The following is a 53,879-nucleotide window of genomic DNA, read 5'->3' as shown; positions in this document are numbered from 1 at the left end:
TTTCACTCAGGTCGATCTCAGCACCGTCCTGGCCGTCCAACACGCCCTCAACCACCGACCCCGCAAGGTCCTGGGGTACTGCACCCCGTATGAGGTACACTCCAACCATCAGACCCGTGCGTTAGCAACTTGAATTCGTCTCTCGCCGAGCTGATGCAAAACATCGAGCCAGACAACATCACCGTGCTCAGCGCGGACGAGAGCGCCCGTTTTGCAGCGGCGCTCCTGACTCTCACGGCGCCCACGCCAGCGTTACGACGATTGATGCAGGCTCAGGACGGCTTCTGAGACCCGGCGCTAAAGCAGCTCTTTTTCCCCGCTTGACCGCTGCATCATCAGTTGAGCATAGAAGCCTTTAAACTCAGCGCGGCTCAGCACCTGCTCACCCTCGATGAATTCCAGGTTTTCTTCGCTGGTATCGGCGACGCAGACAAAGCTAGGCGCCGCCTTCCGGCTGATCTCCAGCGCCGAGCGGCCATCCAGGGCGATCCACAGCGAGGCGACGAGTGAGGCCGTCTCATGCCTGAAAAACGGCCTCCAGGCGTGCCGATCCGGATTTTCCAGCCGTTCAAGCACTCAGAGTACCTATACGCTCACCCGGCAGCATGTTGAACGTCGCCTGAATAGTCATCCTGCTTTTGCTTTCAACTTACGGCTCACTGCCGATTCGCTCAGTTGCGCCCGGATTACTGCGCCTGTTCCGTCGAGTGGGATCAGCGTGAGTTCAGTGGCGTAGCCGAGCGAGCGAGCGTGCTCTACGACGGTGCTCAGGTGAATATCAATCTCGGTGTCTTCAATTGCCTTGATGCGGGGAGCACTGCGGCCACTGGCAGCTCCAGCTTGACGCAGCGAAAGGGCGCGTTGATGCCGTGCCTGTTTCAACGCCGCGCCCGCCGCATACGTCACGCTCAGATGTTCGGCGCTCCGCTCCAGCTCGGCGGGTGTCGTGTCGGCCAGCAAGCCCGGAACGTCTCGCCTCGGCGAAACCACGCGCTCCGGCTGAGCCAGCACGGCGGCGAGGCGTGGATTGATGTCTTTCATACGGCTACCCTCCTCAAAATATCCCTAATCCGCTTTCCAGCGCCTCAATGACGTCCAGTACGTCGCTGAGAAGTTTCTCGCTGGCCCGGTCTTCCTTTTTACATTCGGCGCGGACCAGCACGAAACTCTCCTCTAATCGGAAGAAATAAACGCGGGCGCCGCCGTCGGAGGCACGTTTTTTGAGTTCGTAGAGCGGCCCGCCCAGATGCTTGATGTGCTGACAGTCCATGCCGTTCCGGTGAAGGTCGCTGCACATCTCCACGACAGCTCGGAGACACGTTTTCTTGCCCTGACGAGCCATCCCCAGAAAATCCTCGATGAGCAGGGCGTGTTTGCTGCCCAGGTTTCTGGGATGTCGTGCGAGTTGAAGTCGGTAGGTCATCCGCCCCTGGTGTTAACAGTAATATGAACGCTCTGATTTCTCAACTATCAACATCACGCCTGCTCAGTGGCCCCCGAAGTGCCCCATCTGCGGCACGTTCGGTTTCCAGTCTGGCCGGGCCACCACTTCCCCGAACAGGTCGTACTCGTCGCTGTCCTCGATGCGGGCGTCCACGATGTCGCCAATTTTAATCTGCCCGGCGAACTCGCCCGCAAACAGGTACACCTGACCGTCGATGCCCGGCGCGTCGCCCTGGGTGCGGCCTATGAGCTTACTTCCCGCTGCGTCGCCCTCCTCATCGTTGAACTCGTCGATGATGACCGGCATCACCCGGCCCACCTTCTCGGCCAGCTTCTCGGCGCTGATGCGCTGGGCGACTTCCATGAAGCGGGCCAGTCTCTCCATCTTCACGTCTTCCGGCACGGCCCCGGTCAGGGCACCTGCGTCGGCCTCGTCCACGTCCGAGTAGGGAAAGGCGCCCACGCGGTCCAGCCGGGCGTCCTCCAGGAAGGTCAGCAACTCCTGAAAGTCGGCCTCGGTCTCGCCGGGAAAGCCCACGATGAAGGTGCTGCGGATGGTGATGTCCGGGCAGATTTCCCGCCAGCGCCGGATGGTATCGAGCTGCTTGCCCGCACCGGGGCGGCGCATCAGCTTCAGAATCTTCGGGCTGGCGTGCTGGAGCGGCACGTCCAGGTACGGCAAAATCTTGCCCGCTGCCATCAGCTCCACGACCTTCTCGACGTGCGGGTAGGGGTAGACGTAGTGCATCCGCACCCAGGCGCCCATCTCGCCCAGCTTGACGGCCAGGTCGGTCAGGTGGGCACGCACCGGCGCCTCCTGAAACTCGCTCTCGCGGTAGCGGATGTCCACGCCGTACGCGCTGGTGTCCTGCGAGATGACGACCAGTTCCTTGGTGCCGCCTGCGACCAGCCGGTACGCCTCGTACAGCACCGCCGCCGCGTCGCGCGAGACCTGTTTGCCGCGCAGCTTGGGAATGATGCAAAACGAGCAGGTGTGGTTGCAGCCCTCGGCGATTTTCAGGTAAGCGAAGTGGCGCGGCGTGAGCTTGACACTGGGCGCGAACACGTCGCCGTGACGGGTGTTTTCGCGCACGGGAGCCGTCAATACAGGCGCGGCCACGTTGCGGGCACCCGGCGCGGCGGTGGGCAGCAGATCGGTGTACGGATTCGCTTCCATCGGCAGCAGCTCGCGCACATGCCGCATCACGTCGTCCACCGCCTCTGAGCCGGTGATAGCGGCCACTTTGGGGTGGCGCTCCAGAATCTTGTCGGGCCGCTCGCCCAGACAGCCGGTCACGATCACCTTGCCGGTAGCCTCCAGCGCCTCACCGATGGCCGCCAGGCTCTCCTCGACGGCTGGCGTGATGAAGCCGCAGGTGTTGACGATGACGGTATCGGCGTCCGCATAACTGTCGGCGACCTGATAGCCCTCGACGCGGAGCTGGGTCAGGATGCGCTCGGAATCGACGAGGGCCTTGGGGCAACCCAGGCTGATAAAGCCGACACGGTTTTTTGTCTGGGGGGTGGCCCCGGTAGGTACGGCATCGAGTACAGTCATGCGGAGTGCTCCTCTGTAGTGCTCGGTCTGGGCAACCATTCCGCCAGGGAGGTCGCATCAACCGCGCAGTATAGCGGCCATAAAACAGCCCAAAGGTGAGTTGCGCGGCGCTTAAATCGCCGTCACGACCCCGCAGCCGATCCGCCCACCGCCGCCACCGTTGGGCTTGAGGTCGTCGTAGCTGTCGCCGCCCTCATGCACGATGATCGAGCGCCCTAGCACCGAGATTGGACCCTGACGCACGCTCAGGCGGGTGGTGTTGAGCACCGCCACCGCCTCGCCGCGTGCGTTCGCCATCAGGTAGGGCAGGTCGCCCGCGTGGCCCCGGTTGGCACTCACCAGCGGCCCGGCGTGCCTCTTGGTATTTAATGGGTCGAAGTGGGCGCCCGCCGCGCCGAATTTGACCAGGCTACCGTTATCTTCCGAATCGGCGCACGACGCGCCTGCGTGCAGGTGCAGGCCGTGACGGCTGCGCGGCGCCAACCCACTGACGCTGACGGTGATCTTGGTGCCGGAGCCGCTCTGCACGAAGGTGGCGGTGCCCAGCGGCCTGCCCGATCCGTCGAGGATGTTGGCGGTGGCGCGGGCCGGGCTGCCAGCGGCGGGTACGCAGGCGCTCAGCAGGGCGAGGGTGGGCAGCAGCAGTAATTTGGAACGTAGTCGCATGTAGACCTCCAGAGGGTAGCGGCGTGGAGCTGGTATGTGGGGTAAGGCCCGATCAGCCTAACTGGCTTACAGCTCACAATCCAGTCACAAACCTGTTCCGATGTGCTGCTTGCCCGCTGGTACGCCCGGTCCCCTGAAACACTCAGTCTTCAAGCTCGCCCAGCCGCACTTCTTCCAGAATCTCGTCGGGGGTCAGTTGCAGCAGCTCGGCGTCGTGGATCATGTTGCGCTCGGCGCGGAGTTCCTGGAGCACGGCGTCGAGCTTGGCGTGCAGCTCGCGGGTGTCCTCGTTCTGGGCGTTCTGGATCAGGAAGACCATCAGGAACGTGACGATGGTGGTGCCGGTGTTGATGACCAGTTGCCAGGCGTCCGAGAAGCGGAACAGCGGCCCGGTGATGGCCCAGACCACCAGGGTCAGGAGGGCCACCGTGAAGGCCGTGGCGCTGCCGGAGAAGTCGGCGATGCGGCGCGACAGGTGCTGGAATCTAGCCTCCAGCGAGACGGGACGGCGGCGGGGCAGGACTTTCAAGGGGCTCAGGTTCGGTACGGACATGGGACACCTCCTGGCCACTCGAAACGGCCTTGACAAGAATGCGCCCGGCGCTTAATCCTGACTTGAAGTGCCCGCCCGGCCCCCTGAACGGCCCGGAGTGTACCCTGGGGCATGAGCGCCCCAGTTGCCCGGTCCATTCCCGAACTGATCGCCCGCAAACGCGACGGCCAGGCGCACTCCCGCGCCGAGCTGGAGACGCTGATTCTCGGCTACGTGCGCGGCGAGGTGCCCGATTACCAGATCAGCGCCTGGCTGATGGCGGTCTACCTGCGCGGCATGAGCGCTGCGGAGACCGCCGACCTGACCCTGGTGATGGCAGGCAGCGGCGAGCAGTTCGATCTGAGCAGCTTACAAAACACGGTAGACAAGCACTCCACCGGCGGTGTGGGTGACAAGACCAGCCTGATCCTGACACCGATGCTGGCGGCCCTGGGTCTGAGCGTCGCCAAGATGAGCGGGCGCGGCCTGGCGCACACCGGCGGCACCATCGACAAGTTAGAGAGCATTCCCGGCTGGAGCGGCACCTTATCCGACGAGGCGTTTCTCAAGCAGGCCCGCGACATCGGCCTGGCGCTGGTGGGGCAAAGTAAAGACCTGGCGCCCGCCGACGGGCTGCTCTACGCCCTGCGCGACGTGACGGCCACGGTGGACTGCCTGCCGCTGATCGCCAGCTCGATCATGTCCAAGAAGCTGGCCAGCGGCGCCCAGACCATCGTGCTGGACGTGAAGGTCGGCGCCGGGGCCTTCATGAAGACGCTGGACGATGGCCTAGCCCTGGCGAGGGCGATGGTGGACATCGGCACCCACGCCGGGCGCCGGGTCCGCGCCGTGCTGACCGGTATGGACGCCCCGCTGGGCCGTTTTGCGGGCAACAGTCTGGAAGTTCAGGAGGCGGTCGCCACCCTCAGCGGGCACGGTCCCCATGACCTGACCGAGCTGTGCGTGGCGCTGGCGGTAGAAGCGCTCTCAGCTTTTGGCGAAGAAGCGGGCCAGGCCGAAGCCCGTGCCCGGCAGACGCTGCAAGGCGGTTCGGCCCTCGCCAAACTCCGGGCCTTCGTGGCGGCGCAGGGCGGCGACCCCAGTTACGTCGATGAGCCGCACAAGCTCGACGTGGCCCCCGGACGCGCCGAGGTGATAGCCCAGACCGGCGGCTTCGTTCAGGCGGTGGACGCGCTGGCGGTGGGTCAGGCGGTGCTGGTCCTGGGCGGCGGGCGCGAGCGCAAAGGTCAGGCGATCGACCACGGTGTCGGCGTCGAACTGGTGAAAAAACCGGGCGAGGCGGTGCAGGCCGGTGAAGTGCTGGCGAGAATCTATCATCGGGACGGGCGTGGGCTGGAGGCAGCGCAGCAATTGCTCGAAAACGGCCTGAGCGTGGGCCAGGGCCAGCCGCGAGTACCGGAGCTGATTCTGGGCCGGGTGGAGTGAGCGACCATTCAGTCGGTCCTCGCAGCGAAGTCCTCTTCATCGGAGGCCGCGCCGGGGTCGGCAAGACCAGCCTGGCCGCAGAATTCCACACCTTGCTGAGCGCCGCCCGGATCAAACACGCGCTGATCGAGGGCGACACTCTGGACCTGGCGTATCCGCCCCCCTGGGAGGCGAACCTGGCCGAGCAGAACCTGGCGGCGATGTGGGCCAACTACCGCCGACTCGGCTACCGGCGCCTGATCTACACCAACACCGTCAGCGTCCTGGAGACCGGCAAGCTGAGCGCCGCGATGGGCGACGAGCCACTGGTTACCGCCGTGCTGCTGGGCGCCTCGGATGGGGTGACCGATGGGGATGGGCGGCTGCGGCAACGCGAACGGGGCTCGGCGCTGGACGAGCATCTGGAACGAAGTCGGCTGCGGGCGGCTGAGCTGGAACAGGCGGCTCCAGTCTGGGTTCACCGGCTGAACACCGACGGTCAGCACCTGAGTGTGCTGGCGCACCAGCTCCTGCTGTGGACCGGCTGGAGCGAGGTACCCGGTAGCTGATAGTGCCCGCCCCGGTGTCAGGTCTGCGGCCTACCGTAAGCATCCTCTAAAGACTTGGGTGACGGCGCCAGAAAAGGCACGTTCCGTCAGAAAAAGCCGTTCTAGACTTCCGGCTGTGACCCTTGCTCCCGGCGACTCCGTTCAGGACTTCTCGGCCCGCAGCGACGACGGCACGCCTGTTCAGCTCAGCGCTTACGTGGGGCGGCGGATGCTGCTGTTCTTTCCCAACGTGACCAGCACCCACTGTCAGATGCAGGCGCGGCGCTACCAGACGCTGGAGGGCGAGTTCGCCGCCCTCGGCGTGCAACTGCTGGGCGTCAGCGTGGACTCGCGCAGCGTGCAGTCTTCGTTCCGGGAGCTGTGCAGGCTGAGCTTCCCGCTGATCTCGGACGGGGACCACGCGCTCGGCGAGCAGTTGGGGGTGCTGACCCAGACCGAGGACGGTGCCGTGACCTACGCCCGCCGCACCACCTTCCTGATCGGCACGGATGGCCGGGTAGCCAGGCGCTGGGACGACGTGAACCCCAACACCAACGCCGCCGAGGTGCTGGCCGGGTTGCTGGCGAGCTGAGGCTGCCGATCTGAGTGCCCAACCGGGTCCACGATGCTGGGCTGGGGGGGCTGAAGACCGACTGGTACGGCGCCGCGCTGCCCGTGTCGGTTGGGCGCGGCGCCCGGATGTTACCCTAGCGCTATGCGTCTCATCCTCCTGATCGCCGTGCTGGTGCTGCACGTCGTGTTCGGCCTGCTAAACATCTCGTCGCTGCTGACCATGCAGGACATCAACCTCGGTTTTGCGACCTACAACGGGCCGCTGGGGTTGTTCATCCTGATCGCCAGCGCCCTGATCGCGGTGCTGGCCTACGTCGCGGCCAGTTTCAGCACCCTGCGCCGCGAGGCCGACACCGCCAAGCTGCTGCGCGACCTCGACTCGGTGCGCCAGAGCTTGGACAGCCAGGAAGCCAGCCGTTTCGCCCAGTTGCAGGCCAGCCTCGACAAGCGCTTTTCGGGTCTGGACACCCAGCTCACCCAGGGCCGCAGCGCAGGCGCCCTGCCGACCAGCCTCAGCCCGACCAGCCTGAGCAAAGACAGCGTGAGCACGGCCCAGCTCAGGGACTCGATTCAGGGGCTGGAAGGGTATCTGCGGCGCAAACTGGGCGACTGAGCACGCCTCAAGTCAGAATTGAACTCGGTCCATAGCGGCGCCTTCATACGCCGCGCCCGCCCCGGCGCCGCTAGAATGCCCGCTGCTACTCCACGTTCATTCTGGCCTGAGTTTATTCGGACTCCAGGTGTACTTCGGAGTGACGTGGTCTCAGATGTGGTTTCAAAGGAGTGTTCGTCTTGGCCCTCGACAAGTTTTTTCGCAGGCGTCGTCCACAGGTCAACCCGGTTGCTGAGACCGAGACGCCTGATCTGTGGGGCAAGTGCCCCCAGTGCAAGGAAAACGTCTACCTGCGCGACCTGGCGGCGGGCGCCTACGTCTGCCCCAGTTGCGGCCTGCATCACCGCCTGGGCGCCTCCAGACGCGCCGAGGTGCTGTGTGATAGTCCGCTGGAGCAGTGGTCGGGCCGGGTGCATCCCGTCGACGCGCTGAAGTTCCACGATACCGAGAGCTACCCGGAGCGCCTCAAGCGGGCTCAACTCAAAACGGGCCGCCCCGACGCCATCCTGACCGGGCGCGGCAGCATCGAGGGCGTGGACGTGGTGGTGGCCATCATGGACTTCGAGTTCTCCGGCGGCAGCATGGGCAGCGTGGTCGGCGAGGAAATCGCCCGCGCCGCCGAACGGGCCGCTCAGATGGGTCTGCCGCTGGTGCTGGTGGCCGCTTCTGGCGGCGCCCGGATGCAGGAAAGTGCCTTGTCACTCATGCAGATGGCCAAAACCACCATCGCCCTCGAAGCCCTGTCGGCCAGGGGGCTGCCGTACATCAGCGTCCTGACCGATCCGACCACCGGAGGCGTGACGGCCAGCTTTGCCACCATCGCCGACGTGATCGTGGCCGAGCCGGGCGCCCTGATCGGCTTTGCCGGGCCGCGCGTGATACAGCAGACCATCCGTCAGAGCCTGCCGGAAGGCTTTCAGCGGGCCGAATTCCTGCTGGAACACGGCATGGTCGATATGATCGTGGACCGCAGGCAGCAGCGCAGCGATCTGGCCAAGCTGCTGCGGCTGCTGATGCACCAGCCCGTGCCGGTGGCCCAGGCGCAGGCCGCCTCATCACAGGCCGCTTCAACACAGGTCGCCCCGTGAGCAGCCCCACCAGGCCCACCGCCGAGACCCTGCGCACGCTGGAGGCCCATATCCGCGACCTGGAGGGCACCGCACTCAGCAGCGGGCAAAACCTCGATGCGGCGCTGAGCCCCCTGCGCGAGCAACTGGAGCGTCTGCGCGGCCAGGTCAGCTTATCGCGCTGGGAGCGGGTCCAGCTCGCCCGTATCGCCGGGCGCCCCACCGCCCTGGAGTACGTCGAGCGCCTGACCAGCGAGTTCGTGGAGCTGCACGGCGACCGCACCTTCGGCGACGACCAGGCGCTGATCGGTGGTCCGGCCAGGTGGCAGGGCCGACCCGTCATGCTGCTGCTTCAGCAAAAGGGCCGCGACACCAAGGACAAAATCCGTCGGCGCTTCGGCAGCTCCAACCCCGAAGGCTACCGCAAGGCCATCCGGCTGATGGACCTGGCCGACAAATTCAGGCTGCCGGTGGTGGCCCTGATCGACACCCAGGGCGCCTACCCCGGCCTGGAAGCCGAGGAGCGCGGCCAGGGCTGGGCCATCGCCCAGAGCATCCAGCGCATGAGCCGCCTGCGGGTGCCCACCGTGTGCGCCGTGATCGGTGAGGGCGGCAGCGGCGGGGCGCTGGCCATCGGCATCGGCAACCGGGTACTAATTATGGAAAACGCCTGGTACTCGGTGATTTCACCCGAAGGCGCGGCCAGCATCATCTGGAAGGACAGCGCCAAGGCCCCGGAGGCGGCGGAGGCCCTCAAGCTCACCGCCCCTGACCTGTTGGAAATGGGCATCGTCGAGGAGATTATTCCCGAACCCACAGGCGGCGCCCACCTCGACATAGACGCCGCCGCCGCCGCGCTAGGCGAAGCGGTCAGCCGCCACCTCGACGAGCTGGGCACCCAGTCGCCCGACGAATGGCTCAGCGGGCGGGCGGCGCGGTTCAGGAAGCTGGGCGCGTTCACGGAGAGCTGATCGAGGCATGGATGGTGTAGGGCTGGCCGTCTTCCTTGAACGTACCGCCGCGAACGCCGCTCAGTACAGCGTTCTGCAAGTTATGTAGTGAATGGGTTGTCACCCTGAACGCAGTCAAGGGTCTACCGTGGTCAGGAGCCTCGTCGGTGGGTCGTAAAAGGCCCTGTCACGCCCGTTTCGTGCGCACCGGGAGAACCACCTTCAACCTTCACTCCGGTGACAGCCCAGCCCCGGCCCAGCCTCACCACGATGGTCGGGCTGTGGTCGTCGCCCAGCGGCTTAAAACTTTTATCTTCACGACCCCTGTTTCACAGCCACCCTTTCTCTCGCGCCGCCCTGGCTGCCTCGACCCGCCCGCCCGCGCCCAGCTTGCCGATGGCCTCGGACAGATAGTTCCGCACCGTCCCTTCGGAGAGCTTAAGAGCCTGGGCGATGGCTGCCGTGCTGGCGCCGCTCTCGGCCTCGGCCAGCACCTGACGTTCGCGCTCGGTCAGCGGTGACGGCGCTTGCCAGGCGCCCTCGGCCAGCGCGGGGTCGATGGCCCGTCCGCCCGCGTGAACCCGGCGGATGGCGCTGGCCAGCTCGGCGGCGGGCGTGTCTTTGAGGAGGTAGCCGCGTGCGCCCACGTCGAGTGCCCGGCGCAGATACCCCGTGCGGGCAAAGGTCGTCACGATGACCACGCGGGTCTGGGGCAGCAGACCGCGCACCTGCTCGGCCAGGTCCAGCCCGCTCAGGCGCGGCATCTCGATGTCGGTCACCAGCACGTCGGGGCGCAGCGCCAGGGCCAGTGCCAGGGCCGCTGCGCCGTCCGGGGCGCCGCCGATCACCTCCAGATCGTCTTCGAGCGAGAGCAGCGCACTCAGGGCGCCCAGTACCAGCGCCTGATCCTCGGCCAGCAGCACCCGGATCATGCGCTGGCCCTGACCGGCGGCGCGGTGACGACGCCCGGCACCGGAAAGCGGGCGCTCAGACAGGTGCCGCCCTCGCCGCTGCGCGTCAACTCACCGCCCAGTGCCCGCACCCGTTCGCGCATGCCGGTCAGGCCGCTGCCCTCCACGCCCGCGCCGCCGATACCGTCGTCCTGCACGTCCAGCAGGTACTCGCCACCCTGTTGCTCGATGCGGACGGTGCAGTGCGCGGCGCGGGCGTGCCTCACCACGTTGGTCACGGCCTCGCGCAGCACCATGCTCAGGGCGTTCTCGATCTCCGGGGGCAGGGCGCAGGGCGTCCGTTCCAGCCGCAACTTCACGCCCGCCGCGTCGAGCGCCACTTTGCTGCGGGCCAGCTCGGCGCCCAGGCCGCTGCCCTGGTAGCCGCGCACGGCGGCCCGGACCTCGCTGAGCGCCTCGCGGGAAATGCGCTCGACTTCACGGATTTCCTGGGCGGCGAGGAGCGGGTCGCGCTCGGCGAGTTTGCTGGCCAGTTCGCTCTTGAGCACGATGACACTCAGGGTGTGGCCCAGCAGGTCATGGAGGTCGCGGGCGATGCGCTCGCGTTCGGCGTCGGCGGCCAGCTTTTCCTGCTGGAGTTGCATCTCGGTGAGTCGCCGCTGGGCCAGGCTCTGCTGGTAACCGGCGTGGTTGCCGTACAAGCCCACGCTGGAAAACAGCACCAACTGCACCACCCCGATCCAGGTGTAGGGCGCTCCAGGCAGCCAGATGCCCAGCCCCAGCATCGCCAGTGCGCCCGTCAGGCCCCAGAGTGCCCGGCGCAGGCTGGTCTGAAAGCCGATCACGGCGGCGGCGTAGATCAGGAAGGTCGGCGCCTCGCTGCCGATCAACGAGAACCCGGCGAACAGCAGCAGGCACCAGCCGTAGGCAGCCAGCGCCCAGCGCCACTGCACCTTCACCGAACGCAGCCGACCGTCCCGGTAGAGTTGCTGGGCGTAGAGCTGCGACCACAGCCACAGCAATACGCACACACCTGCCGTGCCCAGCAGCATGACGCCGGGCGGCTGAGTACCCTGAAACAGTTCCCGGAGTGGAAAGTACAGGTACACCAGCCAGACCAGCGGGAAAAACCGCCAGAAGAACGCGGTGGTGCCGGACTGACGTAGGGCGCTGTGCATCCCCTCTCCCCTCCCCTGCTGGCTGACTGGCTGTGAATGTGCCATCAGCTTAGCTCAGCGCCGCATTTCGCTGCGGCGGGCGGCCCACAGCGAGGTCAGCAGGAACACTGCCGCGTACCCGGCCAGCCAGACCCAGTGCGTCCACTCGGCGCCTGCCGGTTTGGCTCCAATTGCCGTCCAGCCGAGCTGACCGAAGTGATAGGCGGGCAGATAAGGTGCCAGCGACCGAATAAAGTCCGGGGCCGTGTCCAGCGGCACGAAGATGCCGGAGGCGAACAGCATCGGCAGCGCCACGAGGTTGGCGACGCCGCCCGCCGCGTCCGGCGGGGCGAGCAGGCCCAGCGTCAGGCCCAGCAGCGCAAAAGGCACCATGCCGGGCAGCAGCCGCAGCAGCACGCCGCCCAGGTCAGCCGCGCCCAGCCAGATGTGGCCGACCAGCCCGGCGAACAGGCACAGCGCCAGCACACTCAGCAGGCCCATGACCAGCGAGGCGGTGATCTTGGCACCGAAGATCAGGGCGGGCGGGGCGGGTGTGATTTGCAGTTGCCGCCACCAGCCGGACGCCCGCTCGGCGGCCACCGCCACCCCGAAGCCGAACAGCGCCGTGCTGATGAGCGAATAGGCCGCGTAGGAGACCAGCATGTAGCGCCCGGCATTCACGCCGCCGAGGGTGTACCTGGCGTTCGGCAGCCCCCACAGCGAAAAGAAGATGATCGGCAGCAGCAGCGCGGGCACCAGCAGAGCACGGTTTCGCAGCAGCCGCAGCAGTTCGGTGCGGGCCAGGGCGACGAAGGGGCGCAGGGCAGAGGTGAACGGTGAGGCGAGTGTGGTCATGCCAGTGCTCCTGTTGGGGCTTGGTCTGGTCCGGTCAGGCTCAGGAAGGCGTCTTCCAGGCTGGCGCGGGAGACTTCTAGATCGCTGAGCGCGGGGTCGAGATCCAAGGCGGCGCGGACCAAGGCTTCCGGCTGGCGGGTCCGGATGCTGAACTGACCGGCGGGGCCGCCCTCCAGTACGTCGCCCGGCAGCGTGATTGTGTGCCAATGCGCCGCGTCCAGGCGGCTGGAGAAGCGCACCCGGCTCAGGCCCACCCGTGCCCGGACGCTGCCCGGCGCGGCGTCGGCGACGATTACGCCCCGACTCAGCACGATCACCCGGTCGGCGGCGCGGTCCACCTCTTCGAGCAGGTGGGTGGTCAGCAGCACCGTGCAGCCGCCTGAACGTAGCTCGGCAATGCCATGCCAGAAGGCGGCGCGGCCCTGCACGTCCATCGCCACCGTCGGTTCGTCGAGCAGCAGCAGCTCAGGGTTGCCGATGACCGCCAGGGCGAAACTCAGCCGCCGTTGCTGGCCCCCGGAGAGCCGACTGGCCCGTGAAGTCGCCTGATCGCTCAGGCCCGACAGCTCCAGCGCCCGGTTCACGCTCAACGGCGCCGGGTACAGCGCGGCGTAGAGGCGCAGCAGCTCCAGCACGCTGAGGTTGGGCGGCAGGCTGATGTCCTGTAGCATGGCCCCCACTCCGCGCCGCGCCTCTGAGCGCCGGGGATCACCGCCGAGCACGCGCACGGTGCCCTGGCTGGGCCGGGTCAGCCCCAGCAGCAGCCTCAGCGCCGTCGTCTTGCCCGCGCCGTTGGGGCCGAGCAGGGCGCTCAGTTCGCCGCCGCGCAACTCCAGATTCAGATTGTCGAGGGCACTCACTGCACCGAAGCGCACGCTCACGCCTTCGAAACACACCACGTTGTTGATGAGGCCAGTATTCATGCGCTCAGTCTGGACGGTGGAGGCAGGGCCTCCCAGTGCCAGCCGTCAGCCGCCCGCCGTGACATCTGTCACCCACTCCCCACCTCCCACCTCCTACTTCCCTGGCAGCCAGACACACCCTGTCCACCCAAACTCGCTAAACTGCTCATATGTCCGATGTTGCCCTCATTCGTGAAGCATTACGCGCCGCCCTGAGCGCCTGGGCCGTGGCCGAGGTGCGCGGCGACCAGGCCCGCGTGCTGCCGGTGCCCGACCTCGACACGCTCGACGCCCACCTGAGCGCCGCCGACCCCACCTGGAGCCTGAGCTGGAAGATCGAAAGCGTCTCGCCGCCGATGGTGCGGGCCGCGCTGGGGCTGGGCGGCGCGGTGCGTGAGGGCCTGAGCGGTGGGCACAGCTTCGACGACGCCCGCAAGCTGGCCCTGGCCGACGCCTTCCGATTTTACGGCGTCGCCAGCGCAATCGAGGCGCCCTGGGTTGAATACGACCCCGACGACGGCCCCAACGTCAGCGAACTCATCGGTGAGTCCTCTGCGGGTACAACCGAACACGCTCCCCGGCCCGGTCCGGCCCGTCCGCTGCCCCCCCAGGTGCCGCTCGACCCGCAACTGAGCAAGGCCCGCGCCCATATCGACACGCTGGTCGAGCAGCTCCGCGACGGCGGGCGCGGTAAGGAAGCCATGAAGATCGTGCTGCGCGGCTACGGCGAGACGGTGGACGAAAGCCGGGCCATCTACAAGGAGTTGCAGGCGCTCCAGAGGCACGGCGGCTGATGGCCACGCGCAAGTTCATCGCCATCGGGGACGTTCACGCCGACTTCGAGACCATGTGGGCGGCCCTCCGGTCGGCCAGTTGCGTGGACGCCAGCGGCCTGCCGACGCCCCCGGTGCGCCAGGGGCTGTATCAGGTGGTGTTTATCGGCGACCTGGTGCATCCCAAAAATGCCCACGACTACGCCCGTTTCAGCGGCATAGAGGGCTTCGATCCAGATAACGAGGACCACCTGTTCGCGGCGGCCCGCTACCAGGTTCGTGAACTGGACAAGTTGCGGGCCTACCAGGACGCCGCGCCGGGCTCGGTGCATTTCATCCTGGGTAACCACGACGACGGCGTGCTGCACCACCGCTACGTGCTGGGCACCTCCGGCGGCCTGACCCACAACGAGTTCGACCCGGAGCGCGGCGGCGTGCTGCTGCCCGATCACCTGCGACACTGGTTCAGCAGCTTTCTGCGCGAGCTGCGGGTGGGCCGCGTGCAGTTCGCCCACGTCGGGCCGCTGCCAGCCTTCGCCTTTTACGACGACCTGTTTTACGCGGACAGCGCCCCCAAACGCTGGTGGCAGGACACGCCGGAGTACGTGATGATGGCCGATCTGGCTTACGGGGTCTACGGCCACACCCAGATGCACGGCGGCATTCACCTCGACGAGCAGAGCCGCTTTGCCATGATCGACGCCCTGCCGGGGCGCGAGTACCTGGAACTGCTGCTCGACACCGAGCAACACGACCCGGTACTGAGCGCCAGAGCGGTGCTGTTTTAGGCTGAACCACGCCGATCTGGTGCTGAAACGCCGTCCAGCACGGCGTTTTTCGTTTTCTGGCCGACTGTCGTGCCCGGCACCCCGCAGCCCTTCCCCACCCGCTAGACTGACCGGATGACGGCGAAACGTAACCCCACAACCTGGCCGGTGCTGGTCATCGGCGGCGGCCACGCGGGCATCGAGGCGGCCTGGGCGGCGGCCAAGTTCGGTCCGGTGGCGCTGCTGGTCAGCAACCCGGCCACCATCGGGCGGATGCCCTGCAACCCGGCGGTGGGTGGCCCCGGCAAGAGCCAGATGGTCTTCGAGATTCAGGCGCTGGGTGGGCTGATGGGCCGCGTTGCCGACGACACGGCCATTCACACCCGCGTTCTGAACGTCAGCAAGGGGCCAGCCGTCCAGTCGCTGCGGGTCCAGAACGAGCGCGACGCCTACGCCGAGCGTGCCCAGGAGTACCTGCTGGGCAACGCCAACATCCAGATCGTGCGCGGTGAGGCCGCCGACCTGGAGCCCAGTCTTGAGCATGGCGCCCAGAGCTGGGTGGTCGTCACCACCGATGGCCGCCGCCTGAGCGCCCGCAGCGTGGTCATCGCGGCAGGCACCTTCCTGCGCGGCTTGACCTGGTACGGGCGGCAGTCACGGGCCGAGGGCCGCCAGGGCGAGCCGCCCGCCCGCTTTCTGTCGGCCCCGCTGGAACGCGCCGGGCACGCCCTCAAGCGCTACAAGACCGGCACCCCGCCCCGCGTCCGCGCCGACGCGGTGGATTTCTCGGCGCTGCTGGAACTGCCCGCCGATCCGAAGCCGCGCGGGTTCACCGGCACGCCCGGCCCCAGCGCCGCCCTCTCCCCCACCTGGCAGACCCACACCACGCCCGAAACGCACCGGCTGATTCGGGAAAACCTGCACGAGTCGCCGATGTTCGCCGGAGACATCGAGGGCCTGGGACCGCGCTACTGCCCCAGCATCGAGGACAAGGTGACGCGCTTCGCCCACCATGACCGCCATCTGCTGTTCGTCGAGCCGGAGGGGCTTCAGACCAGCGAGGTGTACCTCCAGGGCTTTTCGAGCAGCCTGCCGCCGAACGTGCAGGACCGACTGGTGCGCAGCCTGCCGGGTTTCGGGCGCTCGGTGATTCACCGCTACGCCTACGCCGTCGAATACGACGTGATCGACTCCACCGAGCTGACGCTGAATCTGGAATCGCGGCTGATGGCGGGCGTATTCACGGCGGGTCAGATCAACGGCACCAGCGGCTACGAGGAGGCGGCGGCGCAGGGTCTGGTGGCCGGAACGGCGGCGGCGCGGCGCTCGCTGGAGCTGGATACCGGTAAGTCCGGCACGGCCCCGATTGTTTCCCGTGAAACAAGTTACATCGGCGTGATGATCGAGGACATCGTGCAGCGTGGCAGCGACGAGCCGTACCGGATGATGACCAGCCGCGCCCAGCACCGTCTGTTGCTGCGCCAGGACAACGCCGACGAGCGCCTCAGCGAGCGGGCTTTCGAGCTGGGCCTCATCGGCGGGGAGCGTCGCCAGGCTGTGCAGCTCAAGTATGAGCGCATCGCCCAGGCCACCAGCCTGCTCGGCGCCCAGCGCATTCAGGGCGTGACTGCCGACACCTGGCTGCGCCGCGATGGGGCCAGCCTGGCAGACCTTGAGGCGCTGGGCGCTGAGCTGCCCGCATTGGACCTCGCCGAGCGCGAGGCGCTGGAAATTCGGGTCAAATACGCCGGATACATCGAGCGCAGCCTTCGCCAGCTCGCCAGCGAGGGCCGGGCACGCGGCGTCAGCCTGGAACACCTCGATTACAGCGCCGTGCCTACTTTGTCCAACGAGGCCCGCGAGAAACTGGGCCGGGCCAGGCCCCGGACGCTGGAGCAGGCGGCCCGCCTTCCCGGTGTGCGGCACGGCGACATTGCCAGCCTGCTGGTGCATCTGCGTCAGCGCGGCGTTGTTTCACGTGAAACGTCGAACCGGGGGTAGTGGGGAGACCTGGAACGGTAGGATTCCGGCGTGAGAGGTCTGCCACGCCCTGTTCTGGACACCCGTTTCTGGACGGCCTCCTGATCCGTGAAGCCTGAATCTGGGTCACTCGGTGGCCGGTTGGTGGACCGACTGCGCTGACCACGGCCACCGCCCTTCCCTGCGGTGTGTTCAAGGCCAACTCGCACTCTCCTGCCCGATGCGAAGGTCCAGGCGCTGGCTTGAGCACAGCGCCGTGCGGGTCAGGACAGCGCCTGCACTGGGCATGGCGGCGCGTGAATGGGTGGGCGACCTGGTGAGGCCGCTTGCTTGCGTTTCCGTCCGGCTTCGCTGCCTGCCCGCCGTGGGAAGAATAACGCTTCGTGAGGCGAGTGTTCACTGGTGGTGCGCCTCTCCCTACCCGATTTGACACCGCTGCTGTTTCACGTGAAACTATGGGTCATCGACGGGGCCGCCCTGGCCCCGCAGGAACTGTGGTCAATGCGGGAACTGTGGTCAATGCAGGAACTGAGGTCAATGTGAAGACGGGAACTCAAGATGACGCCTGAAGGCGAGGCGCTGCTGCTGGCGGGCGGTCGGGCGCTGCAACTGGACCTGACGCCGCACCTGCGGACCTTCGCTCAGCTCCAGGCCGCGCTGCTGGCAGGTAACGCCGGGATGAACCTCACCTCGCTGACAGGTGAGCGCGACATCATCCTCAAGCATTTTATCGATTCGCTGAGCTGTAACCGGGGCGGCTGGCTGCAAGGCGGGATGCGGGTGGTGGACCTGGGCACTGGCGCGGGGTTTCCCACCTTCCCACTGGCCATCACTCTGCCGGACCTTCAGTTTCTGGCGGTGGACGCCACCCGCAAAAAGACCGATTTCGTGACCCGGACCGCAGCGGCGCTGAAGCTGGGCAACGTGACCGCGCTCGCCAGCCGGGCTGAGATGCTGGGGCAGCAGCCGCAGCACCGCGAGCGCTACGAACGGGTGGTGCTCAGGGCCGTGGCCGCCCTGCCGGTGCTGGCCGAGTTGGGTTTGCCGCTGCTGGAGATCGGTGGGCTGCTGATCGCCCAGAAAGGCCAGCTCGGCGAGGAGGAACTGGCGTCAGGCACGCGCGCCGCCGCGCTGCTGGGCGCCGAGTTGTTTCACGTGGAACACTTCGAATTACCGCTGCTGGGTGCCCCACGCAGCCTGGTGCTGATGCGCAAGGTCGGCCCCACGCCTGCCCAGTATCCCCGGCGTGCGGGTGTACCGGGCCGCCAACCGTTATGCTGAGGGCTACTCGGCAGCTCGAACACAAGGATACCAGCATGCAGACGCGACACGAGCAGCAACCATGAAGCAGGTACCATGCAAATTGACGGCGTGCAAGTTGACGGCGTGCAAGCAGACCGCATGAAGACGCTGGGCATCGTCAACCAGAAAGGCGGCGTGGGAAAGACCACCACCGCCATCAACCTGGCCGCCTACCTGGCCGCAGGCGGGCGGCGGGTGCTCCTGATCGACATGGACCCCCAGGGCAACGCCACCAGCGGCCTGGGCCTGCGCGGTGTGGAAACCGGGCTGTACCAGGCGCTCAGCGATCCGGCCAGCGCCCCGGCGCAGATCGTGCAGAGCAGCCAGGAGCGGCTGAGTGTGCTGCCCGCCACGCCGGACCTGGCCGGGGCCGGGGTCGAACTCAGCGAGGAGCCCTACGCCCTGCGCGAGCTGCTGGAGGTCATCGCCGCGTCCGGGCAGTTCGAGCTGGTCATCGTCGACGCGCCGCCGAGCCTGGGGCCGCTGACCATCAACGTGCTGGCCGCCGTCAACGCCCTGCTGATTCCCTTGCAGGCCGAATACTACGCGCTGGAGGGCCTGGCGGGCCTGACCGAAACCGTCGAGCGGGTCCGGCTGGCACTCAATCCGGGGCTGAGCGTGCTGGGCGTGGCGATCACCATGTTCGACGGGCGCACCAATCTGGCCCAGGAAGTCGAACAGAGCGTGCGCCAGCATTTCGGAGAACTGGTGTTCTGGAGCGTGATTCCGCGCAATGTCCGGCTCTCGGAAGCGCCCAGTTTCGCCGTACCGATCAGCCAGTTCGCGCCGCTGTCCAGCGGGGCCGCCGCCTACAAACGTCTGGCCGAGGAAGTGATGCAGCGTGTCGAAAAAATCTAGCCTGGGTCGGGGCCTGGACGCCCTGCTCAGCCGTCCCCAGACCGCCCCCGCCCTGCCCCAGAGCCTCAAGATCGAGCAGATCGTCCAGGCGACCTACCAGCCGCGCCAGGTGTTTATACCCGAAGCGCTGGCCGAGCTGGCCCAGAGCATCCGCGACAAGGGCGTGCTGCAACCGTTGCTGGTGCGCCCACGCGGCGAGCATTTCGAGATCGTGGCCGGGGAACGGCGCTGGCGGGCCGCTCAACTGGCCGGGCTGGTCGAGGTGCCGGTCATCATCCGCGACCTGGCCGACCGCGACGCGCTGGAAATCGCCATCGTCGAGAATCTCCAGCGCGAGGACCTGGGGCCGCTGGAAGAGGCGCGGGCCTACCAGACGCTGCTCGACCAGGGGCTGAACCAGGAGGGCGTGGCCAAGGCGGTGGGCAAGGGCCGCAGCACCGTCGCCAACGCCCTGCGGCTCCTGAGCCTGCCGCCCGCCGCCCTGAGCGCCCTTGAAAACAGCGAGATCAGCGCCGGACACGCCCGCGCCGTGCTGGCCCAGCCGGAGGCGGACCGGGCCTGGGCGCTCGGTGAAATTCTGAGCCGTCACCTGAACGTGCGCGGCGCCGAGGCGCTGAGGCGGGGCAGGGAAGAGGCGACCGGGGCGCCCATCAAGGTCAGCCCGGCCCGGCCCTGGCGGCAGGTCGAACTCGATCTCAGCCGCCGCACCGGCACCAAGGTCAAGATCAACGGCGCCGACAAGGGCCGCCTGGAGCTGAGCTACGGCTCCCGCGAGGAGCTGGACCGCCTGCTGGAGCTGCTGGGCTACGCCGAGAACGCCTGAAGGTACAGACCGGGGCCACGCTTCGTTCAGCGCCGGTCACCTGCCGACCAGCCGTTACCTACCGACCAGCCGTTACTTACCGACCACGAAGATGTTTGGCCAGGGCTTGTAACGGCTCCTCAGTACATCCTTTTTGAACACCTGGCCGCCACGCACGAACAGCCGCTCGACCTCGATCTGGGCACCCTGGGCGGCCCAGTCGACCTGCTTGCGCTCGCCCCGCTTGAGGGTCCGGTCTGGCAGCAGCTTGTCGGGCGGTGAGGGCGAGGTGCTGAGCACGTTCGGCTCCTTCACCTGCACTTCAAAGTCGCGGGCCTTGCCGAAGACGCGCACCACCAGCAGCTTCTCGGCGTCGTCCCAGTCGGACTGAAACCACAGGGCGCCGCCGGTATCGTTGGCGAATTTCAGGTCCTGACTCGGCTGGTAGACGGTGGCGTCCAGGCCCTGCGGGTCGTAGTAGTAGACCTGGTAGCTGTGATTGCGCCGCTCGGTGATGGTCAGCCCGGCGCCGTAGAGTGCCCGGAAGACGGTGGTGCTGACCTGGCAGATGCCGCCGCCCAGGCCCGACGCGGTGCGCTCACCCGCGATCACCAGGCCCGGCACGAAGCCCGCGCGAGCGTTGATCGGTCCCAGAACCTGGTTGAAGGAAAACGCCTTGCCCTCGAACAGCCGGTCCTGAAAGGCGCGGGTGCCGACGTGGATGTTGGTGATGCGGGCCGGGCTGGAGCCGTCGTAGCCGGTCTGCCCGGCGGCCAGGAAGGCGGTGATTCCACGTGAAACAAAGTAATCCAACGTTCGTTTTGGGGCGTAGGCGGCGGTGGGCTGGAGGGTGATGGTGCTCGTCGTCGGGTCGGCGATGACCGCCTTGAGCGCTCTGCGGGCGGCGTCCGCGTCCACGGTGAAGCCGTCGTGCTGCACCAGCGCCCACTGCCCATCCGGCTGCACCTCGAAGCGGGCGCCCTGGGCCGGGGCGCTCAGGCGGGCCAGGAAGGCTTTCAGGTCGGCGTCGAGGCTGGCGGTGATCTTGCCCTGCTGCCGGACGCTGGCCATGCGCTCGGCGGTAATCAGCAGCGTGTCGCGGTAGGCGATGGTGGTCTTTTTTCCAGCGACGACGGCGGGCAGGCGGGCCTCGAAGCTGAGGGTCAGCGGTTGAGCCGGGAGCGGTTGGGTTGGGAGCGCGGCGGGCCTGCCTGGTGCCACCGGTTTGACCGGAACGGGGGCCTCCGGTTCGCTTGGCACTGCGGGCTCACCGTTAACCGGTGGAGTGTCCAGAGGCAGCGGCGCCGGTACGGCGGGCCTCTCCGGGCTGGTAGGGGAGGGGAGAGGCGTGGCCGGAATGCCGGTCTGGGCCAGCACGTTTTGGGCCAGTACAGGCTGGGCCAGTACAGTCTGGGCCAGGGCGGGAGCCGCCAGCAGCGTCAGCGTCAGCAGCACGGTCAGGGAGCGAGACATGAGCAGAGTATTTCACGCGCTCAGGGCTGGTGACGTGACTTCGCCTTACCCAGCGGCTGTGGGGCGCCGCACACCTACTCCTACAGCCCCAGCCTCCTACAGCCCCAGCGCCCGCAGCCACTCCAGCGCGATCAGCATGTGGCCGGGGCCGGAGGGATGTACCCGGTCAGGCGACCACAGCAGCGGCTCATCGGCCTGACAGGCGGCGTCGAAGGCGGGCTGAAGCGCCACCAGCGGGGCCGAAAATTCCCGCGCCAACTCAGCCACGCTGGCGGCGCGTTCCTCGACGGCGACCCGCATCGCCTCGGCCCGGTTGGCTTCGATCAGAAAGGGCGTGACCAGCACCAGGCGGGTACCCTGGGCGGCAGCCTGACCGAGCAGGGTCCGCAGCGTCCGGGTGTACTCAGGTGGCGACACCGCGTCTCTGGACGGCCCATTAAAACTGCGCCAAACATCGTTAACCCCGATCTTGACGCTCAGCCAGTCGGGGCGCTGGTCGAGCACGTCACGTTGCCAGCGGGCGGCCAGGTGGCGCACCGTATCGCCGCCGACGCCCCGGTTGAGAATATGGAGTGGCGTCTGTGGAGCACGGGCCAGCAGCAGCTCACGCACCCGCGCCACGTAGCCGTCGCCGTAGTGTTCGCCGCCGTACTCGCCCACCCCGTCGGTGCGGCCCGCGTCGGTGATGCTGTCGCCGATGAAGATCAGTTTCTGGCCGGTGCTGAAGGGATGCATACGCGATTGTGGACCATCGGCGGCGAACAGTACGGCGCTGGGATCTGCCAGTCGGTGTCACGGTGGCACCGAGAGGCCGAACGATGTGAGCGAACGCCGCAGGCAGCTACTTCAGTTCTATCCGACGCACCGCGCCTGCTCTGTGGCCGCCATTTATACTCCGGTATGACCCTGAGCGTCCTTTCGGCGGTGCCCACGATGACCTTGCCGGTGTTTGCCCGTCTGTACGGCAGCAGTGAAGCCGATTTCGCCGGATCGGTGAATCAGCTCAGCGCTGCCTGGCAGGTGCATAACGTCGCCGGAGACATTCTGGGCGTGCTGGGGCTGCGGCCCTCGCCTGCTCACGGTGCGGAGATCCTGGGTGGGGTCTTTGCGGGCGAGCAGCGGCGGGACGCGGCCCTGGCCCTGCTGTGGGCGGCGCGGGCGGCTCAGCCTCAACTGTACGCCTACGCCGAGGCGCACCTGTTTCCGGCTGAAACGCTGGCGGCGGCGGGCCTGCACGTCATGAGCGCCTACACCCGCCTGACCGGCTCCCTGCCTACTATGTTGCCCGACGTACCAGACGGCTTCAGCATTGTGCCGCTGACCGAAGTGAGCGACCTCGCCGACCGGCGAGCGGCCCAGCAGACCTACTCCGACCTGATCGGGCACACCCACATCACGCCTGAATCGCTCCAGCCGAATGTGGGCGGCTCCGATGACCGGCTGGGACGGTTGGCTTATGACGCCGCCGGTGCGCCAGCGGGCCTGTGTCGGGCCTGGCTGAACGGGGAGACAGCCAGCCTCGGTGCCCCCGGCGTGCGGCTGGAGTTGCGCGGCTCCGGGCTCCGGCGGGCGCTGCTGCTCTCGGTATGTCAGGCGCTGGCTGAGGTGGGCGCCGAACGGATAACGCTCGACGCCTGGGGCGATACCGAGGCGCAGCGGACGGGCGACCTGGCCCTGGGCCTGGTGCTGGAGGAGTTGACGCCGATCTACGCCTCAGCCTAAGCGCAGCAAAAAACCGCCCCGTGGCACTTACGGGGCGGTTCGAGATTCACCTGTTCACACGAGATTGAAATGAGTTTAGGCCACTCGCCGTTGATCCCTCGCCCCCTGCGGGAGAGGGAGGGAGCCGCAACGCGGCGGAAGGGTGAGGGGGCGACCGTGCGGCGTTCCCGCTCCAGGCACGGCACTCGTTCCGACCTTCAGTCCACCAGCAGCGGAATCAGCACCGGGTTGCGGCCCGTGACCTTGCGCACGAAGCGGCGCACCGCGCCGTACATGTCGTCGCGAATGTCTTCCAGGCGTTTTTTCTCGCGCATACCGTTCTCGACGGCTTCGAGGGCTACCTTGCGAATCTGGTTTTCCAGCTCGCGGTTGCTGCGCACAAAGCCGCGCGAGACCAGTTCGATGTGCGGGGTCGGGTGCAGCACCGCCGTGATGATCAGCACGCCCTCCTGGCTCATACTCATGCGGTCCATGATGACGTCGTCGCTGATGTCGCCCACGCCCAGCCCATCGACATACACAGCGCCCGCCGGAACGGTGCCGACCACCTTGAAGTCGTCGGGGGTCAGCTTCACGATGTCGCCGTTCTTGGCCACCAGGGTGCGCTGCGGCGGGCGGGTGGCGGTCTGGGCCAATCGGGCGTGGTTAATCTGGTGCCGGGGCTCGCCGTGCCAGGGCAGAAAGTACTTGGGCCGGGCCAGATTCAAAATGACCAGTTGCTCCTCACGGCTGCCGTGCCCGGAGGCGTGGACCTTGTAGGTCGGCGGATACAGCACCTCCACACCGATCTCGTACAGGCGGTTGATGACGGTGTTAACCGCCTCCTCGTTGCCGGGAATCGGGCTGCTCGACAAGATCACCGTGTCGCCGCGTTTGAGGGCGATCTTGGCGTGGTTGCCGAAGGCCAGGCGGCTGAGGACGCTCATCGGCTGGCCCTGCGAACCGGTACACATGTACAGCACCTGCGAGTCTTGCAGGTCGCCGACCTCGTCGTTGGTCACCAGCGGGTCCTTGAACTCCATGTAGCCGAGTTCCTGGGCCACCTGGGCGTACTTGAGCATGCTGCGGCCTTCCATGATGACCCGCCGCCCCAGCTTCTCGGCGCTGCGGATGATGTTCTGGACCCGGTGCGTCTGCGAGGCGAAGGTGGTGATGAAGACCCGGCCCCGCGCCGCCTTGATCAGTTCTTCGAGGTTGACCGCCACCTCGGCCTCGCTGACCGACCAGCCGGGGCGCTCGGCGTTGGTGCTGTCGGAAATCAGCAGCAACACGCCGTCGTCGCCCGCCTTCTCGATGCGGTCGAGCTGGCTGAGGTTGCCGTCGGTGGGCGTCCGGTCGATCTTGAAGTCGCCGGTATGCACGACCTTGCCTACCGGGGTCGTGAGCACGTAACCCATGTTGTCGGGAATCGAGTGGGTGATCCGGAAAAAATCCACGATGAAATGCTTGCCGATGCGCACCTGGGCGTCGAGTTCGACCTCGTGCAGATCGGTGTCGCCCTCCTTGATGCCGAATTCGCTGAGCTTCTCGCGCAGCAGTCCCAGCGTCAGGCGTCCGCCGTACATCGGCACGGTGGGCAGCCTGGGCATGATGTAGGGCAGCGAGCCGATGTGGTCCTCGTGGCCGTGGGTCAGCAACCAGCCTTTGATCAGCCCGGCGTTCTCCTGAAGGTAGTCGATTTTGGGAATAATCAGGTCGATGCCGAGCTGGTGCGACTCTGGGAAGGCCAGACCGCCATCGACCAGCAGAATCTCGTCGTTGTAGCGGTAGGCGAACATGTTCTTGCCGATCTCGCCCATGCCGCCGAGCGGAATGACTTCCAGCGCGTCCTGGGAGGGGGTCTGTTTGTTCACAATGTTTCCTCGTCCATCTGGGTTTCCTTGTCCATCCGGGTTTCCTCGTCCATGTGGTGTTCCTTGTGACCGGCCCGGTGGGCAGGCTGGGGTGGGGTGCGGAATTGTCGGTGATACTTGGGGGCAATCAGGTCCAATCAATAAAAGACATCCGCAGATGCAGTGCGCTCAGCCTAACATGAATGCACGCTCCCAGCGCCGACGCTTCCCCCATTCAGGCAGGTGGCGCCGGGTGGCCCGGTGTGCGGCCATACCGGACAGTGGGTTTCATAAGACCGTGGCTCAGGGTGCCAGACGCTGCGTTGTGGCCGACCTCGCCGTGAGAACACTTAAGGATTCCGGCACCATCGTTTACAATGAGCCCATGACCCGCCAACGCATCCTTGTGATCGAAGATGATCTGGACATCGCCAACGTCCTGCGGCTTGACCTGTCTGACGCTGGCTTTGACATTGACCACGCCGATACGGCGATGACGGGGTTGATCAAGGCCCGCGAGGAACACCCCGACCTCATCTTGCTCGACCTGGGCCTGCCGGACTTCGACGGCGGCGACGTGGTGCAGCGGCTGCGCAAAAACAGCACCGTGCCGGTGATCGTGCTGACCGCCCGCGACACCATCGAGGAGCGCGTGCGGCTGCTGGGGCTGGGCGCCGACGATTACGTCATCAAGCCCTTTCACCCCGACGAGCTGCTGGCCCGTATCAAGGTGCAGCTCCGGCAGCGCGGTTCCGAGAGCCTGACCCTGGGCGACCTGGAACTCGATCCGCAAAAACGCCTGGTGCGCTACAAGAGCGAGGAGCTGCGGCTCTCGCCCAAGGAATTCGACATCCTGGCGCTGCTGATTCGCCAGCCGGGCCGGGTCTACTCGCGCCAGGAGATCGGCCAGGACATCTGGCAGGGAAGATTGCCCGACGGCAGCAACGTCGTGGACGTGCATATGGCCAACCTGCGCGCCAAGCTGCGCGACCTCGACGGCTACGGCCTGCTGCGCACCGTGCGCGGCGTCGGGTACGCCCTGCGCGGCTGAGATGCATCCATCAGGCGTGCCCGCTGGTTCCCACCTCGGCGGGTGCGCTGGGTTATGCTGAGGACGTAACTTCAGAAATCAAGGTCACTGAAGTGAAGGAACATCGGCGATGAAGACTGATTACCCCACCTCAATACCGTTCAGGCCCGTGTGAGCAGCGCGGAGCGGGGCCACCCGCCGCTGCACATTCTGCTGCTTCAGGACGACGAGGCCGACATCGAGCGGCTTGAGCACGCCTTCGCCGAGCTGCCCGGCGACGTCGAGTTGCACCTGGCCCGCACGGGCGCCGAGGCCGACGCCGCGCTGGCCCGTGACCTGCGCATCAATCTGGTGCTGCTGGCCGATAGCCTGAGCGGGCGTGCCAGCCTGCCCTGGCTGAGCAGCCTGAAAACCGGCACCGACCTGAGCCTGCGCCGTTTGCCGGTGGTGATGTTCAGCGGCGAGGGCACCGAAGCCCAGATTCGCGGCGCCTACCACGCCTACGCCAGCGCCTACCTGATTCGCCCCGGCGACCTGGCGGGCCTGAGCGCCATGGTCCGGGCGCTGGTGAAATTCTGGGGCCAGGTCGCCAGATTACCCAGCCGCATCCGGGCATGAAGATGGGTGTGAAGATAAAGTCAGGCCGCTCCCTGCAACCTGCCTTTGTGTGACCGCGCCCGGCAGACGTCAAGCTCGCCACGGGGGTGGGCGGCGTGGCCGGAGATCTGTCTATTTTTGTCGCCGGGGCGCTGCTGCTGCTGAGCATCGTGGTCAGCAAGCTGTCCGGGCGGCTGGGCGTGCCGGGGCTGCTGCTGTTTCTGGTGCTGTTTCTGGGCGTGGGGATGCTGGCGAGCAGCGACGGCCCCGGCGGCATCCAGTTCAGCAACTACGCGCTGGCCCAGTACGCGGGCACGCTGGCGCTGTGCTTCATTCTGTTCCAGGGCGGGCTGGGCACCCACTGGAGCGCGGTGCGCCCGGTGCTGCGCAGGGGCCTGTCGCTGGCGACCCTGGGCGTGCTCATCAGCAGCGGCCTGATGGGCGCCTTCGCCCACTAGAGCAGATGTCATAAAAAGACCCTTTTTATGACCGAGCGGAGCGAGTAGTTTTAACTGAGCAGGACGCAGAATGGAGGCGCGGGGAGGCTGTTTTCCCCGTGGCGTAATTCGGAGTACTGCTCTACGCGCTGAAGCTGAGCCTGGCCGCTCTCCTTGCTGATCGGCGCGATGGTCAGCAGCACCGACGCCAGCGCCGTATTCACCGTGCTCAAGGAACGGCGGCTGGGCCTGCGCGGCGAGATCACCCCGCTGCTCGAACTCGAATCCGGCGGCAACGACCCGATGGCGGTGTTTTTGACCGTCGGGCTGATCGACCTGATGTTGCACCCGCAGCAGAGCGTCTGGGCGGTGCTGCCGCTGTTCACGCAGGAGATGGTGCTGGGCGGCGTGATCGGCTACGCGCTGGGCACCGGCAGCGTGTGGATCATCAACCGGCTGAACCTGCAATTCGAGGGCCTGTATTCGGTGCTGCTGGTGCGCTCGCCCGATCTGGGCGCGGTACAGGTCAAGCTGGGTCAGGTTGTGAGCGGCTGACAGGTTGTCCACAACAAACATCTGGAAGATCCTGTGCAGTTTGCGGCGCTTTCTAAAGTTTTCCAAGGTGCTGTTAAGGGAAGGTGAACTGGCATGGGGTCAGAACTTCACCCCTGGCGAGCTGGCTTCATTAAGATGACCGGCAAGCATCCGAAGATGAGCTGCGGCACGCTCCACCACAGCGAAGTTGAATTCCATGGAACAGAGAATCCTGCTGATCGAAGACAACCCCGACATCACCCGCGTCGTCCAGTACGAATTGGAGCAGGCTGGCTACCGCGTGCTGACCGCGCCCGACGGCGTGACCGGCCTGACCAGTGCCCGCGAAAACGCCCCCGATCTGGTGATCCTCGACCTGGGGCTGCCCGACTTCGATGGCGCCGAGATCGCCCGGCGTCTGCGCAAGACCAGCGCCGTGCCGATCATTATCCTGACGGCGATGGACGCGGTGGACCGCAAGGTCAACCTGCTCGAAGCGGGCGCCGACGACTACATGACCAAGCCCTTTCACCCGGAAGAGCTGGTCGCCCGCGTCAAGGTCCAGCTTCGCCACCAGCAGCACGGCGAGGTCATCCAGATCGGCGCCCTGGAGATTCACCCGCAAAAGCGGCTGTGCCACTACAACAGCCACGAGGTCCGCTTATCGCCCAAGGAATTCGATCTGCTGACCTTCCTGGCCCGCCAGCCGGGCCGGGTCTACTCGCGCCAGGAGATCGAGCGCGAGGTCTGGAACGGTGAGCTGCCCAGCAACAGCAACGTGGTGGACGTGCATATGGCCAACATGCGGGCCAAGCTGCGGGATCTGGACGGCTACGGCATCATCCGCACCGTGCGCGGCATCGGCTACGCGCTGAAAACGCCATAAGCGAGCGATCAGCTAAAGAGGGCGCCGTGATGGGCGCTCTTTTTTGGTCTGGACGTTCAAAACACCGTCTTATTTCGTTTGACAACCTTCGCAGACACCGTGAAACTCCACCCGCACGTCAGCCACCTGGAAGCCGCCCGGCAGCGCGGCCACCGGCAATCTCGGCACCTCGATGTCGAAGATGGCGCCGCAGCTCTGGCAGACCGCGTGGTGGTGGTGCTCGCCGTGTTTGAAGTCGTAGCGGGTGGCCTGCCCGGCCCGCTCGATGGTCAGGGCCACGCCGCCCTGCACCAGCGCCTCCAGGGTGCGGTAGACCGTGCCCAGGCTGATGCTGGGCAGCTCGCGGCGGACCTCGGTGTGAATCCAGGCGGCGTCAGGGTGCGTGCGGGTAGTCCGCAGCGCCTGGAGGACCGCCTGCTTCTGCCGGGTATTGCGCACGACTGTCATGGAGTTAGTTTAGCAAAAAAGGGAGGGGCGGCTTGGCGATCTAATTCCCGAAGCGACCGAAATCCATGAGTGGTCATCTCCACATATTCAGGCCGCCAGGGGTTACATTAAGGGTATGACCAAGGTATGGCTGTCGCTGCTGCTTTCAGGCGCTATGCTCCTCAGCGGCTGTTCAAACTGCGCTGACTCCGGGCTTTATTGTCGGCTTCCCACTGAAGGCGGCCCGGTCCCGGTTGGTGATCCTGTAGATGCAGAGGTGGCACGCGGCCAGAGTTTGGAAGTCTCTATCCGGTTGAGTCTAGGCGAAGTACCGGCTTCGGCCACGCTCGAATTTGTTCCTGGGCCTCGCGGAGAAGTACTGCAAAACGACCCGACCTTACTTGCTAGCCTTGACGGGGGTCGCGTGACGGTGAAGCGGCTTACGTCTTCCTTCACAGGCACGCTTAGCCGCGTGGTGGTGAGCGCCGCCCCTAATGCCACTCCCACCACCGACTTACGTCTCAATGCCTCCTTCGCAGTGCGCGTTCAAGGCAGCAGCGGTACGCCTGGAGGCGTACCGCTGCTCGTCAAGGTCCGTTGAGAGATCAGTAAGCTGGGCTTTGCAGCGAGCAACGCATCAAGCGGTGGTCTGTTCCGTCGAAGGCGGGCGAGACGGCACAGCTCCCAGTGAAAGTGTTGCTCAGCACATGGTCGAGCGCGACATTACCGTAAAAGTACCCGGCACTGGCGAGGTTACCAGGATCAATCATCGTGGCGACTGGTGAGACTGCTCCGCCTGAAGCAGTGACGAAATTGGTGCGAAAACTGATGGCTCCCGATGTGCCGTCATTGTATGGCTCGGTGTTGAAGTCCCCGGCGAATAGCACACGGGGATAGTTGAGGTTACGCAGGTCTGTCGCCAGAGTTCTGATCTGCTCGGCGCGGCAGGCCGGGTTATCTGCGCCAGTCAGGTGGGTGTTGGCGAGGATAAGTGGAACATTGCTAGCGACACTGGCGACCCGCACGACCTGAAACCCGGTGTCTGCGCTGCATGGCGTGTGGTAACCACTCGGAGCACCGAGGTAAGTGTCGTTGATAAAGTAAAACAGCGCTGAATTGATGGCTACGCACTCGAAGCCGTTGGTCAACCCGCCAGCGTAGTTGGTACTCGTGCAGCGCACTGCGTAGCGGTTGCCGAGAATACGAATCCACGACGGTGTGCCCCGTGTGGGATTGTCGCACAGTTGAGGATTCCAGAAATACCAAGTCGTGCTCAATCCCGCGCCGTTGCAATCGCCATGCCACTGCTCTTGTAAAAAGAGGACACCAGGTTTGCCGTATGTTTGCTCGAAGCTCAGAATCTGATCGCTGATGCGCCGCTCGGTGCCCTGGTAACAAACCTTGAATTTGTACGAGGAGCAGGTGCCTGCGACGTTCCCGATGTTCCACGTCCAAGCGTTCATAGACAGCGATTGCGTGTTGAGCTTGGCAGGCAAGACCTTGTTGCGAAACGAGCAATAGCCGAGCAATGTGTCGCCGCCCTGCTCCGTGCAAGTTCTCTCGTAAGCCGTCTTGGTAGCAGTGTAGGCGACGTAGGTCAACCTGCGGTCACTCTTTTCCAGGTTCAGGCGCTGGGCGAAGTCGGGCAGCCCGAAGGCCTCGCCTGTAGGGAACGTGCCCACTAACGTGACGCCTCTCGGTCCCTGCACGAAGAGTTCTGTGACGCTAGGGACAGCACTGGTCGAACTGATGTTTTTTGACCTCAGGGTCAGTAGGGCGCTGGCATCCTGGCGAAAGCGTCCCCCATTCATCTCCACGCGCCAGGCGCCAGCGAAGGTCTTGCCTGGCACCAGGCCCATGATCAAGCTGCTGTTCACGCCGTTTACAGGCGGCAAAACCAACCCGGCATCGCTGTTTAAGGCTGTCAATGTCAGGGAGGCGTCGCTGTCGAGCGCTCCACTACTCAGGGTCAGGGTACTTTCACCGGGTGTGAGGACAAGCCCTCGTAGTGTCGGGGCCAGGCCGAGTTCCAGGTCACCGTATACGCTCAGGGAAGGTTCGGTTGTGGGCGTAGGTGGGCTGGCGGGGGCGCAAGCACCCAGCAACGGAATGAAAGCTAGAGCAGCCAATAAACGAGATAGTCGAAGCATAAAAGACCCCGTACCACAGTAAAGTCACAGTTCATAAAGTGGGCTATGCTTCACTTAGTATGAGAGAATCTGAGTGTAAGACCAATCCCTTTGGTAGTGTCAATCAAGGCTGCGATCATGTTGAATGTGGTTTGCGCCACTATCGGGCCTCTCGTGAGCGTTAAGGTTGCAAAGACATCGGGGGTTGCGGTGTGCAGGAGGCAGCACGCGGTAGGAGACAAGAACGCACGTCCTTTGACCGCGCACTGCGTACCGCCTCCCGCTGGCTCTACTCGAAATCCACCGCCCACCAGGCTTCGCGCTGCGCGGCCAGACGGGCACGCGGGTCGCCCAGGGCGCCCAGGGCCTGCGCCAGACCGTTCCAGTCCTGCTCGCTGAGGGGGTCCAAGGTCAGCGCCCGCTGGTGAAACTGGGCGGCGTCCTTGGTGCGCCCGGCGTCGCTGGCGGCGCGGGCGGCCAGGCTCAGCACCGACAGTTGGCGCTGCTCCAGGCGGGAGCGCACGTCGTCGGACCAGGGGGAATCGACGCCCGGCAAAAACTCGCCGTACATGCTCGACAGCTCGCGCAGCTCCTCCAGGCCCAGGCTTCCGGCCTCAGCCTGCTTGGCCAGCAGCTCGAAGCGCTGCACGTCGTATTCGGGGTTGATGTCGGCGGCCAGGGTGTAGCGGCGGTTGGTGCTCATGACCGCCTCGTTGCTCAGCGAACGCCGAAGCCGGTGCAGGGTCGTGTGAAACAGGCTACTGGCCCGCGCCTCGTCTTTTTCGGGCCACAGCGCCTCGGCGGCCTGCCAGGAGGTGACTTCCTTGTGCTCCAGCAAGTAGAAAAACAGTTCCAGGGCCTTGCGCGACACCCACGAGACCGACTCGCCCTTCCAGATGACCTGGGCGGTGCCCATCGCCTTGGCCTCGGTGCCGCTGGCGCCCTGCACGGCCAGGCCAGCACGCCTTAAGCGGGCGTCGATGGCGGTCAGCAGGTCCTGGGGCGTGAACGGCTTGGGCAGATAATCGTCGGCGCCCAGGTTCATGCCGCGCCGGACATCGCTGCGCTCGGCGTGGCTGGAGAGCAGAATAAACGGTAGTGAAGCCCGTTTCTCGTGGCTGCGGACTTGTTCCAGAAATTCCAGACCGGTCATATACGGCATCACCACGTCACTGATGACCAGATCGGGCGTGAACACCTTGAGCATCTCCAGCGCCTCGACGGGATGGCTGCTGGTGCGGACTTCATGGCTCGCCCGCGAGAGGATGACGCTGATCAGCTTGAGAATAGCAGCGTCATCGTCGACAACCAGAATGCGCGACATGTGAGAATTGTATCAGGTTCCGGTCAATCTTCACGGGGTTGTGCGGCGCGGGGCCGGGGCGGCGGGTGCGCGGCTGCCTCGCCCCTTCCGTGCCCGCCCAGGCTCTGCTACAATTTTCAGTTGCGTCTGCCGGAGCCGGGTGAGGTGAGCGACATGTTCGCCACAAACGGCTAAACCGCTCCCAGCACGCACAAACTCTTCAACACGAAGCGAGGTGAATTATGCAAAGCCAATACGATCTCAACCTAATCCTCAACCCCAACCTGAGCGGCGAACAGCTCCAGTTGGAAAAGGATTACATCAGCAACGTGGTCACCAACGCGGGCGCCGAAGTAACAGCCCTCGACGACGCCGGAAACCGCCGGATGGCCTACCCGATCCAGAAGGACCGCGAGGGCTATTACCTGCTCTACACCATCAAGGCGGCGGGCGACCCTGAAAAGGCCATCGCGTCGAGCCTCAGATTGCGCGACAACGTGCGCCGGGTGCTGGTGGTCAAGGACCGTCCTGAATGGAAGACCAAGAAGCCCTGAGACTCGGTACACCCGACTGGGGGCCTGTGGCCTTACGCTCTTGACAGAAGTGACCAAGCCTTGTTAGCCTAGATGCACCTCTTCACCGAGGCCAAATCGCCCGCAACGAAACTTAAGCCCATAACGACGACGACTACGCAAGGAGACACGAACATGGCCCGTGGAATGAATCACGTTTATCTGGTAGGCAGCCTCGCCCGCGACCCCGAACTGCGCTACACCCCAACCGGTGTGCCGGTCTTCGAGGCCACCGTTGCCGGTGAAGATCATTTAGTCGGCAGAGACGGGACCGAGCGCAAACTGCCCTGGTACCACCGCATCAGCATTCTCGGCAAACCCGCCGAGTGGCAGTCTGAGCGCAACCTGAAGTCCGGCGACCCCGTAGTCGTGGAAGGCTCACTGGATTACAGCCAGTGGGAGGCCCCCGAAGGCGGCAAGCGGTCACAGGTCCGCGTCAAGGCATTGCGGATGGAGTCACTGGGCAGCGAAGCTGAACTGGTGCAGGACGCCGGAGGCGGCGTTCGCATGGCTGGCGGTTGGAACACGGTGATGCTGATCGGCAATCTGGTCCGTGACCCCGAATTGCGCTACACCCCCACGGGTGACGCGGTGCTGGGACTGGGACTGGCGGTCAACGAAGTGTGGAAAGACAAGAACGGCCAGCAACAGGAAAAAACCCACTGGATCGACATTACGCTGTGGCGCGAACTGGCCGAGAGTGCCCAGAACCTCCGCAAAGGCGACCCCGTGCTGGTGCAGGGCCGACTGATCAACGATAGCTGGCAAGACAAAGACGGCAACAAGCGCAATACCACCAAGATAGAGGCGACGAAAGTCGAAGCCTTAGCCCGAGGCGCGGGACCCGGCGCTCCCGCAGCCACCTCCGGTGCACCCCGTATGCAGGCCACGGGCAGTGCACCGACGCGCAGCGCACCACCCGCGCGGGCGGCATCAGCGCCGCAGGGGAACCGTTCGGCAGGCTTGGATATTGACCAGGGCCTCGATGATTTCCCGCCAGAAGAAGATCTGCCGTTTTGAGCCTCGTTTGAGGTCGGCGACAAGGACATAAGGAACACCCATGACCCAGACTGACCGTGACCGCAAACCGCGTGGCAAGGGACCCAAGCGGCCCCGCAAGCCCAAGGTCGATCCGTTCGCCATCGGCGAGCTGGAAATCACCGATTACAAAGACGTGAAGATGCTTCGCCGTTTCGTCTCCGACACCGGCAAGATCCTCCCCCGCCGCCGCACCGGCCTCTCGGCCAAGCACCAGCGCCGCATCGCCCAGACCATTAAACTGGCGCGTCAGCTCGCACTGCTGCCCTACACCGAGAAACTGGTCAGGAAATAACGATCATGGCCAACATGGACATTATCTTGCTCGAACCAGGCAAACTCGGCCAGGTCGGCGAAGTGATTGGCGTCAAAGCCGGTTACGCCCGCAACTTCCTGATTCCCCAGGGCCTGGCCCTGCCCGCCAACAAGGGCAACCTGAAAAGCCTGGAAGCGCGTATCAAGTCGCGTCAGAAAGTGCTGGCCCAGGAGAAGAAGGCCGCCGAGGCCCTCGGCGAGCGCATGAAGGATCTCAACGTCACCCTGACCGTCAAGGCGGGCGAGGGCAAGATCTACGGCGCGATCACCCACGCCAACGTGGCGACGGCCCTGGCCGCCCTGGGCTTCGAGGTGGACCGCCGCAAGCTCGACATGCCCAAGTCCCTCAAAGACATCGGCGAGTACGAGATCAGCTACCGCGCCCACCCCGAAGTCGGCGTGCCCCTCAAGCTGACGGTGCTGGCCCAGAAGTAGGTTTTGATGTTGTGAAAGCGCCCCGCCTGCGAAGGTTGGGGCGCCTTTTATCGTAGAGAGTTAATCAGATTCTGTTGCTGGTGAAACAAGATAGACGAGCATGTGTGGAGTGGAACCCGTCCTTCATGCGTCTAGTGGCCAAGACACATTTCTTCTGCTATACTGTGTGAAGAATCTGAAGCCCGCTCGTTCGGGTTAGTAGGATTCATCCGGAGGCCGGGGCGCGAGCCTCGGTTTCCCCTTATAGCAGAACTATGCCCCCAGATCGTGGGGACGCCACAGTGCATAAAACTGGGCTTAGTCTACTGAAATAGTTTTGGCCACCAGATTTTATCATATATTTATTGGGTTGAAGATTTTGGTACAAGAGAAATGCTGCCGTGTCGCATGCTTGTATGAAGTAAGAGCTGGCGGAGTCTTTGAAAAAGGGATCTTCGACTATGAATTTGAGCGGTAAGCTCCTGGCAGAACCGCCCATTATGCTGGGAACCATATTGTATCGCCGCATTTTTCTTAGCAAAGCCCTAAGTTTTTTGTCGTCGGTATTATCGGGTATAACCATACCACACTCATTGTCGGTCCTGAGAGACTTGTCAGGTTCTGGATGTGGGAAATTTTTGTGGTTTATAGTGTTTTCTAATCTTTGTATGAGCGTCTTCCAAGCAGTTTCGAAAACATCATAGGAACTAGTCTTTGTATTCTTGTCTACCACAATATTGATTATGCTCACACCCGGAATTTTACTAATATCGTCTGCAAAATTTCTGATGATTGATAATCTGTCGTTCCTTTTAATTCTTACTAAGTCGCCGGGTTTATTGATCAAAGCACTGGCATGAATTTCGTCTTTCATTTTTAATCCATATAATGTTTTCATACGCTGTCTAAATGCTACAAGTTGATCAAACGCATCCATCCAATAAGATTCGTGAATTACCATTCCGGTCAGAATGAAGTATCTAGTTGGCGATCCTACCAGGCCCACATCCCCGCTTTCGTCCACATACATGAGGTACACGCTGTAGTGTATCTCTAATACGTGTAGCGGGTTGACAGGTATCGAGAATGAGCACCAGCATATAGCTATTCCCTGCTACTCCAGCTTGAAGCCGCTCCAGACGCCGTAGCTCTGGGCGACTTCGCCTTCGCTCTCGCCCTGGCCGCTACGTTTGTCGTCGGCCAGCACCAGGGCACGCAGCAGGGCGCTCAGCGGATCGCGGGCGCGGGCCACCGCCACCGGCTCCACCGTCAGCACGGTCAGGGTCACCTGCGGCTCGCTGCCGGACTCGTCGACGGTGCGCTCGTAGTCCAGGCGCAGGCGGTAGGACTGCTCGGTGGCCCAGTCCATCAGGTGCATGAACAGGTCCATGCCGTTGCCTTTTTGCCACATGACCCGCACGCCGCCCGGCGCGATGGACAGGTGGACGCGGGGCTGGTGCGGTAGGCCGTAGGGGCCGAGCTGCTTGTATCCGGCAAACAGGTGCTCACCGCTGTCGTTAGCGATGCGCAGCACAGCTTTGGGCCAACTGGCCGCCCGGCGCAGGTCGCTCAGCAGAAGGTCTTCACTCATCGCCTCCATCATGTCAGAAAACGCCGGGGCGGCGAAAGGAGCGTACTGGGGGGAGATTGGGGGTGCTTTGTATGCTGAAGCACATTAAACCCGACTGTTCAGTGCCGCGCCGCCACCACCCGCACGAGCTGGTCGATGTAGTTGCGCAGCCGCACCGCGCCGCCGGGCGCCTGATCGAGCATCACCGCGAAGGCCAGGGTGTGCCCGGAGGCGCCGCGCACGTAGCCTGCCAGACACGATACGCCGGGCAGGGTGCCGGTCTTGGCCCGCACGTCCAGGCCGCTGCCGATGAAGCGCCCGGCCAGGGTGCCGCCGTTGAAGCGGGCCTCGGCGGTGGCCTGCCCGGTGCCGCCCTGCGCCAGCGCCTCGATGAACAGGTTTTTGTGGTCGGCGAATGCCTGCGCGGGTTGAATCGCTGGTCTGGCGGCCAGGTCGGCGGCGGCGAGGGTCGGCAGGTCGTACATGCGGCGCAGCAGCGCGACCAGGGCGCGGGGGCTCAGGCGGTTGTCCGGCGAGAGCCCGGAGGCGTCGTGGAGCTTGAGCGCCGCGCTGCCCACGCCCGACTCGGCGAGAAAGCGGCGCAGGCCCGCGATCATGCTGGCGTGGCTGGCCGGGCGGCGCCCACCGGCCCCCAGCCCGGCGGCCAGTTGCTCGGCCCAGACGTTATCGCTGGGCTTGAGCGTCTGGGTCAGCAGGGTGCTGATCGGCGCACTGCGCACGGTGGCGATACTGGTGTCTGGGCTAGCGTCTGGGCCAGCATTTGGGCTGGTATCTGGCAGCGCACCGGTCGGTGGCGTCTGACTGGCACCAGCGCTCTGCGACTTCGGGTTGGGAGCTGGAACACTAGTGAGCGCTGACCCGGCGGCCTGGGCACTCAGCCGCCCGAAGTGGCCCTCAGAGGCGCCGACCCGGATGCCCGCCGCCCGCAACTGGCGCCCGAACGCCTGCAATACCTGGGCCTGATAACGGACCGGGCTCAGCGACCAGCCGGGGTACTCCTGAAGCCGGACGGACACGACCGGGGTGCCCAGCGGCAGGGCAGGCCAGGTGGCGCTGTCGATGGACGCCGCAAGCCGCACCTCGGCCACCGATTTGACGCCGCGAGCCGCCAGTTGCCGGGCCAGCGCCGCCAGCGAATTCGGGCCGGTGATGCTCAGGCTGGGATCGCCGCTGCCGCGCAGGGTAATGACGCTCAGACTGGCGGCCTTGCTGCTCACCTCGCTCGCCGGGGCCGTGACCTCGGTGCTCAGCCAGCCCGCCGGACGACCCGTGCCCGCAGCGCCAGAATCACGCAGTCCCAGCCAGGCCGCCATGCTCAGCAGCTTGGTGGTCGAGGCCGGGGTAAACAGTTCGTCGGGGCGCAGGGCTTCGACCACCTGCCCGGTGCTCAGGTCGCGCACCAGCAGCCCCAGGTGTCCGCCCCTGGGCGGCTGGGCGGTGATGGCCGCCACCTCCGGGCTCAGGAGGGGACGGAGCTGCACCTGCGCACTCAGGCCGGGGGTCAGGAGGGAGAAAAGCAGAGCCGCAAGCAGGAAGCGCACCGGCTCAGGCTAACAGATCAAAGCGCGGTGCAGACGGGGCTGTGTTCAGCCCGTAAATTGCCTCCAAGCCAACGCCCACCAGGCGAGGAACCCCGGTGGGCGAACTGTTTGAACAACCGTACTCAAACAACTGTACTTGTACAGAACTGACATTGGCACTGCTCTGGTGCTGAGGATGGGACTTGAACCCACACAGGTTACCCTACACGTACCTCAAACGTGCGCGTCTACCAATTCCGCCACCCCAGCGAGGAAGCAGTACGTAGCTTAGTGGCCCCACCCAGGCTTGTCAACGCCTCGGCCTGTGGTCGCCCAGCGCAGACGGCGCGGCGGCGCGTTTGCCCGCCAGCAGATCGCTGACGGTGCCCAGCGTGACGCCGCGCCTGCGGGCGAAGTCCAGAAAATCGCCGAAGACGTTGATGGTTTCCTGGGCATTGTCGTGGAGCAAGATGATGCCGCCGGGGCGCAGGCGCCGCTCGAAGCGGGTTTCGAGCACCTCGTCGCCGGGGTTTTGAAAGTCGGCGGGGTCGTCGGTCCAGAAGACGGTGCTCAGGTCCTGGCTGCGGGCGGCGTTCAGGGTCGCCGGGGTGTAGTCGCCGCCGGGCGGGCGAAAGTAGCGCACCGGCTGCCCGGTGATGCCCTGCAACGTGGCGCTGGTCAGGCGCAGTTCGGTTTCGGCGCTGCTGATCGGCAGCGGCGGCAGCCGGACGTGGTGGTAGGTGTGGTTGCCGACCTCATGACCCTGCTGCACCATGTCGCGCACGAAGTAGGGGTAGGCGCGGGCGTTGCGTCCGATCACGAAGAAGGTGGCCTTGACCTGGCCCCGGCGCAACAAATCGAGCAGCAGCGGCTCGTACATCGGGTGCGGGGCGTCGTCGAAGGTCAAAGCGGCCACCGGTTTGCCAGGGTCGCCGCCGTAGAGCAGGCCGTTGTGGATACCGCCCCTGGCCCGGCTGGCGTTGCGGTTGCCCGCGTCCTGCACCTTCTGGGTAACATTGCCAAAAAAGTTGGTGGTCTTCTCGCGCACCTTATCGGCAATCGTCTCGCTCTGGAGACTGCTGGGCGTGGGGTTGCCGGGCATGAGGTTGCCGGGCGGTGGACTGAGCGCCGCCTCCCAGGCCCGCTCGTAGGCGCCGCCCGCCGCCCAGCGGGCCACGTCGGCCAGGCGGGAGCGCGGCACACTCAGGGTCAGGATCGGCAGTGGGCCACCGAAACCCCCGTAGCCGACTTTGTTGTAGACGCTGACATCCACTTCGCTCAGGCCGGGCCGGGCCGCCAGGGCACGCGCCGCCGCCGTGGCCGCCAGCGTGCGGGCCTGGGCCACCTCATCGCCGCGCAGCAGCAGCACCGCGCTCGCCACCTCGATATGGCCGTTGCTGAGGTACCTGACGCGCTGAACTTGAGGCATGGGCGGGCTCAGCGTAAGTTCGGGAATGGCTGCGGCGCGCCGGGTGCCGGGCGCCACCGGCTGCACCTGGCCGGGCAGCGCCAGCGTGCGGGCCGGAACTGCTGGAATCTGCGTTGCTGGAATCTGGGCTACTGGAATCTGGGCTGCTGAAATGTACGCAGTGGCCTGCGACGGGCTGAGCAGGCTCAGTGTCGTCAGCGCCGCGCTGAGGAAAGTCAGGGAAAGAATGTTCGGCATGCGACCTCATGGTAGGGCCAACCGGAGCGAAAAAGTTCCGGTAGAGGCGTGATGGACCACGGAGGATCAATGGTCACAGAGGAGCGCCGGGGCCGCCCGTGCAGCAGTCTCAGTTCGCCTGCGCCCACTTGAGTGCGTCCGCTGGTCCGGCGGGCAGGTGGCCCTGGGCCTGGTACAGCGCCGCGCCCGCCTCGATGTGCGCTTTGGCCCGCTCGGTCTGGCCTTGTTTGCGCTCCACCAGGCCCAGCACGTAGGTCGCCAGGGCGTTGCGGTCATTGTTTTGCAGGGCGCTTTGCAAAAAGCTCGCACTCTGCTTGAGGCCCGCCGCGTCGCTCTTGCCGTTGCCGGTGCCGCCCGCGCCCATGAAGCCGCCGGGAGCCCTTTCGCCCCGGTAGTAGTCGAACTGTGATTTCAGGTACGCCAGGTCCAGGGGCCGGGCCGCACTCAGCGCCACCGACGCCTGGTTGTCGGCGCGGGTAAAGGCGCTGATCCGAACGCCGCTGTAAACCGGATGCACGAAGCGGTAGGCGCCTGGTCCAGATGCGGCGCCGTCCCGAATCAGCAGGCCCTGGTGGGTCATGAACGGTTTCGGGTCGCTGGCGTCGTCGAGCAGGGCGGCCTTGCCCGACGGCAGCGTCAGCAGCGCGACCACGTGGCCCAGGTTGCTTTCCCGGCCATCCTGGTTTTGCCAGACCATCACGGCGCCCGCGCTGAGCCCGCTGCGCTGGAGCATGGCGGCGATCAGCACACTCTGAAGCAGGCACTGGCGCTGCCCGCCCTGCACGGCGGCGGCGAACTCGTAGCCGCGTTCCAGGCTGAATTTCGGCAGAATTTTTTTAATGAACGTGTGCGTCCACTGCGCCGTGTCCTGGGCGAGCGCGTCACGCTGGGCGCCGCTGGCCTGCTCCAGCGCAGCCTTGCGGGCGTCCAGACCGGCGGCTAAAGTCTTGGCGCCTTCCAGCGGGAGCCCGGCGGCGGCGTATCTGCTCTCCATCCAGGCGCCGAAATCGGGGCTGCTGAGCGCGTTGAGGTCGTATGACGTCTTCGCCAGGGCACTGAATTCGGCGCTGCCGTAGGCGTAGCGGGCGTCGGGAGCGGCAGGTGGCAGGCTGGAGGTGGTCGGCCCAGCCTGAACGCTGCCCAGCAACAGGGCGGATAGAAGCAAGGGACGGAACCGGAACGTGCGCATGGGAACCTTCTTTAGACTGGTGGGCACACTTGGAGTGAAGGTGGCAGGAACTGTGACTGTGCTGCTGTAACTGTGCTGCTGTAATTGTGCTGGAGGCCCGTTCAGCCGCCGTCTGCGTAGAGTAGGTCGGCGCGGATAGGTCGGCGCGGATAGGAAGGCTGCGCCGAGCTCGGTGGTGAGCCTGGTGGTAAACATAACGCTGAGCCATCAGCCGGGCATGAAACCCTGGTCACGTGGAGTTCGTTTCAGCACGTCCCAGCGACTGTTTGGCTACCGCTTCCACCTGCGCCCCCAGCCACCCTTGGCTTCTCCCGTTGGTCGCCCTTGACGCCGCAGTCATCACCCGCCAGCTACCTGAGTATCTCCTCGTCAAGCTTTACCGAGCGGAGCGGGCAGGCGTGCCCAGGCGCGTCCGTTCTGCCCAAGAAGCGGCCTAGCGTCGCCAGCGGCGCTGTTCAGGCCAAGACGCGGGCAGGCGTGCCCAGGCGGAGGAGTGGCATCCTCATGGGCGTTCGTTCACGAGGACAGTCCGTTTACGACGACCGTCCGTTGTGCCCAAGAAGCGGCCTAGCGTCGCCAGCGGCGCTGTTCAGGCCAAGACGCGAGTGAGGAAGAACGTCTGTCCTTGCTCACCTCCCTGGCTTCCACTTCTTGTGCACAGCGGCACCTATCGGGCGTCTGCACCTATTGGGCGTCTGCACCTATCGGGCGTCCTGGCGAGAGCGGCACTTACTTTGCCTCGCCTCGCCGCCTGCCCGCACACAGCGCTCCATCCCTCTCCTTCGGCGCTTTGCGAGTCCACGCCCGCCAGGACATCCTGAGCTACAGCTTCCAGGTCCAGCCGCGCCGCGCCAGCAGCCACAGCACCAGCCAGACGGCGGCGACGTAGCCCAGGCTGTAGAGCCAGCCGCCCACCTGAACACCCAGGCCGCGCCGTAAGAGGCTCAGCAGCGAATCCAGAATACTCAGCGGCTCACCCGTCCAGTTCACCTTCCAGACGGTCAGCACCCACGATTTGAGCAAAATCGGCGCGGTGTAGGCGAACAGCGAGTTGCGCCCGGCGATGGCCAGCGGCCCCAGCAGGGCGCTCCGGCGGCCTCCACGGGCGTCGGCGATCAGGTAGAAGGCCAGCAGCCCCAGCGTGCCCAGCCCCGCCGAATACAGCACGTAGGCAGGCGTCCAGACGGTCTTGTTGTAGCCCATGACCCCGGAGAGCAGCCAGCCGCCCAGGCTCAGCGCGGCGCCCAGGCCCAGCAGCAGCGGCAAGGCCCGGTCTACGGTGACTCGGTGTGCAGCGGCCCGGTCGGTGGTCGACTGTTCACTGATCGGCGCAACCCTGTCAGCCCGCTGTGCATCCTCCGGCGGCGCTTCCAGCAGTCGAATGTTCGGCGACTGCACCTCCGGCGACTGGGTTTTCGGCGACTGGGTTTCCGACGCTTGGGCTTTCGCAGAGTGCGCCTTCGAAAACTCCACTTTCAGGAACTCAGCCGCCACGCTGCCGAGCAGGGCCAGCGCCGTGACAGGCAGCACCGAACTCAGCCCGCGCAATCCCAGATCGCTCAGCAGCAGGGTATTCAGGCGCGTCACGGCGTTGTCGGTTTCGGTAAACGGGGCACTCAGCAAGAACACCTGATAGGCCGCCAGCAGGCCCAGCGCTGCGCCCAGGCGCCAGCGCCAGGCCAGCGGCCAGCGGGCCAGCAGTCCGGCGCCCAGCGAGGCCAGCGCGATGAGTTGCAGCACGCCCAGGCCCAGGCTGGGCGCCTGGTTGGCCACACTGGTCAGCAGAGCGCCCACCAGATACAGGGCAGCGGCGCGGGCCACCAGCTTGCGCACCGTGCTCCAGTTGGGCCACCAGCTCGGCGGCGCACTGCCTACTGACACACTGCCTACTGACCCACTGCCCCCTACCACCTTGCCCCCTACTACCTTGCCCAGCGAGAAGGGCAGCGCGGCCCCGGCGCAGAACAGAAACCAGGGAAACACCAGATCGGTGAGGGTCAGCCCGCCGCCCCAGGGCGCATGCACCAGCTCGGCGGGCGTGAACTCGCCCAGCGCGACGTTGTTGACCAGCAGCATCAGCACGATGGTCAGGCCGCGCCAGGCGTCCAGGGCGACCAGGCGGCGAGTGGGCGACGCTGAGCGGGTCTGTCCGGCAGTCTGGTCCTGGGCAGGGACCGCGAGGAGTTCGGAAGCCGACGCCGTGGACTGCTGCTGTTCGGAGGCGGGCGCACTCATGCCTTCAGCGTGCGCTCCACAGCCTGTTTAGAATATGAATTGGGTTGCTGTGGAAGCGGGTTGCGGACTTTGATGGTGAAGACATCAAACGGCGCGTCTTGACATTAGAGCAGATGTCATAAAAAGACCCTTTTTATGACCGAGCGGAGCGAGTAGTTTTGACTGAGCAAGACGCAGAATGGAGGCGCGGGGAGGCTGTTTTCCCCGTGGCGTAATTCGGAGTACTGCTCTAAGACGCGCTGTGCTCGCTCACGATCTGGTGTCATTAGCAATTCAGTTTCTCAGAATTCACCCAGGTCGCTCAGGTCTGGCGCGGGCAGGGCCTCGACGCTGCGCAAGAAGGTGGTGACCTCATCCCGGCCCATGCCGAAGACTTCCTCGCGGTCCTGGCCGGGCAGCCAGTCACCCTTGAGGCTCACCGAGAACTCGGCGCCGCGCACGGTGACAAGGGCGCCGTAGCCGTTGCGGAAGCGAAATTCGTAGGCGCCTGAGCGTTGCATTTCGCTGGGCATTTCGCTGGGCATGTCGCCGGGCAGGGCGCCGGGCACCACCGCCCCGGAGAGGTCGGCGTCGCCCAGCCAGGCGAGCGGCGTGGCCAGCGGGCGCGGGCCGGGCGGCGCCACAGCGGCGCTCACGCTACTGAGCAGCAGGTCGGCCCCATCGTCGGTGTCGTGGATGTCGTAGAGCACGGGTCTCCTTATTGAGCAGGGTTGAGCAGAGGCAGGGTTGAGCAGAGGCAGGGTCGATTAGGGTTGATCGGGGGCGGGCCGGTCAGGGTCAGGAACGCCGAAGTCAGTGAGGACCAAAATCAGTGAGGACCAAAGTCAGTGACGAAAGAAGGAACCAGTAAGGTCTACCGCTTCATTTACTGTAAGCGGGCAATACTGACAGACTACTGACGGAGACCGGCGTTGAGGCCGCCTTCATGTTGAACCGGCTCGCGGACCACAGGCTGCTGAAGAGAGGCTGCTAACTTTATCTGCTTCGTTCAGCACAAACGTCAACCCGGTCAGCTTCCTCACCTGCATTTGCCAGGCTGCTGCCGGGCTGCTGCCACATCGCCAGAATTCACATCCAGAAGTGGTGAATGCCGCTGGCCTGACTGTGCCCATCAAGCGCCAGCAGCTTACTGAACGGCTTCTACGCCCGCGCTAGACTGCGTTCATGACCAATGCGATGGACTTCGACGTACTGATTATCGGCGCCGGACCGGGCGGCTACCACGCGGCGATCCGGGCCGGGCAACTGGGCCTCAAGGTGGCCTGCACCGAGCGCGAATACCTCGGCGGGGTCTGCCTCAACGTCGGCTGCATTCCCACCAAGGCGCTGCTGCACGCGGGCGACGAGCTGGCCGCCAGCAAACACGCCTCGGATTTCGGCCTGACCTTTTCCGGCACGCAGCTCGACATCGCCAAGCTCAACAAGTGGAAAGACGGCATCGTCAGCAAGCTGACCGGCGGCGTGGGCGGGCTGTTCAAGGCCAACAAGGTCACGCACCTGGTCGGCGACACCGCCTTCGTGGACGCCCATACCGTCAAGGTGGGCGACAAGACCTACACCGCCTCCAACATCATCATCGCCACCGGCTCGGAGCCCGCCCGCCTGCCGGGGCTGGAGGTCGACCAGAGCAGCATCGTCGACAGCACGGGTGCGCTGGTCATTCCCGATCCGCTGCCCGCTCGGATGCTGTGCGTCGGCGGCGGCGTCATCAGCTTCGAGTTTGCCAACATCTACAATAACTTAGGAGCCAGCGTCAAGATCATCGAGTTTCTCCCGAACGTCATTCCCGGCGCGGACCGGGGCGCGGTGGCGACCTACCGCAAGATCATGGAAAAGCAGGGCATCGTCGTGCAGACCGGCACCAAAGCCAACCGGGCCGAGAAGAAGGCCGACGGCCTGCACGTGGAGATCGAGGACGTGCAGACCGGCGAGAAGCGCACCGAGGTCTACGACCGGGTGCTGGTCGCCGTGGGGCGCCGTCCGCGCAGCGCGGGGCTGAACCTCGAAGCGGTGGGCGTAAACGTCGAGCGCGGGTTCATCACCGTCAACACCAGAATGCAGACCAACGTGGCTCACATCTACGCCATCGGCGACGTGGCGAGCAACCCGATGCTGGCCCACAAAGCCATGAAAGAGGGCCTGGTGGCCGCCGAGGTCATCGCCGGACTGCCCGCCGAGATGGACCCGGTGGCGATTCCCGGCGTGGTCTACACCTCGCCCGAACTCGCCTGGGTCGGTCTGACCGAGGAAGAGGCGCTGGAGAAGGGCTACAAGATCAAAATCGGCCAGTTTCCCTTCGCCGCCTCTGGCCGGGCCATGACGCTGCAATCCACCGACGGCTTCGTCAAGATGGTCACCGAGGCAGACACCGATCTGGTGCTGGGCGTGCATATCGTGGGGCCGCACGCCTCGGACATGCTCGGTGAGGCCAGCCTGGGCCTGGAGATGGCCGCCACCGCCAGCGACATCGCCCTGACCATCCACGCCCACCCGACCCTCGGCGAGAGCGTGCTGGAAGCAGCCGAGGCCGTGCATAAGCAGGCCATTCACATCGTCAACCGCTGAGCGGAGGAGAACGAGAATGGCGTGTGTGAGGCGGGGACGCCCTTCGGTCGCCCCCTCTCCCCGCTGCTGCGCAGCGCCCCTCTCCCGCAAGGGGCGAGGGGTCAGTACAGAAGAAGTTGTCACCCTGAGCAGGGCGAAGGGTCTACCGACTTCAGCTCTACAAAACCTCAGAGTGTCATCGTTTTAACGGCAAATGCTTAAGCTACGAGATCGTTCGCTGTGCTCAGAATGACAATTTTCTGGATCTGGTCTCTGAATTTGACCATTGGACCTACGAAAGCCGCCTGGCATACCCGACGGGCGCACCTCTTCGGCGATCATTCGCCTCTTGCTCAGTCGCTGGCCTGGGCGCTCAGTTCCGGCAATATCACCCGCGCCGCTTGGCCGTCCAGGTGCAGCGGTGAGAGGTGCAGGCGGCGGCGTCCTGTGGGGTAGCCGCAGCGTCCGGCGTCCCAGGCGTGGTAGGCCAGGTGCCACTGGCCGCTGTGGCTGCGAAAGGCGTGGCTGTGGCCGGGGCCAGCCACCGTGTCGTAGGAGGTCAGCAGCGGCGTACTGTCCTTACCGAAAGGACCGAGTGGGCTGGGGCCGCTGGCGTGGCCCACCGCGTAGGTCTCGTTGCCGTAGTCGGCGCAGGAGTACAGCAGGTGAAACCGCCCCGCGTCCTCGATGACCTGGGGCGCCTCGACCAGTGCCCGCTCCCAGAGTTCGCTGGCGCCCAGCACAGCGGCGGGCTCCGTTATCAGGCGCAGGCCGTCGGCGCTCAGCTCGGCGCCCCACAGGTAGGTTGGGCGCTTCACGGCGTTGCCGTCGTTTTTCCAGTACAGAAACAGGCGGCCATCCCCGGTGCGCAGGGTGCTGGCGTCGATGGCGCCGCCCTGGGGCAGCATGGTCAGCAGCGGTGTGGTCTCGGCGACGAACGGCCCCTGGGGATGCGGGCTGCTCGCCACGCCGATGACCTGGCGCCCGGTGCCGCGCAGCCGGGCGGTGAAATATAGCCGGAATTCCTGCCCGGTCCAGGTGACTTCCGGCGCCCAGGTAAAGCCGGGCCGCGCCCAGTCGGGCAGCACGGGCAGGGCGTCGCCGATCAGGGTGAAGTCGCCGAGGTCCGGGCTGAACACCACCGGTACGTTGACGCGCCGGGCGTTGCCAGCGTCGATATTGGTGGCGTAGATGTAGTAGCCACACCGGTCCGGCCCCGCACTCACGGCCAGCACGTTGGGGTCGGGAAGGTCCTCGGTGGCCAGAGAAAGCTGCCGGGGCCACTGGAGCGCTCGCTTGAGCTGTTTCATAAGGGTAAGTAAATATAAACCCATCAAAATGACAGGATTCTGACGGTGAACTCATCGTTCTGAAGCGGGGTACATCGGCCACTCACCGTCCCGGTCTGAGCCTCTGGGCCGACACGGTTGAGCGGACACTGTTGGGCTGACCGCCGATGATGAGAACGTCTCAGACTGAACACATGGTCAGCTCGGCGCCCCGCCGTAGACTCAGCTCTCATGCTCCCGGCCAGTCGAGGGCGCGGGCATGCCGTGGAGGTGTGCCGTGCCGGAGTCACCTGAGTCCAAACCCGATTCGTCCTCATCCGATTCGCTTGCCCTGCCCTCGCCGCTCAGGACTGTGGCGGCCCACATCAGCCCGGCCCGCACCAGCCCGGCCCACATCAGCCCGGCCCACATCACCCGCCGCACGGCCTTCAAGCTCGGCGGCGCGGCGCTGCTGACGGCCTCGGCGCCGCTGATTCTGGCCCAGCGCGGCCCGCCCGGACTCACGTTGCCCGGACTCACGTTGCCCGGACTCAAGGTGCCCGGCCCCGCCTCCGGAGCGCCCGACAGGCTGCTGGCGCCGCCCTCGCTGGCACTGGTCACCCTCACCCGGCTGGCCTACGGGCCGCGCGGCGGCGACTGGAGCGCCTGGGCGGCGCTGAGCGGCAAGTCGCCGGGCGACAAGCTCAGGAGCTGGCTGGAGCGGCAACTCGGTCCGGCGGCCATCGACGACAGCGCCTGCGACGAGAAGCTGTCCGGCCTGAGCACCCTGAACAAGCCCTACGGACAGCTCTGGCAGGAGCACTACGCCGGAATGCCGCAGGACAAGAAGGATTACGAGGTCATCTACCAGCCGACCAACGAGACCCGGCTGGCCAGCATCCTGCGCAAGACCTACAGCGAGCGCCAGCTTCTGGAGCGCCTGACCGAGTTCTGGCACGACCATTTCAACGTCGATCCGGGCCGCGACGAGCAGATTCCGCCGCTGTTCGGCGATTATGACCGCATCTTGCGGGCCGGGGCGCTGGGCAACTTCCACGCGCTGCTGGTGAAGGTGGCGAGCCATCCGGTGATGCTCAAGTACCTCGACAACGCGTCGAGCAGCCGGGGCGGCCCCAACGAGAACTACGCCCGCGAGCTGTTCGAGCTGCACACCCTGGGCGCCGAGAACTACCTGGGCGTGACGCGGCAAAAAGACGTGCCCGGCTTCGGCCAGGGCCAGCCTGTCGGTTACGTCGACGAGGACGTCTACGAGGCCACCCGCGCCTTTACCGGCTGGCGCATGAACGACAACCTGAATAATGAACAGTGGCAGCAGGGCGTGGGCAAGGACGGCACTTTTCTGATGTACACGCCCTGGCATGACCGCTTTCGCAAGCTGGTGCTGGGCCGCGACCTGCCGCCCGATCAGGCCCCCAGACAAGACGGCCTGGACGTGCTGCGTGCCCTGGCCGACCACCCCGGCACCGCCCGCTACATGGCCCGTAAACTGGTGCGCCGCCTGGTCGGCGACAACCCGCCGCAGGCCCTGGTGGACGCCGCCGCCAGCACCTTTCACGGTGCCCGCCAGGCCCCCGACCAGATCGCCCAGACGGTGCGGGTGATCGTGCTCTCAGGCGAGTTCGCCTCCACCTGGGGCGGCAAGCAAAAGCGCCCGCTGGAGCTGTTCGTCAGCGCCGCCCGCGCCCTGAACACCGACCTCAAGCCCAGCTTCGACACCACCGGCCACGTCGCCTGGATGGGCCAGGAGCCGCACGGCTGGCCCGCCCCCAACGGCTACCCGGATGTGGGCGCCGCCTGGCGCAGCAGCACCACCATGCTCCGCGCCTGGCAGACCATGAACAGCTTCGCCCGCAGCGACAACGAACGCTGGAGAAGCAGCGTGGTGAAGGAGAGCGGGGGCCGCAAGAGGCCGACCGACCTCGCCGACTTCTGGCTGATGCGGCTCTACGGCTACAAGCCCGCCGCCCTGAGAGGTGTGATGATCGAGGTGCTGAGTGAAGGCGGTGACCCGGACGCCGAGATCAGCGACGCCGGGCAGCTCGAAGGCCGATTGCAAGGCGCCGTCAGCTTCGCGCTGATGGCCCCGGAATTCTTCCGCAAGTGAGGCTGCCGATGAGGTTTGAGATGACGGTATCCAGATGAACAGACGCACCTTTCTGATGGGCTGCTCGGCGGCCATCGCGGCCATGTCGGGCGGGCGGCTGACCGGTCTGGCGCTGGCAGATACGCCCGATAGCAGCCAGAACGTACTGCTCACTATTTTTCTGCGCGGCGGCTGGGACGCCCTGAGCGTGCTGCCGCCGCTGGGTGGCCCGGACCGGGCACTCTACGAGGCGGCCCGGACCGAACTGCGAGTGCCGCTGAGGGGCGAGGGCGCCGCGCTCGAACTCGGTCTGCTGGGCCAGACCCCGCTGGGCCTGCACCCCGCGCTGGAGCCGCTGCACGATCTGTACCGACAGGGCGTGCTGGCGGTCATTCCAGCCACCGGCCTGCCCGGCGGAGGCCGCAGCCATTTCGAGGCCCAGGAGACGCTGGACCGGGGCGGCATGCCCGGCCTGAGCGGCGATCCCAACGGCTGGATGGCCCGTTTTCTGGATACCCTGCCCGGCACCTCGGCCCTCTTGACTCCAGCAATGGCGCTGACCCCCGCGATGGCGCTGCAAGACCGCCTACCCTCGAACCTGCGCGGGCGCCCGGACGCCGTGACCGCCCAGCGCCTTCAGGACCTGCGCTTTTCGGACAACGACGACGAGCTGAAGTACCTCAGTACCCGCCTGGAAAAGCTCTGGACCGGCGACACCGCGCTGGCCGCCGCTGGCCGGGGCACCCTGAAAACGCTGGCGACCATCTCCAGCCGCACGCGGGGCGACTACGCGCCCGGCGGCGGCGCCAACTATCCGGAAGGCTCCTTCGGTGACGGCCTCCAGACCCTGGCGCGTTCCATTCGCAGCGGCCTGGGCGTGCGGGCGGCGGCGCTGGATTTCGGCGGCTGGGACACCCACCAGTATCAGGGCAACAAGAAGGGCGAGCACTTCTGGAGCCTGCTCGGCGAGCTGGGCACCGGCCTGCGGGCGCTCTATCAGGACCTGGCCGCCGCCCCTGAAAAATTCGAGCAGCGCCTGACCGTGGTGGTGCTCAGCGAATTCGGGCGGCGCCTGGATGAAAACGCCTCCGGCGGCACCGATCACGGTCACGGCGGCGCCATGCTCGTGCTGGGCGGGCAGGTCAGGGGCGGCAAGCTGTATGGCCGCTGGCCGGGCCTGGCCACCGAGCAGCTTTTCGAGAGGACCGATCTGGACGTGACCACCGATTACCGCGCCGTGTTCAGCGAGATTGTGCTCCAACAGTTCCACCACCCGAACCTGGCCGCCGTGTTTCCCGGCTTCAAACCGGGCGCCGGGCTGGGCATCGTCTGATACGGACTCCGACTTGAATCGTTTTGTAAAAACGATGAAATCCGACCAACGGGAGTAGGAGCAACTAGGGACTCTGCGGTATGGATTAACTTCCGGCGCCTTTTCGGAAGTTAAGGAATTTAGCGGAGTCCGTATGAGGCGTGGGAAGTCGATGTCAGCGAAGTTCAGGTGGTTCTGACGGCCCGGAAGCGCTCCACACCGGGGTACACCTCGCCCAGCGACGTGACCGCGAAGCCGCAGCGTTCGTAAAACCGGGCAGCATCGGCGTCCGTCTCGGCCTGGAGGGTGTCCAGCCCAAGCTGAATGATCGCGCCATCGATCAGCTTGCGCCCGGTGCCCTGGTTGCGGCAGTCTGGACGCACCCCGATGTGTTGGATGGTCGCCCGACCCGGCCCGGTCAGCTCCAGGCCGATCAGTCCGACCACATGCCCACCCTCCTCCAGTCCCAGCAGCCAGTGCCCGCGTTCCTGATACTGCCGCCGCGCCCGCTCCAGCCGCGCCGGGTCAGGGTAGACCGAGAGGGCGAGGAGGCCGAGGGTGTCCGGTTCATGCAGATGGGGCTTGAGGTCGAGCATCCCCAGCAGTGTAGAGAACTCGCTCCGCTAGACTGCCTCCACCGATGATCGCCTACTCCACCGATCCGCACCACCTGATGTCCTCGCAACTGACCGGCTTCTTCGTCGGCTGGCCTGATCCGCCCCGGCCTGAGACGCTGCTGAAGCTGCTCCGGTCCAGTTACCGCGCTGTGCTGGCTCACGACGGCGAGCGGGTGGTGGGTTTTGCGACGGCGATCAGCGACGGGGTGCTCAGCGCCTACATCCCGCTGCTGGAGGTGCTGCCGGAGTACCAGGGGCGCGGGCTTGGCAGCGAGATCATGCGCCTGCTGCTCGCCGAGCTGGACCACCTCTACATGGTGGACGTGATGTGTGACGACGAGGTGGTTCCGTTCTACGAGCGGCTGGGCCTGCGCCGCGCCGGGGGATTGATCCGGCGCAACTATGCCCGTCAATCTGGCGAATAAAACAGTCGGGCGAATAGTTCAGGTCGCCAAACTCCGCCAGGCCCGCCGCCCGACCCACAGGGCCGCCAGCATCGCCGCCGCGCACAGGGCCACCACCGCGTTCCAGCCCTGATAATCAAAGGCTGCCCCTGCCAGGACGCTCGCCACCGAGGCGCCGCCGTAATAGGCGAGGTTGTACAGCCCGGTGGCCAGACTCCGCCCCGCTTGGACGCTCTGCTGCACGGCGTTGAGCGAGGCAGCCTGGGCCAGAAACACCCCGCAGGCGAGTGCCGCCAGCCCCAGGATCAGCAGCGGCAGTGGCTGAGCCAGCGTCAAGGCCAGACCGACCAGACCGGTGAGCACCGCCGTGCCCAGCGCCCAGCGCGGACCCCGTTGCGCCAGGGCCGGGGCCGCGACCGGCGTAATCACCGCGCCCAGCAGGTACACCGTAAACACCGCGCCGATGGGGCCGCTGCCCAGCCCATACGGCGTGCCCGCCAGCCGCAAGGTGACCGTGTTGAAGACCGAGACCAGCACGAACAGAATCAGAAAGCCGTTCAGGCAGGTCAGCAGCAGCACCGGGTTGCGCAGGTGTGAGCGCAGGGTTTGAAGCACCTCCGGCATTTGGCGCTGCGGCACGAACTTAGTCTCACGGGGCAGGCCGACGACGGCGACGCCCAGGGCCAGCGCATTGCTCAGCACCAGCAGCCAGAAGGCCACCTTCCAGTTGCCCGCGTGCTCGGCCAGGCCGCTGAGCAGCCGCCCGGCCCAGCCACCGACGATGGTGCCGGTGACGTAGGCGGTCAGCAGCCGGGCAAAGCGCTCAGGCGGCGCCTCCTCGGCCAGATACGCGCTGACGGCGACCATCACCAGCGGAATCAGCAGGCCCTGGCCGAAGCGGGCCAGGTTCAGCGCCCCCAGCGTCTGGGCCTGGGCCGCCAGCACGCCCGGCAAGGTCAGCAGCGCAAAGGCGCCCAGAATGACCCGGCGCCGCCCGTGCGCGTCGGCGATCAACCCGGCGAGCGGCGAGGCCAGTGCCACGGCCAGCGTCGTGCTCCCGATCACCGTGCCCACCTGCGCCGAGGACACCCCGAATTCCCGCGCCAGCACCGGCAGCAGGCTCTGCGGCGCGTAGACGTTCAAGAACAGCAGCATGCCGATCAGTCCCAGCGCCCAGGAGCGCGGCCCTATCAGACTGCCAGGGACGGTGTTGTTCAGGCCAGTATCGTTCAGGCCAGCACTGTTCAGGCTAACCCCACCAGGCCCAGCGGGCTTTGCCAGGCTTCAAAGGCCCCCAGCGCCTCGGCCAGTTCGGGGTCGGGCGTGCCGGGCGGCCCGGCGAAGATCAGCGCCGGGCGGGCCTCCAGGGCGATGCTGCCCGCAGTGTCCAGGCGAGCGACCAGGGCGTCAAACAGCCAGTCGTTGGCCCACAGCCGCTTGAGCGCAAACAGCACCTCGCTGCCCGGCAACCGTCCGTGACCGCGCTCGCTGCGGCGCTCGTCCGGGCGGCGCAGGTGAAATTCGGCGTCCGGGGTGTTGCCGGGCTGCCCGCCCAGCACGCCTGAATTGTTCAGCGCCCGCAAAAAGAGCTGCACGCTGTCGTCCATCAGCGCCGAGGTGCGCACCAGCCGGGAGGCGGTGTGACACAGCACTTCGAGCAGGTCTTCGTCGATGCGCCTGGGGTTGACGCCCGCGAACAGCCGCCGCAGTTGCTCCGGCAGGTTGGCACGGCGGTAGAAGCCTTCCTCGAAATCGGCGTCCAGCACGAAGGCGTTGGGCAACCGGGAGGCGTATCTGCCCAGCAGCAGGCTTTCCTGACCCACCCGTCTGGGCGGCAGCGTGGCGGCTTCGGGGAAGGTGAACATGGAGGATAGGGTAGAGCATGGCGGGCGTGTGGCTTGTGGGAAAAGCTTGGGTGCGGTGCGCGGTGCGCGGGAAAAGAGGGAAGTGGGGAGTGGGAACGGTGAAGGCCCCGCTGATGGACTGGCGGGGCCTTATGTGGAAGTTTGGAAGGCCGCTGTTGACCCCTCGCCCCCTGTGTGAGTCGCAGACCTGCTTGCAGAGGGGTTTTCCTAGACGCCGCCAGGTTTCAATGTCCCCATCGGGGCGCTTTCGGTGGCCTCGACGGGGCCGTGGTCGGGCGCTTCCAGGGTGCCGCCCGCCAGGACGGTGCCGAACTGCTCGCCGCTGAGCGTCTCGTGAATAATCAGCGCGTCGACCAGGCGGTGCATCTGGTGGACGTGCTCGGCGAGCAGCGCGTGGGTGCGCTCGTACTGCTCGCCGATGATGCGGCGCATCTCGTCGTCGATGCGCTCGGCGGTGTCCTCGCTGTACAGGCCGCGCTCGCCGGGGAGTCCCAGGTAGCCGTTGTCCTGCTGGAGCGCGATGTTGCCCAGGCGGCTCATGCCCCATTCGGTAACCATCTTGCGGGCGATGTTGGTGGCCTGCTGGAAGTCGTTTTGCGCCCCGGTGGTGACGGTGCCCAGCGCCACGTCCTCGGCGGCGTGCCCGGAAAGCGCCACGGCGATGCGGTCGAGCAATGCCGCCTCGGTGTGGTGCATCCGGTCTTCGGGGGTGTACATGGCCGCGCCCAGCGCTCGCCCACGCGGCACCACGGTCAGCTTGTGAACGCGGTCAGCGTGCGGCAGCAGTTGCGCCGCCAGCGCGTGCCCGACCTCGTGGTAGGCCGTGATGCGCCTATCCTTCTCGCCGATGACCATGCTGCGCCGCTCCGGTCCCATCAGCACCCGGTCACGCGCCTCGTCGATGTCGCGGTTGGTGATCCGGCTACGCTGCTCGCGGGCCGCGCCCAGCGCTGCCTCGTTCAGCAGGTTCTCCAGGTCGGCGCCCACCATGCCGGGCGTGCGGCGGGCCACCGCATTGAGGTCCACGTTGGCCTCCAGTGGTTTTTTTCTGGCATGAATCTTCAAAATCGTCTCGCGGCCCTTGACATCCGGGGCGTCCACGACGACCTGACGGTCAAAGCGTCCGGGCCGCAGCAACGCGGCGTCGAGCACGTCGGGCCTGTTGGTGGCGGCC

Annotated in this window: 56 protein-coding genes, 1 tRNA gene and 1 pseudogene; 28 read left to right on the top strand and 30 right to left on the bottom strand. The window is 65.8% G+C overall.

The window, feature by feature from the left end:
• Nucleotides 1-129 precede the first annotated feature (129 nt).
• Nucleotides 130-288 carry a hypothetical protein gene (locus Q0R23_RS10425; protein ID WP_293912783.1) on the top strand — a complete coding sequence of 53 codons (159 nt, stop codon included), beginning with the start codon at nt 130-132 and terminating at the stop codon, nt 286-288.
• Between the two features lie 9 nt (nt 289-297).
• Here the strand turns inward: Q0R23_RS10425 and Q0R23_RS10420 are convergent, their stop codons facing one another.
• The 6 genes from Q0R23_RS10420 to Q0R23_RS10395 all read right to left on the bottom strand — a co-directional run bounded on the left by Q0R23_RS10420 (nt 298) and on the right by Q0R23_RS10395 (nt 4,220).
• Nucleotides 298-576 (bottom strand): hypothetical protein, encoded by a 279-nt coding sequence (locus Q0R23_RS10420; protein WP_293912781.1) that lies wholly within the window; start codon nt 574-576, stop codon nt 298-300.
• A gap of 51 nt (nt 577-627) precedes the next feature.
• Complete coding sequence (locus Q0R23_RS10415) at nt 628-1,041, bottom strand: hypothetical protein (RefSeq protein WP_293912779.1); 414 nt, start codon at nt 1,039-1,041, stop codon at nt 628-630.
• Nucleotides 1,042-1,054: 13 nt separating this feature from the next.
• Nucleotides 1,055-1,423 (bottom strand): type II toxin-antitoxin system RelE/ParE family toxin, encoded by a 369-nt coding sequence (locus tag Q0R23_RS10410; RefSeq protein ID WP_293912777.1) that lies wholly within the window; start codon nt 1,421-1,423, stop codon nt 1,055-1,057.
• A 63-nt stretch (nt 1,424-1,486) separates the two neighbouring features.
• Nucleotides 1,487-3,001, bottom strand: a complete 1,515-nt coding sequence (rimO, locus tag Q0R23_RS10405; RefSeq protein WP_293912775.1) for a 30S ribosomal protein S12 methylthiotransferase RimO — start codon at nt 2,999-3,001, stop codon at nt 1,487-1,489.
• A gap of 111 nt (nt 3,002-3,112) precedes the next feature.
• The gene (locus Q0R23_RS10400; RefSeq protein ID WP_293912773.1) at nt 3,113-3,667 is read right to left on the bottom strand and encodes a superoxide dismutase family protein; all 555 of its coding nucleotides are present in this window, start codon (nt 3,665-3,667) and stop codon (nt 3,113-3,115) included.
• A 142-nt stretch (nt 3,668-3,809) separates the two neighbouring features.
• Nucleotides 3,810-4,220, bottom strand: coding sequence for a low affinity iron permease family protein (locus tag Q0R23_RS10395; RefSeq protein ID WP_293912771.1), 411 nt, complete (start codon nt 4,218-4,220; stop codon nt 3,810-3,812).
• 111 nt (nt 4,221-4,331) lie between these two features.
• On the opposite strand from Q0R23_RS10395, the gene Q0R23_RS10390 reads away from it, so the two are divergent.
• From Q0R23_RS10390 to Q0R23_RS10365, 6 genes are all read left to right on the top strand, one after another.
• Nucleotides 4,332-5,645, top strand: coding sequence for a thymidine phosphorylase (locus Q0R23_RS10390; protein WP_293912769.1), 1,314 nt, complete (start codon nt 4,332-4,334; stop codon nt 5,643-5,645).
• Complete coding sequence (locus Q0R23_RS10385) at nt 5,642-6,193, top strand: hypothetical protein (RefSeq protein ID WP_293912767.1); 552 nt, start codon at nt 5,642-5,644, stop codon at nt 6,191-6,193. The genes Q0R23_RS10390 and Q0R23_RS10385 overlap by 4 nt, the downstream gene beginning before the upstream one ends.
• Before the next feature lie 115 nt (nt 6,194-6,308).
• Nucleotides 6,309-6,764: a peroxiredoxin gene (locus tag Q0R23_RS10380; protein ID WP_293912765.1), complete on the top strand. Its 456-nt coding sequence runs from the start codon at nt 6,309-6,311 to the stop codon at nt 6,762-6,764.
• A 123-nt stretch (nt 6,765-6,887) separates the two neighbouring features.
• Complete coding sequence (locus tag Q0R23_RS10375) at nt 6,888-7,358, top strand: LapA family protein (RefSeq protein WP_293912763.1); 471 nt, start codon at nt 6,888-6,890, stop codon at nt 7,356-7,358.
• A 179-nt stretch (nt 7,359-7,537) separates the two neighbouring features.
• The gene (accD, locus tag Q0R23_RS10370) at nt 7,538-8,446 is read left to right on the top strand and encodes an acetyl-CoA carboxylase, carboxyltransferase subunit beta (RefSeq protein WP_293912761.1); all 909 of its coding nucleotides are present in this window, start codon (nt 7,538-7,540) and stop codon (nt 8,444-8,446) included.
• Nucleotides 8,443-9,396: an acetyl-CoA carboxylase carboxyltransferase subunit alpha gene (locus Q0R23_RS10365; RefSeq protein ID WP_293912759.1), complete on the top strand. Its 954-nt coding sequence runs from the start codon at nt 8,443-8,445 to the stop codon at nt 9,394-9,396. The genes accD and Q0R23_RS10365 overlap by 4 nt, the downstream gene beginning before the upstream one ends.
• 308 nt (nt 9,397-9,704) lie before the next feature.
• Here Q0R23_RS10365 and Q0R23_RS10360 read toward each other — a convergent pair whose 3' ends face one another.
• Genes Q0R23_RS10360 through Q0R23_RS10345 form a run of 4 tightly spaced genes read right to left on the bottom strand, consistent with a single transcriptional unit; the run spans nt 9,705 to nt 13,221 of the window.
• Nucleotides 9,705-10,307: a response regulator transcription factor gene (locus Q0R23_RS10360; RefSeq protein ID WP_293912757.1), complete on the bottom strand. Its 603-nt coding sequence runs from the start codon at nt 10,305-10,307 to the stop codon at nt 9,705-9,707.
• Complete coding sequence (locus tag Q0R23_RS10355; RefSeq protein ID WP_293912755.1) at nt 10,304-11,464, bottom strand: sensor histidine kinase; 1,161 nt, start codon at nt 11,462-11,464, stop codon at nt 10,304-10,306. The genes Q0R23_RS10360 and Q0R23_RS10355 overlap by 4 nt, the downstream gene beginning before the upstream one ends.
• Nucleotides 11,465-11,518: 54 nt before the next feature.
• On the bottom strand, nt 11,519-12,298 hold the full coding sequence (locus tag Q0R23_RS10350) for an ABC transporter permease (RefSeq protein ID WP_293912753.1): 780 nt from the start codon (nt 12,296-12,298) through the stop codon (nt 11,519-11,521).
• A complete protein-coding gene (locus tag Q0R23_RS10345) occupies nt 12,295-13,221 on the bottom strand; it encodes an ABC transporter ATP-binding protein (RefSeq protein ID WP_293912751.1) in 927 nt (308 codons plus the stop codon). Before Q0R23_RS10345 ends, Q0R23_RS10350 begins: the two co-directional genes overlap by 4 nt.
• A gap of 149 nt (nt 13,222-13,370) precedes the next feature.
• Between Q0R23_RS10345 and Q0R23_RS10340 the strand changes: the two genes are divergently transcribed.
• The 6 genes from Q0R23_RS10340 to Q0R23_RS10315 all read left to right on the top strand — a co-directional run bounded on the left by Q0R23_RS10340 (nt 13,371) and on the right by Q0R23_RS10315 (nt 19,703).
• Nucleotides 13,371-13,994, top strand: coding sequence for a single-stranded DNA-binding protein (locus Q0R23_RS10340; protein WP_293912749.1), 624 nt, complete (start codon nt 13,371-13,373; stop codon nt 13,992-13,994).
• Nucleotides 13,994-14,761 (top strand): metallophosphoesterase, encoded by a 768-nt coding sequence (locus Q0R23_RS10335; protein ID WP_293912747.1) that lies wholly within the window; start codon nt 13,994-13,996, stop codon nt 14,759-14,761. Before Q0R23_RS10340 ends, Q0R23_RS10335 begins: the two co-directional genes overlap by 1 nt.
• A 114-nt stretch (nt 14,762-14,875) precedes the next feature.
• Nucleotides 14,876-16,741 carry a tRNA uridine-5-carboxymethylaminomethyl(34) synthesis enzyme MnmG gene (gene mnmG / locus Q0R23_RS10330; protein ID WP_293912745.1) on the top strand — a complete coding sequence of 622 codons (1,866 nt, stop codon included), beginning with the start codon at nt 14,876-14,878 and terminating at the stop codon, nt 16,739-16,741.
• Between the two features lie 537 nt (nt 16,742-17,278).
• Entirely contained in the window at nt 17,279-18,001 is a 723-nt protein-coding gene (rsmG, locus tag Q0R23_RS10325) for a 16S rRNA (guanine(527)-N(7))-methyltransferase RsmG (RefSeq protein WP_293912743.1), read from the top strand.
• 120 nt (nt 18,002-18,121) lie between these two features.
• Nucleotides 18,122-18,880, top strand: coding sequence for a ParA family protein (locus Q0R23_RS10320; RefSeq protein ID WP_293912791.1), 759 nt, complete (start codon nt 18,122-18,124; stop codon nt 18,878-18,880).
• On the top strand, nt 18,864-19,703 hold the full coding sequence (locus tag Q0R23_RS10315) for a ParB/RepB/Spo0J family partition protein (RefSeq protein ID WP_293912741.1): 840 nt from the start codon (nt 18,864-18,866) through the stop codon (nt 19,701-19,703). Before Q0R23_RS10320 ends, Q0R23_RS10315 begins: the two co-directional genes overlap by 17 nt.
• Before the next feature lie 72 nt (nt 19,704-19,775).
• Here the strand turns inward: Q0R23_RS10315 and Q0R23_RS10310 are convergent, their stop codons facing one another.
• Both Q0R23_RS10310 and Q0R23_RS10305 read right to left on the bottom strand, forming a co-directional pair.
• Nucleotides 19,776-21,155: a VanW family protein gene (locus Q0R23_RS10310; RefSeq protein WP_293912739.1), complete on the bottom strand. Its 1,380-nt coding sequence runs from the start codon at nt 21,153-21,155 to the stop codon at nt 19,776-19,778.
• Nucleotides 21,156-21,251: 96 nt separating this feature from the next.
• Nucleotides 21,252-21,890, bottom strand: coding sequence for an SGNH/GDSL hydrolase family protein (locus Q0R23_RS10305; RefSeq protein ID WP_293912737.1), 639 nt, complete (start codon nt 21,888-21,890; stop codon nt 21,252-21,254).
• Between the two features lie 165 nt (nt 21,891-22,055).
• Here Q0R23_RS10305 and Q0R23_RS10300 point away from each other — a divergent pair, with 165 nt between their 5' ends.
• On the top strand, nt 22,056-22,877 hold the full coding sequence (locus Q0R23_RS10300; protein WP_293912733.1) for a hypothetical protein: 822 nt from the start codon (nt 22,056-22,058) through the stop codon (nt 22,875-22,877).
• A gap of 197 nt (nt 22,878-23,074) precedes the next feature.
• Here Q0R23_RS10300 and Q0R23_RS10295 read toward each other — a convergent pair whose 3' ends face one another.
• Nucleotides 23,075-24,730, bottom strand: a complete 1,656-nt coding sequence (locus tag Q0R23_RS10295; RefSeq protein WP_293912731.1) for a ribonuclease J — start codon at nt 24,728-24,730, stop codon at nt 23,075-23,077.
• Nucleotides 24,727-24,867, bottom strand: a complete 141-nt coding sequence (locus Q0R23_RS10290; RefSeq protein WP_293912729.1) for a hypothetical protein — start codon at nt 24,865-24,867, stop codon at nt 24,727-24,729. The genes Q0R23_RS10295 and Q0R23_RS10290 overlap by 4 nt, the downstream gene beginning before the upstream one ends.
• Nucleotides 24,868-25,094: 227 nt before the next feature.
• On the opposite strand from Q0R23_RS10290, the gene Q0R23_RS10285 reads away from it, so the two are divergent.
• From Q0R23_RS10285 to Q0R23_RS10265, 5 genes are all read left to right on the top strand, one after another.
• Nucleotides 25,095-25,760, top strand: coding sequence for a response regulator transcription factor (locus tag Q0R23_RS10285; RefSeq protein ID WP_293912726.1), 666 nt, complete (start codon nt 25,095-25,097; stop codon nt 25,758-25,760).
• Between the two features lie 150 nt (nt 25,761-25,910).
• Nucleotides 25,911-26,357, top strand: coding sequence for a hypothetical protein (locus Q0R23_RS10280; RefSeq protein WP_293912723.1), 447 nt, complete (start codon nt 25,911-25,913; stop codon nt 26,355-26,357).
• Nucleotides 26,358-26,452: 95 nt separating this feature from the next.
• Nucleotides 26,453-26,794 carry a hypothetical protein gene (locus tag Q0R23_RS10275; RefSeq protein ID WP_366520418.1) on the top strand — a complete coding sequence of 114 codons (342 nt, stop codon included), beginning with the start codon at nt 26,453-26,455 and terminating at the stop codon, nt 26,792-26,794.
• A gap of 153 nt (nt 26,795-26,947) precedes the next feature.
• On the top strand, nt 26,948-27,328 hold the full coding sequence (locus Q0R23_RS10270) for a cation:proton antiporter (protein ID WP_293912721.1): 381 nt from the start codon (nt 26,948-26,950) through the stop codon (nt 27,326-27,328).
• A 196-nt stretch (nt 27,329-27,524) separates the two neighbouring features.
• Nucleotides 27,525-28,193, top strand: coding sequence for a response regulator transcription factor (locus Q0R23_RS10265; protein WP_293912718.1), 669 nt, complete (start codon nt 27,525-27,527; stop codon nt 28,191-28,193).
• Between the two features lie 69 nt (nt 28,194-28,262).
• Here the strand turns inward: Q0R23_RS10265 and Q0R23_RS10260 are convergent, their stop codons facing one another.
• Complete coding sequence (locus Q0R23_RS10260) at nt 28,263-28,640, bottom strand: transcriptional repressor (RefSeq protein ID WP_293912716.1); 378 nt, start codon at nt 28,638-28,640, stop codon at nt 28,263-28,265.
• Nucleotides 28,641-28,755: 115 nt separating this feature from the next.
• On the opposite strand from Q0R23_RS10260, the gene Q0R23_RS10255 reads away from it, so the two are divergent.
• Nucleotides 28,756-29,220, top strand: coding sequence for a hypothetical protein (locus tag Q0R23_RS10255; RefSeq protein ID WP_293912714.1), 465 nt, complete (start codon nt 28,756-28,758; stop codon nt 29,218-29,220).
• A gap of 4 nt (nt 29,221-29,224) precedes the next feature.
• Here Q0R23_RS10255 and Q0R23_RS10250 read toward each other — a convergent pair whose 3' ends face one another.
• Nucleotides 29,225-30,769 (bottom strand): hypothetical protein, encoded by a 1,545-nt coding sequence (locus Q0R23_RS10250; RefSeq protein WP_293912711.1) that lies wholly within the window; start codon nt 30,767-30,769, stop codon nt 29,225-29,227.
• Between the two features lie 268 nt (nt 30,770-31,037).
• Nucleotides 31,038-32,072, bottom strand: coding sequence for a response regulator (locus tag Q0R23_RS10245; protein WP_293912708.1), 1,035 nt, complete (start codon nt 32,070-32,072; stop codon nt 31,038-31,040).
• Between the two features lie 221 nt (nt 32,073-32,293).
• Between Q0R23_RS10245 and rpsF the strand changes: the two genes are divergently transcribed.
• The 4 genes from rpsF (at nt 32,294) to rplI (ending at nt 34,411) form a co-directional block, all read left to right on the top strand.
• A complete protein-coding gene (gene rpsF / locus Q0R23_RS10240; protein ID WP_293912706.1) occupies nt 32,294-32,605 on the top strand; it encodes a 30S ribosomal protein S6 in 312 nt (103 codons plus the stop codon).
• Nucleotides 32,606-32,758: 153 nt separating this feature from the next.
• Complete coding sequence (gene ssb / locus Q0R23_RS10235; protein ID WP_293912704.1) at nt 32,759-33,643, top strand: single-stranded DNA-binding protein; 885 nt, start codon at nt 32,759-32,761, stop codon at nt 33,641-33,643.
• A gap of 40 nt (nt 33,644-33,683) precedes the next feature.
• On the top strand, nt 33,684-33,956 hold the full coding sequence (gene rpsR, locus Q0R23_RS10230; RefSeq protein ID WP_293912702.1) for a 30S ribosomal protein S18: 273 nt from the start codon (nt 33,684-33,686) through the stop codon (nt 33,954-33,956).
• A 14-nt stretch (nt 33,957-33,970) separates the two neighbouring features.
• Nucleotides 33,971-34,411, top strand: a complete 441-nt coding sequence (gene rplI / locus Q0R23_RS10225) for a 50S ribosomal protein L9 (RefSeq protein ID WP_293912789.1) — start codon at nt 33,971-33,973, stop codon at nt 34,409-34,411.
• Nucleotides 34,412-34,652: 241 nt separating this feature from the next.
• On the opposite strand, the gene Q0R23_RS10220 is transcribed toward rplI, so the two are convergent.
• The 8 genes from Q0R23_RS10220 to Q0R23_RS10185 form a co-directional block, all read right to left on the bottom strand.
• Nucleotides 34,653-35,420 (bottom strand): DUF3800 domain-containing protein, encoded by a 768-nt coding sequence (locus Q0R23_RS10220; RefSeq protein ID WP_293912787.1) that lies wholly within the window; start codon nt 35,418-35,420, stop codon nt 34,653-34,655.
• A gap of 84 nt (nt 35,421-35,504) precedes the next feature.
• Entirely contained in the window at nt 35,505-35,981 is a 477-nt protein-coding gene (locus tag Q0R23_RS10215) for a hypothetical protein (RefSeq protein WP_293912699.1), read from the bottom strand.
• A 98-nt stretch (nt 35,982-36,079) separates the two neighbouring features.
• Entirely contained in the window at nt 36,080-37,522 is a 1,443-nt protein-coding gene (locus Q0R23_RS10210) for a D-alanyl-D-alanine carboxypeptidase (RefSeq protein ID WP_293912697.1), read from the bottom strand.
• A 164-nt stretch (nt 37,523-37,686) separates the two neighbouring features.
• Nucleotides 37,687-37,771 (bottom strand) — tRNA-Leu (locus tag Q0R23_RS10205).
• A gap of 40 nt (nt 37,772-37,811) precedes the next feature.
• Nucleotides 37,812-39,167, bottom strand: coding sequence for a polysaccharide deacetylase family protein (locus Q0R23_RS10200; protein ID WP_293912696.1), 1,356 nt, complete (start codon nt 39,165-39,167; stop codon nt 37,812-37,814).
• A 109-nt stretch (nt 39,168-39,276) separates the two neighbouring features.
• Nucleotides 39,277-40,332: a hypothetical protein gene (locus Q0R23_RS10195; protein ID WP_293912695.1), complete on the bottom strand. Its 1,056-nt coding sequence runs from the start codon at nt 40,330-40,332 to the stop codon at nt 39,277-39,279.
• A gap of 846 nt (nt 40,333-41,178) precedes the next feature.
• A complete protein-coding gene (locus Q0R23_RS10190; protein ID WP_293912693.1) occupies nt 41,179-42,591 on the bottom strand; it encodes a heparan-alpha-glucosaminide N-acetyltransferase domain-containing protein in 1,413 nt (470 codons plus the stop codon).
• Nucleotides 42,592-42,872: 281 nt separating this feature from the next.
• Nucleotides 42,873-43,280 (bottom strand): hypothetical protein, encoded by a 408-nt coding sequence (locus Q0R23_RS10185; protein ID WP_293912691.1) that lies wholly within the window; start codon nt 43,278-43,280, stop codon nt 42,873-42,875.
• A 475-nt stretch (nt 43,281-43,755) separates the two neighbouring features.
• Here Q0R23_RS10185 and lpdA point away from each other — a divergent pair, with 475 nt between their 5' ends.
• Nucleotides 43,756-45,156, top strand: a complete 1,401-nt coding sequence (lpdA, locus tag Q0R23_RS10180; RefSeq protein WP_293912690.1) for a dihydrolipoyl dehydrogenase — start codon at nt 43,756-43,758, stop codon at nt 45,154-45,156.
• Nucleotides 45,157-45,488: 332 nt separating this feature from the next.
• Here the strand turns inward: lpdA and Q0R23_RS10175 are convergent, their stop codons facing one another.
• Nucleotides 45,489-46,445: a glycoside hydrolase family 43 protein gene (locus tag Q0R23_RS10175; RefSeq protein WP_293912689.1), complete on the bottom strand. Its 957-nt coding sequence runs from the start codon at nt 46,443-46,445 to the stop codon at nt 45,489-45,491.
• Nucleotides 46,446-46,701: 256 nt separating this feature from the next.
• On the opposite strand from Q0R23_RS10175, the gene Q0R23_RS10170 reads away from it, so the two are divergent.
• Together Q0R23_RS10170 and Q0R23_RS10165 are read left to right on the top strand one after the other, a co-directional pair.
• Nucleotides 46,702-48,528 (top strand): DUF1800 domain-containing protein, encoded by a 1,827-nt coding sequence (locus tag Q0R23_RS10170; protein ID WP_293912688.1) that lies wholly within the window; start codon nt 46,702-46,704, stop codon nt 48,526-48,528.
• A gap of 34 nt (nt 48,529-48,562) precedes the next feature.
• Nucleotides 48,563-49,840 carry a DUF1501 domain-containing protein gene (locus tag Q0R23_RS10165; protein ID WP_293912686.1) on the top strand — a complete coding sequence of 426 codons (1,278 nt, stop codon included), beginning with the start codon at nt 48,563-48,565 and terminating at the stop codon, nt 49,838-49,840.
• A gap of 164 nt (nt 49,841-50,004) precedes the next feature.
• Here Q0R23_RS10165 and Q0R23_RS10160 read toward each other — a convergent pair whose 3' ends face one another.
• On the bottom strand, nt 50,005-50,415 hold the full coding sequence (locus Q0R23_RS10160) for a GNAT family N-acetyltransferase (protein ID WP_293912685.1): 411 nt from the start codon (nt 50,413-50,415) through the stop codon (nt 50,005-50,007).
• Between the two features lie 44 nt (nt 50,416-50,459).
• Here Q0R23_RS10160 and Q0R23_RS10155 point away from each other — a divergent pair, with 44 nt between their 5' ends.
• Nucleotides 50,460-50,861: a GNAT family N-acetyltransferase gene (locus Q0R23_RS10155; RefSeq protein ID WP_293912683.1), complete on the top strand. Its 402-nt coding sequence runs from the start codon at nt 50,460-50,462 to the stop codon at nt 50,859-50,861.
• 18 nt (nt 50,862-50,879) lie between these two features.
• On the opposite strand, the gene Q0R23_RS10150 is transcribed toward Q0R23_RS10155, so the two are convergent.
• The 3 genes and pseudogenes from Q0R23_RS10150 to Q0R23_RS10140 all read right to left on the bottom strand — a co-directional run.
• Nucleotides 50,880-52,010, bottom strand: a complete 1,131-nt coding sequence (locus Q0R23_RS10150) for an MFS transporter (protein ID WP_366520419.1) — start codon at nt 52,008-52,010, stop codon at nt 50,880-50,882.
• 74 nt (nt 52,011-52,084) lie between these two features.
• On the bottom strand, nt 52,085-52,705 hold the full coding sequence (locus tag Q0R23_RS10145) for a hypothetical protein (RefSeq protein ID WP_293912682.1): 621 nt from the start codon (nt 52,703-52,705) through the stop codon (nt 52,085-52,087).
• 207 nt (nt 52,706-52,912) lie between these two features.
• Nucleotides 52,913-53,879 (bottom strand): annotated as a pseudogene (locus tag Q0R23_RS10140) (cell division protein FtsH); the annotation flags it as partial.

The sequence above is a fragment of the Deinococcus sp. genome, assembly GCF_025362455.1.
Lineage (GTDB): Bacteria > Deinococcota > Deinococci > Deinococcales > Deinococcaceae > Deinococcus.
The sequence above is the reverse complement of the archived record's forward strand: the minus strand, read 5'-3'. Positions and strand labels throughout refer to the sequence as shown.

Coding starts and splice junctions, on each gene's coding strand:
- Q0R23_RS10305 (WP_293912737.1), bottom strand. CDS start 21,890: ATGCATCCCTTCAGCACCGGCCAGAAACTGATCTTCATCGGCGACAGC.
- Q0R23_RS10355 (WP_293912755.1), bottom strand. CDS start 11,464: ATGCACAGCGCCCTACGTCAGTCCGGCACCACCGCGTTCTTCTGGCGG.
- Q0R23_RS10340 (WP_293912749.1), top strand. CDS start 13,371: ATGTCCGATGTTGCCCTCATTCGTGAAGCATTACGCGCCGCCCTGAGC.
- Q0R23_RS10160 (WP_293912685.1), bottom strand. CDS start 50,415: ATGCTCGACCTCAAGCCCCATCTGCATGAACCGGACACCCTCGGCCTC.
- Q0R23_RS10175 (WP_293912689.1), bottom strand. CDS start 46,445: ATGAAACAGCTCAAGCGAGCGCTCCAGTGGCCCCGGCAGCTTTCTCTG.
- mnmG (WP_293912745.1), top strand. CDS start 14,876: ATGACGGCGAAACGTAACCCCACAACCTGGCCGGTGCTGGTCATCGGC.
- Q0R23_RS10255 (WP_293912714.1), top strand. CDS start 28,756: ATGACCAAGGTATGGCTGTCGCTGCTGCTTTCAGGCGCTATGCTCCTC.
- rpsR (WP_293912702.1), top strand. CDS start 33,684: ATGACCCAGACTGACCGTGACCGCAAACCGCGTGGCAAGGGACCCAAG.
- Q0R23_RS10395 (WP_293912771.1), bottom strand. CDS start 4,220: ATGTCCGTACCGAACCTGAGCCCCTTGAAAGTCCTGCCCCGCCGCCGT.
- Q0R23_RS10310 (WP_293912739.1), bottom strand. CDS start 21,155: ATGTCTCGCTCCCTGACCGTGCTGCTGACGCTGACGCTGCTGGCGGCT.
- Q0R23_RS10165 (WP_293912686.1), top strand. CDS start 48,563: ATGAACAGACGCACCTTTCTGATGGGCTGCTCGGCGGCCATCGCGGCC.
- Q0R23_RS10360 (WP_293912757.1), bottom strand. CDS start 10,307: ATGATCCGGGTGCTGCTGGCCGAGGATCAGGCGCTGGTACTGGGCGCC.
- Q0R23_RS10335 (WP_293912747.1), top strand. CDS start 13,994: ATGGCCACGCGCAAGTTCATCGCCATCGGGGACGTTCACGCCGACTTC.
- Q0R23_RS10265 (WP_293912718.1), top strand. CDS start 27,525: ATGGAACAGAGAATCCTGCTGATCGAAGACAACCCCGACATCACCCGC.
- Q0R23_RS10375 (WP_293912763.1), top strand. CDS start 6,888: ATGCGTCTCATCCTCCTGATCGCCGTGCTGGTGCTGCACGTCGTGTTC.
- Q0R23_RS10245 (WP_293912708.1), bottom strand. CDS start 32,072: ATGTCGCGCATTCTGGTTGTCGACGATGACGCTGCTATTCTCAAGCTG.
- ssb (WP_293912704.1), top strand. CDS start 32,759: ATGGCCCGTGGAATGAATCACGTTTATCTGGTAGGCAGCCTCGCCCGC.
- Q0R23_RS10285 (WP_293912726.1), top strand. CDS start 25,095: ATGACCCGCCAACGCATCCTTGTGATCGAAGATGATCTGGACATCGCC.
- rpsF (WP_293912706.1), top strand. CDS start 32,294: ATGCAAAGCCAATACGATCTCAACCTAATCCTCAACCCCAACCTGAGC.
- Q0R23_RS10200 (WP_293912696.1), bottom strand. CDS start 39,167: ATGCCGAACATTCTTTCCCTGACTTTCCTCAGCGCGGCGCTGACGACA.
- Q0R23_RS10220 (WP_293912787.1), bottom strand. CDS start 35,420: ATGTATGTGGACGAAAGCGGGGATGTGGGCCTGGTAGGATCGCCAACT.
- Q0R23_RS10155 (WP_293912683.1), top strand. CDS start 50,460: ATGATCGCCTACTCCACCGATCCGCACCACCTGATGTCCTCGCAACTG.
- rsmG (WP_293912743.1), top strand. CDS start 17,279: ATGACGCCTGAAGGCGAGGCGCTGCTGCTGGCGGGCGGTCGGGCGCTG.
- rplI (WP_293912789.1), top strand. CDS start 33,971: ATGGACATTATCTTGCTCGAACCAGGCAAACTCGGCCAGGTCGGCGAA.
- lpdA (WP_293912690.1), top strand. CDS start 43,756: ATGACCAATGCGATGGACTTCGACGTACTGATTATCGGCGCCGGACCG.
- Q0R23_RS10300 (WP_293912733.1), top strand. CDS start 22,056: ATGACCCTGAGCGTCCTTTCGGCGGTGCCCACGATGACCTTGCCGGTG.
- Q0R23_RS10400 (WP_293912773.1), bottom strand. CDS start 3,667: ATGCGACTACGTTCCAAATTACTGCTGCTGCCCACCCTCGCCCTGCTG.
- Q0R23_RS10250 (WP_293912711.1), bottom strand. CDS start 30,769: ATGCTTCGACTATCTCGTTTATTGGCTGCTCTAGCTTTCATTCCGTTG.
- Q0R23_RS10390 (WP_293912769.1), top strand. CDS start 4,332: ATGAGCGCCCCAGTTGCCCGGTCCATTCCCGAACTGATCGCCCGCAAA.
- Q0R23_RS10320 (WP_293912791.1), top strand. CDS start 18,122: ATGAAGACGCTGGGCATCGTCAACCAGAAAGGCGGCGTGGGAAAGACC.
- Q0R23_RS10190 (WP_293912693.1), bottom strand. CDS start 42,591: ATGAGTGCGCCCGCCTCCGAACAGCAGCAGTCCACGGCGTCGGCTTCC.
- Q0R23_RS10415 (WP_293912779.1), bottom strand. CDS start 1,041: ATGAAAGACATCAATCCACGCCTCGCCGCCGTGCTGGCTCAGCCGGAG.
- Q0R23_RS10350 (WP_293912753.1), bottom strand. CDS start 12,298: ATGACCACACTCGCCTCACCGTTCACCTCTGCCCTGCGCCCCTTCGTC.
- Q0R23_RS10410 (WP_293912777.1), bottom strand. CDS start 1,423: ATGACCTACCGACTTCAACTCGCACGACATCCCAGAAACCTGGGCAGC.
- Q0R23_RS10260 (WP_293912716.1), bottom strand. CDS start 28,640: ATGACAGTCGTGCGCAATACCCGGCAGAAGCAGGCGGTCCTCCAGGCG.
- rimO (WP_293912775.1), bottom strand. CDS start 3,001: ATGACTGTACTCGATGCCGTACCTACCGGGGCCACCCCCCAGACAAAA.
- Q0R23_RS10145 (WP_293912682.1), bottom strand. CDS start 52,705: ATGTTCACCTTCCCCGAAGCCGCCACGCTGCCGCCCAGACGGGTGGGT.
- Q0R23_RS10345 (WP_293912751.1), bottom strand. CDS start 13,221: ATGAATACTGGCCTCATCAACAACGTGGTGTGTTTCGAAGGCGTGAGC.
- Q0R23_RS10215 (WP_293912699.1), bottom strand. CDS start 35,981: ATGAGTGAAGACCTTCTGCTGAGCGACCTGCGCCGGGCGGCCAGTTGG.